The following is a 57,671-nucleotide window of genomic DNA, read 5'->3' on the forward strand; positions in this document are numbered from 1 at the left end:
TCCGTCCATCTGAACGTCGTAAAGGATATGCTAAAGAACAGCTACGCTTAGGATTATTAGAAGCGAAGAAGAAGAATATCACCAAAGCTTTGGTCACATGTCATGATGACAATGAAGGTAGTCGTAAGGTAATATTAGCCAATGGTGGCCAGCTTGAAGATGTTTTAGAAGCTGTTGAGCGTTACTGGATAACTTTGGAGACTGATTAATCAGTATAATAGAAATAAAAAGGTAGAAAGAAGGCTAGGATGGAAGAAAAAAATTGGAATACTCCCAAGCCTGGTGAATGGAAGTCAGAAGAATTAAGTCAAGGTCGCGTTATCGACTATAAAGCCTTTAACTTTGTTGATGGTGAAGGAGTTCGTAACTCCCTTTATGTATCAGGTTGTATGTTTCACTGTAAAGGGTGTTATAATGCTGCAACTTGGTCATTTAAGGCAGGGCAACCTTACACGAAAGAGTTAGAAGAGCAAATTATGGCTGACCTGGCGCAGCCTTATGTTCAAGGCTTGACGCTTCTTGGTGGTGAACCTTTCTTAAACACAGGTTTTCTCTTGCCATTAATTAAGCGCGTGCGCCGTGAACTTCCTGAAAAAGATATTTGGTCTTGGACTGGATATACTTGGGAAGAAATGATGCAAGAAACACCAGATAAACTAGAAATGCTAAGCCTAATTGATATTTTGGTAGATGGTCGCTTTGATATCACTAAGAAAAACTTGATGCTACAATTCCGTGGGTCATCTAACCAACGTATCATTGATGTTCAGAAATCTTTGAAAGCCGGAAAAGTTGTGATTTGGGATAAATTAAATGATGGCGATCAAAAATTTGAACAAGTTAGTCGTGATGACTTACTATAAATGTGGAAAAAGAAGCTGATTTTCAAGAATTGGCTCCTTTTTTTGCCCAAAATAACCTAAAAATAGAAGTTATTAACAGCAAGTTTTCCAAAAATGTGGATAGCTCTCAAAGCTTGATATAAAGGCATTTGTTCTTAGCTTATACACAAGTTATCCCCAGTATATAACCACACTTATCCACAGCTTGTGAATAACTCTGTGTAAATTGTGTAAAAATAAGCGAATTTTCAAGATATTTTACCATTTTTAATAAAATAGGCTTAAATGATATGAAAATTTCATGTAAAAAAGCCGGCAAAAAGAAGTTTTTACCGACTTTTATCTATTTAAGATCTCCAAAGAGACTTATTATAAACGGGAACACAAAATAAAGAATAGTTTATCAAGTAAGTTTTACTGAACGATTTCCTTTTAAACTATGAATAAGTTAATACTATTATTGATTGTTTAGCTAACTAAAAATTGAATTCTTGTCAACTAACAATGGCATAGTGTCAACTTATAGGAAAATGGAAACGGTAAATCTGTCAATGTTAGCGTTTTTCTTGTCAACTTTATGGTAAAAAGGTGTCAAGAAATGTAGTTATAGGCATGATTACGAAAATTTCAGAAAATAAATATCCCTATCTTTTATTTCTTATCTTTATATGTTCTTCTGAAGGGGCATTGAAGTAACTAGGGATAGAATTAAAAAGAAGGGATAAGTTTTTTGCAATGAGTTCGGGTTCTTCAGGCTCGTCTTTACTTAGCCAAAATTGTAAGATGTTAAGATAAGCACCGAATAAACCTTTGGAAATGTAATCGATGTTGCTATCTACAGTATCATCAACACACCATGGCAGATTGATGGTTTTATAGATTTGAGCAGATTTTTGATTGAATTTTTCTGTTAGTAATGAAAAGTGCCCACTTTCAACAAGTGATGAAATAAAGGCTTTGTTTTCATACATAAAATTCAAAGTAACTAAGAATACATCTTCAGGTTTTTTCGCCAAGATAAAATTATCTCGTTGAAGATAATATCCTCTGACAAAGTTTTCTAGACAGAAATCCATTAAATCAGCTTTATCATCAAAGTAGCGATAAAATGTTCGACGTGAGATAGTGGCCTTGTCTAAGATTTGATAGATAGTGATTTTGTCATAATGTCGTTCAGTAATCAGTAGATAAAGTGCTTTTGATAAACGGTGTTTAGTTTCTAAAACTTGTTGGTGTTTTTTTGATAAATTTGTCATAAACAATCCTCTACTTGAATGATGTAATATTTCTGAAAAGACCAAAAATTATACCTAATCAATTTAGCATTGTAACATAAAGCTAAAAATTAAGCTACATCAATCCTACGAAATTAACAATATTTGACTTTAGATATTTATCATTGTTAGCTTTCCTAACAATGATAGAGGACGAAATATTAAGAAAATTAGAACTAGGAAACAAAATCTTAAAAAAAGTATCACTTGTACAAAATCCCTTTTCAAAATCGCGAAAAAATATTATAATGTTCTTCAAAACGCCTAGATATATAAAACGACAAAATGAAAAAATGTTTATCTAGTCTTTATTTTTTCAAAATTAGAATAAATATACATTTAAAATTATGTGAGTTTTATGTGAAAACGAATACTAAAAAGGAGGTCCTAACGTGCTTGATGCTAAACAATTAAGAAAACTTCGTCGTTCAGATTTGTTTGAGCTGCTTGTAGAGCAAGCTAAAGAAATTGAAGAGCTTCAAGATCAAGTAAAAGAACTTGAAGGTAAACTTGAGCGTCGTGAGCTAGAAGTCACTGATGCGGGTTCCATCGCTGAAGCAGCCTTGGCAATTAGTAAAGTTTTTGAAGAAGCTCAGGCGGCGGCAGACACGTATCTTTATAACGTCAAACGTATGGCGGATGCAAAAAAGAATACTGAGGATGAGGCATAAGGGGTTAAGCTTTTTAAATGAAACCACTATTTGAGAAAAAATCAGAGAAAATTGCCTTAGCTGACTTACCGAAAGCTGAGGAGCTTTCAAAAGAGTTAGGAAAAATTAAGTATCGTGAGCGCTACATGCGCACCTTACGTAGCACTGTTTTCACCCTAGTAACCGTAGCAGCTTTGGCTGTATTGGTTGCGACAATTTGGTTACCTGTTTTGCAAATCTATGGAAATTCGATGACTCCTACTTTGAAAGCTGGAGACATGGTTGTTTCTGTTAGTAAAAAGAATTTGAAACAAGGTGATGTGGTAGCTTTTTATTATAACAATAAAGTTTTGGTTAAACGTGTTATTGCAACCTCAGGCCAATGGGTCAACATTGATAAAAAAGGAAATGTCACTGTTGATGGGAAAAAAATTAATGAGCCTTACCTACAAAGAGGTGAAAAAAATTATGGAGAAACCAATATCGAGTTACCTTATCAAGTACCAGATGGTAAGTACTTTGTGATGGGAGACCACCGAGAGGTTTCGGTAGACTCACGTAATAAAGCTGTCGGTCCAGTAGACAGTGAACAGTTAGTTGGGAAACTAAGCTTAAGAATTTGGCCACTTAACCGAATGGGGTCAATCGATTAGAAAGTTAACAAAAATTATGTTTAGAAAGGAGTTTGGATGTTAAAGCTATGGGCAAGGTTAGCAATTTTAGTAAAAAAGCGAGTCCGAGATAGTATCATTGCAAAGATTGCTTTGGTGCTATCTCTAGTCGTTGTCTTTTGTACGACTTACTTACTAATATTACCAGCCCTAACAATTAGTACGGGAAATAGTTCATCTGTTTTTCAATCCTCAGATGGTGCTTCATCTCAGGTTGAGTCCACGACGAATGATTCCCAAAAAGAAAATAGCCAGACAGAAGCTTCTTCACAAGCCAGTCCGACTGAGTCAAGTCAAGAAAAGAAGGACATGTCACAAGCAGGCACTTTGACTGCTGAAACGTCAGATGTGACGGTAACGGTCTCTTATGAGGGAGATACCTTTACAGAGCCAGTTCAATTAAAGGTAAAGCCTGTTTCTGACACGACTGCCATTGATAACAAGTTAACATCGCTTCTAAGCGAAAGTAAACAAAGCTTATCACAAGCACACTCTTACGATATTTCATTTGTCACAGATGATGGCAAGGAAGTTGAACCAAGTAAAGACGTCAAAGTTTCAATGGCTTTTAAAAATGACTTATCCACAAGCGATGACAAACAAGCTGGTTGGAAGTTGTATCACTTTGTGGATAACGATGTCAATCAGGTTCAAGATTTAACTGAATCGACAGATACAGACATTAAAGAAACTGGTGACGGAGCCGTCGAAAGTGTTGATTTCAAGTCTAATACCTTCTCAACTTACACCCTAGCAGGTGTAACCTACGCTGACTTTTCAGGGTATTTGACGGGGTATAGTTATAATGAAAAATCTGTTCAAGAAGATTTATCAACAGAAGAATTAAGCGTCTTATTGCATTTGGATTTTAAGATTAATCAAAAAGACGTTGCTAAAGAAAAACATTATTACTTAGCTTTGCCAGATGATACGGCGATTGGTAAAGATTTAAAACTTGGTACGGAATACACTGGACGTGATAATAATAATACCGATGCTTTTAAGTACCAATTCAAAAAAGATGATTCGTCTGGTAAATATTATTTGTTGATTTCTTTCTTAGACAGTTATGTTGCTAGCATGGGACAGGGTGTTCAGTCAACAGGTTATATTGATTATGAAGCAGTCTTTGGCTTAACTCATAGAACAAGTCATGATAGCTACACGGTCAAGTTTAGTGATGGTGTGACAATTGAAATTCCACCAGAAAAAGTGACTAAAAATTATGATTTATCAACATCAAAAACAGGAAAAGTTTCATATGATGGTGATACACCGTATATCGATTACACTGTTACAGTGGATTCTAAATACGGAACGCCGGGTAATATTGATTTAACGGATAGTTTGACAGCAGATGGTGTATCAATTGCTGATGTTACAAATGTATCAATTACCAAATCAACTTATATTGGAGATACAAGTCATGTGACTGGAACAGAAACTGTTTCTACTAAGCCAAACTTTGATAAGGCTAATAAAAAGTGGAACTTGACTCTTCCACAATTAGTTAGTGGTGGAACAGATTCAAATGGTAATCCGATTGGTCATTTTTACACAATCACTTACCGTTATAAGATTGCTGATTTATCAGCGGGTAAAACTGTACAGGTTAATAATACTATCAAAGCTGTTTCTAAAAATGATCAAGATAAACGTGAGGCAAGTAGCAGTACTAGCGTTACGTTAAAATTAAATGATATTAAAAAGTCTGGTAAATACGATAAAAAGACTGGAAAGATTACTTGGACAATCACAGTAAACCCAGATGGTAATGATATTGGTGGTGCTACCTTAAAAGATGATTTCTTTAAGAAAGCTGAGTCAATAGAAGTTACTTTGAAAGATGGATCTAGTGCTTCTGGAACTTATCGCTACTACGATTCTAATAATAATAAGTTAGATGATAATATAACGGATTTTAGTAAGGTCTCTTATATTCGTTTTAGTGGTCAAAAAGGCAAAAAGTCAAATACTAAAACCTATGTAATTACCTATACAACAGATGCTAAAAATTCAAGTTGGAATAAAAAAACTGTGACAAATACAGTTACCTTAGATGATGATGGTGATAAAACTTCATCTTCTGCTAAACCAAGTGTTCCAAGTGATGGTAATCTAGAAAAAACATCTCTTGGAGAAAATGACACATCTGATACAGGTGTCAAGACACTTAGTTGGCAAACTAAAATCACAATGCCAGCAAGTGGTGTGATTGAAAAAGGGACGAATTTCAGGGATTTTCTAACAGATCCTTGGAATCAAAATTCAGAAGTTCACTGGTACACCAAAGCACAGTTGCAAGACTTGTATAAAAAGCTTGTTAAAATCTTTGGTGATAGCAAGTTTACTTTGGAAGCTCGTCAAAACTCATGGGGTGGTTATACAAACTATGAAGATTTAGATAGCAATACTAAATATACTGAGTTTCAAATTATTCTAACGGATGATTTCAAATCAAGTAAAAATATTGTTCTTCAATATCAGTCAACAGCTAAGCTAAATGGCAATGCTAATATTGATTTCTGGAATACGATTAGTTCTGCAGACCATTCCAGCCAAGCTAAGTATCACCATACTGATAATTCAAATGTTATCAAAATGGACGGTGATGAAAATCATGCAACTACCAAGAAAACTAGCACGGATGGTGTTGTTACTTGGAAAGTTAAGGTTAATTTGAGTGATGATGCTAAGGCCATGACGGTAACGGATAATTTACCAAATGGTGTTCACCTAACTGGTTTGGTTTTTGGTCGTCACTACAGTCAAACGCCTGTAACGATTTCTGGTAATAACATCTCAGCTCTAACTGGTCAATATGAGTGGGGTGCTACGAACATGAAGGTTGATGGGACTATTTCAAGTGATAATGTTGTCACATTGAATTTCTCAACAACTGATGGTAGAACCCTTAAACAAAGCATTGGTGATAACAATGATTTTTGGTTAACTTACACGACAGCTTACGATAAGTTACCTGAAGCAGGTAAGAAAGTAACGGATACTTTAACCAATACGGTTTCTGTTCTTGTTGACGGTAATAAAGATTACGGCTCAGATAGTCAAACTCAAATCATAACCTTTGGTAAAGACAAGCAAGTTGTCAAACCAATTACTAAGACAGGTAGTTGGGATAACACCAACCGAGTCTTGCACTACAGTTTATCAATTAACCAAGAAGCTGAGGATTTAGTAGATGGTACTGATAAGTTAACCTTGACAGATGTCATGAGTATTTACGGGACGGACATATCTCTTGCTTTAAACCAAGCTTCCGTTAAGCTTTATTATGCTGACAGCAATCAAGAAGTTCCCTCTAGTGATTGGTCTTGGAAAGTGTCGTCGACAGATGATGGTTGGGGTAATTTGACAAGTACTTTAACAATCAGTCTAAAAGATGAGACAGCTTATAAGCTGAAGTATGATTATACTTTGATTAAGAAGAATCCAGATTTGACAGCTACTTACTGGCCTAAGAATACGGCAACTTTATCAGGAGTTAGTGAGGGTTCTACTGATACGACAACCGCCGTAGCTTGGCAAAGAATTGGTACTGATGCTGGTATTGATACTGAGCATGCCTATGTTATCAACAAAGTTGATTCAAGTAACTATGCTAAAGGGCTTGAAGGTGCGGTCTTTACGGTTTATAAGGCTGATGGTGATTGTGATGATAGCAATGATGAAGTCGTCGGAGAATATGTCAGTGATGAAAATGGACATATTTCGATTTCAAAAACACTGATGGAAGCAGGTAAATGTTATCAAGTTTATGTTCCGTTTCTTGGATGGATTACGGTAGGTTGGACCGATCCAAAAGAAAATTTTGAAGATAATCAAGCCTATTATTTCAAAGAAACCTCTGCGCCACCTGGTTATGAATTACCTAAGAATCCAGAAAAGCATTATTTCTACTACTCTCCAAATGAATGTGATGCTTATGATGATTATTATAAAAAGGTATATGGAGCTGTTAACTTAGCTAAGACGAGTGCTTCGATTTATGTTGAAAATAAAAAGATCAAGCAAACGAACTTAACCGTTAAGAAACAATGGTTAAAATCTGACGGCACTAAAACTGAGCGTACGGATGGGTCAATCACTTATGACGTGATTCAGGTAGCTACTAACCAATGTGGTCAGTCTTTCGAGTATGTTTATAAAGCTGGTGAAGTATTGACCCATGCTGATAACTGGACGCGAACATATAAGAATTTACCAGTTTCTGGTTATGACGCTTGTGGAAATAAGTATGATTTTACTTACTATGTTCGTGAACAAGCTGTTTCTGGTTATGATACTAGTTATTCTGATGGTTCTGACAGTTCGAAAAATCCAGCCGATATGGCAACGGATGCTGAGGATGGTCAGATTACCATTAAAAATAAATCTCAAAAGCAATATGAATTGCCTGAGACGGGTGGTAGTGGTGTGAAGATGCACTATGTGATTGGTGCAAGTTTGGCACTGCTTTCCCTAGGATTAATCATCCTAAAAATTTACAGAGATTATCAAAAAGGAGGTGACTCCTAATGATAGAGTTCCTGGTAAAGGTGGTGATGCCTGATTCACTACTGTAAGGATTTAGGTTGTAACTTCAATTTTGGAGTTTACACAATTTAGTTTTTGGTTTAAAAAGAAAGAAGGAAAAGGAATTTATAATGAAGAAGTTTAAATTATTCTTAGCAGCCTTGGCTGCAACGCTTTTTGCCCTTGTTGGTGGGAAAGCATACGCTTATACGTTGACAATTGATCATGTTGCAGATGGTCATACTTACGAAGCTTACCAAGTATTTTCTGGTACGCTTGCTTCAGATGGTAAGACACTTTCAGATATCCAATGGGGTAATGATGTTAATGCTTTCACATATGCTGGTGAATCAGATGCCGCTAAAATCGCCGATAAACTTACAGGTCAAAAAGAAGACTCAGATGATGCTAAAGCATTCTCAAAACTAGCTGGTGCTAACCTTAAAACTCCAGCAGCTAGTGCAGAAAGTAAAGACGGACAAGCTGTTCTTACAGTTAGTGCACCTGGTTACTACTTGGTAAAAGATGCTGATGCTTCACAAAATGATAAATATTCAGCTTACACTCGTTTTATGATGGAAGTTGCAGGTGATGTGACTGCCCGAGTTAAAAACGACAGACCAACTGTTCAAAAGAAAGTAAAAGAAACTAACGATTCAACTGGTACAACAACTGATTGGCAAGATGCTGCTGACTATGATATTAATGATACAGTTCCATTCCAATTGAAGGCAACACTTCCAATTCATATTGATGATTATGAACACTATTATGTAGAATTTACAGATACATTGTCTGCAGGTTTAACTTTTGATAAAATCACTTTGGTAAAAGCAGATAATACAATTCTTAAAGAAGATCAATACCAAGTAAGTAAAACAGAAAATCAAGATGGTACAACAACACTTTCTGTTATCATTACTGACGTAAAAGCTGTTAGTGGCATCTCAAAAGACGATAAAGAAGTTACTGTAGAATACAACGCAACTCTTAATGATAAAGCTGTTCTTGGTTCAGCAGGTAACCCAAACAGCGTTGAATTGACATACTCAAACAACCCTAATGATACTGGTGGTGGTACAACTAAACCAAAAGACACTGGTAAAACTCCAAAAGATACTGTAAAAGTCTTCACTTACCAAACAATCATTAACAAACTTAATGAAAATAATGAAGCTTTGAAAGGTGCTGGATTCACACTTTATAAAAAAGATAAAGATGGTAACTGGAACACTGTAAAAGCTATTTCAGCTGGTGAAGTTACACGCTTCGAATTCAAAGGTCTTGACGCTGGTAACTACAAACTTGAAGAAACAACTACACCAGATGGTTACAACACAATCAAACCAATCGAATTCACAATCAACGCTGAATACGATGTTAAATCAGATGACCCTCAATTGACTAAACTTTCAGGTGATGTCACATCAGGTGTAGCAGAATTTGATGCTAACAAAGCTGACGGTTCATTGACTGCTGGTATCGTCAACCGTAAAGGTTCACTTCTTCCATCAACTGGTGGTATGGGTACAACAATCCTTTACGTTGTTGGTTCAATCCTTGTTCTTGTCGCAGCTATTCTTCTTATCACTAAAAAACGTATGGATGCTGCTAAATAAGCATAAGATTAGTTTGTAAACGTTGGGTTAGCAAGCATTGATAATTGATTAACCTTGTTAATCTGACAAAGGGAGTGGCAAGTAGCATTAAGCTTTCTTTCTACTCCCTTTACTCTTGCAACGTTGGGGAGAGCTCTTTAGTATGTTGAAAAAGTTCAAAGAAAATTTTTTGACAAATTCACTTATTTTTATCTTAATAATCGGGCTGTCCCTCTTGTTGTATCCGACAGTTAGCGATTATTGGAATTCATTTCACCAATCAGAAGCGGTAGCAGGATATGTCCAGAAGGTTCAGGACATGGGTCAAGATAAGAAAGATAAGATGTTAGCAGATGCCAAGGCTTATAATCAGACCTTAGCTAAGGGTGTTATGCCTGATTTGAATTTATCAAATGCTGAGAAGTCTGTTTATAATAAAACCCTTGATGTGACTGGTACAGGAATTATGGCTTACGTCGAAATTCCAAAGATTAACACGACTTTGCCAATCTACCATGGTACGGATGATGCGATTTTGCAGGTCGCTGTTGGTCATATTCCTGGAACATCTTTACCGGTTGGTGGCAAGGGAACACACGCTGTGATTTCAGGTCACCGTGGTTTGCCATCGGCTAAGCTCTTTACAGACATCGACCGTTTGGTTGATGGTGATACCTTCATGATTCAGGTCTTAGATGAAACCTTGACTTATGAGGTTGACCAAATTCTGACGGTCTTGCCAGATGATGTTTCAGCGCTAGCCATTGACCCAAATCAAGATTATGTGACCTTGGTGACGTGTACGCCTTATGGTGTTAATAGTCACCGTCTCTTGGTGCGTGGTCACCGTATTTCAAATAAAATTAAGAATGCGCGTGTGATTTCTGAGGCTAGTCGTGTTGAACCGTTATTGGTTGCACCGATTTTAGCAATCTTTATCTTCATTTTGCTTTTGTTGGTGATTACCGTTTATCGTAAACTGCGATACTAAGTTGTGAGTTATCCAAAAGTTGGCTTAGAGATAGGCTGGCTTTTGGATTTTTTTGTTTGGGCGATAAAAGCAGAGCTTGGAAATTTATCTTTGAAAATCCTTGTAACTGTTATTCTTCTGAATTTTTGATAGAATGTTCTTAACAGATTAGAAGGAGATTCCTATGACTCGATACCAAGATGATTTTTATGAAGCCGTCAACGGCGAATGGGAAAAGACAGCTGTCATTCCTGATGATAAACCGCGTACTGGTGGTTTTTCAGATTTAGCTGATGAGATTGAAGACTTAATGCTAGCAACCACGGATGAGTGGTTGGCTGGTAAAAATCTTCCAGACGATAGCATTTTGCAAAATTTTGTTAAATTCCACCGCATGACATCAGATTATGAAAAACGTGAAGCTGTTGGTGTAGCACCAGTTCTTCCTTTGATTGAAGAATATAAGAAATTGGCTTCTTTTGCAGATTTTGCCGGACAAATTGCGGATTTTGAAATGGCTGGAAAACCAAATGAATTTCCATTTGGTGTGGCGCCAGATTTCATGAATGCGCAGCTAAATGTGCTATGGGCAGAAGCGCCTGGAACAATCTTGCCAGATACGACTTACTACGCAGAAGACAATGAAAAAGGAAAAGAATTGTTAGCGACATGGCGTCACATGCAAGAAGAATTGCTAGCAAAATTTGATTTTTCAGCAGAAGAAATCAAAGATTTGCTGGATAAAACCATCGAACTTGATGCCAAATTAGCCAAATATGTCTTGTCACGCGAAGAATCTTCTGAGTATGTTAAGCTTTATCATCCTTATGACTGGGCTGATTTTACCAAACTAGCACCAAATCTTCCTTTGGATAGCATCTTCACACAAATTCTTGGGGAAATTCCTGACAAAGTCATTGTTCCAGAAGAACGTTTTTGGAAAGAATTTGCGGCAGAATATTATTCTGAAAAGAACTGGGAATTGCTTAAAGCAGATTTGATTGTTTCAGCAGCGACAAGCTACAACAGCTATTTGACAGATGAGATTCGAGTGCTTTCAGGGACTTACAGTCGTGCTCTTTCAGGAACACCACAAGCCATGGATAAGAAGAAAGCAGCTTATTATCTAGCATCTGGTGCGTATAGCCAAGCTCTTGGCCTATGGTATGCAGGTCAAAAATTCTCACCTGAAGCAAAAGCTGATGTAGAGCATAAGGTTGCGACGATGATTGATGTTTACAAGAAACGTCTAGCATCTGCAGATTGGTTAGCCAAAGAAACACGTGATAAAGCGATTGTTAAACTCAATGTCATCACGCCTCATATTGGTTATCCGGAAAAATTACCAGAAACTTATGCGAAGAAAATCATTGATGAGTCTTTGTCGCTCGTTGAAAATGCACGTAACCTCGCTAAGATTTCTATCGCACACAGCTGGAGCAAGTGGAACAAGCCTGTTGACCGTAGTGAATGGCACATGCCAGCACACATGGTCAATGCTTATTATGACCCACAACAAAACCAAATTGTCTTTCCAGCAGCTATCTTACAAGCTCCATTTTATAGCTTGGAACAAAGTTCATCAGCTAACTATGGTGGGATTGGAGCAGTTATCGCTCATGAAATCTCACATGCCTTTGATACCAACGGTGCTTCATTTGATGAAAATGGTAGCCTAAACAACTGGTGGACAGAAGCAGATTACAAAGCCTTCACAGAACGTACCGATAAAATCGTTGAACAATTTGATGGGTTAGATTCTTATGGTGCTAAGGTCAATGGTAAATTGACAGTCTCTGAAAATGTGGCTGACCTTGGCGGTGTGGCTTGTGCGCTTGAGGCTGCAAAACAAGATGACGATTTCTCAGCACGAGATTTCTTTATCAATTTTGCAACTATTTGGCGCATGAAGGCGCGTGATGAATACATGCAAATGCTAGCAAGCATTGATGTGCATGCGCCAGCCAAACTTCGTACCAATGTCACATTGCCAAACTTCGATGACTTCCATGAAGAATTTGACATCAAAGCAGGTGACCCAATGTGGCGTGCACCAGAAAATCGTGTGATTATTTGGTAAGTTATTACCCAGAAAATCGTTAGAAACAAGAACTTGGTTTAACCAAGTTCTTGTTTTTTGCTATTCCTTTTTTAAAAATGTGATACAATAAACATTAGTATACCTAGAATATACCTAGATTTTTAAAATAGAAATATAGACTATGATTTTTCTAAGTTGTTTAGGATAACAGCTAAAGACCTTTCTTACTGGGAGAATTTGAAAATCATAGATTCAAAAAAGGAGACTGTATGAAACTCGAAAAATCAATGCAATTGGGTGAACTTTATCGCGAACTGCGAATCGCGCGTGGTTTGAAACTAAAAGACGTTGCACGAGAAAACCTTTCGGTATCTCAACTCTCACGTTTTGAAAATGGCCAATCCATGCTTGCCGCAGACAAACTCTTAATCGCCATCTCAGGAATCCACATGACCTTCTCAGAATTCGGCCACGCGATTAATAACTATCAAGAACCGAAATTGTATCATTTGGTAAATAAGACTGCAGAGCTATACAATAAGCAAGACATTGATGGGTTGCGTAGCTTGTTGGAGTCAGATAAGGAAACCGAGGTATTTGATGTCTATAATCGATTGAATAAATTAATTATAAAAACATCTATTCACACTCTCGATCCTACTTATGAAATCACAGAAGAAGAAAAGACTTTTCTGACTACTTATCTTTATGAAATTGAAGAGTGGACAGAGTATGAATTACTTGTTTTTTGTAATACTATGTCTATTCTGTCAGAGTCAGATTTGATTTTTTTGGGAAAAGCTTTTGTGGATAGAGATAAGGTCTATTTGTCATTGCCAAGTCACAAAAAAAATGCAGAAGTCGTTTTCTTGAATCTTATCCTGTTGCTGCTTGGTTATCGTAGGATTTATCAAGCCAATTATTTTATTGAGGCTTTAGAAAAAATAATCAACTATCAGGATATGTTTGCAATGACTTTTATTAAATTTTTAAGGAAAATCATTGCACATATTGAAAGTGACTCTAAAGATATATCGGAATTAGAGCACTTTATTGACTGTGTTGAAGAAATTGGAAATCCTACGATGGTTGCTTTCTTAAGAATGAATTTATCTAGAATATTGTGATAATGTAAATTATAGAAAATAGTTAGTAATAATATATGACTTATTAGAACCATACAATCATTAATGTTACTGCAACAGCAGGGGCAATAAAAGTATATTTAACCAATTGTTTAGCAGTTTTTTTCAATGTAAACATAATAAGTATCCTCCAAATTTTATATATTACGTATTATTCATAAGTTTTGTGAGTAACAACATTTATTAGGGCAGGGGAAGGGATAAATGTTATTACTTGGGGCTGATTGATTATTTTGAATGGGTTTTACGGGTAATATACAAAGAATGGAAGTACCAGAACGACTGTTTTAAGTAATGGTTTAAGGGTTAGTTTAAGCATTAGTAGTATCCTCCTTAATGTTATGTCTTCATTGTATCAGCGAAAATATTAAAATCGGTTTATTTGCAAATACGCAAATAAACTTTTTTTGTTAAGCAAATATACAATTTTCAGAAATCTTAACTTTCGGATGATATGATGCTAGTGTAATCTGTTTAGATAGTTTACATTATCGGTAATTATTTTTCGAAAAAGAACACCTGATAGATAAGAGTGATTTGCCATTTTTATGGGCATTTTTTGTCCTCTTATTTTTAAAAAGTTGAAAGGAAAACATAAGATTATGTTAGGATTTATGGATAACTACTTGGTTGCTTTGCAAGCTAAATATGCTTCAAAAGTGACTGTTAAGTGGGTTTGGGCAGTTTGCGCTCTTGTTTCTGTCATTGCAGTTATTGGTTATGCGGCTTATTGTACGTCACAATCAGGGAATTTTGCTGGCGGAATCAAGTTAGGTGTTCCTGACGTTATTCACGTAACATTTAACTGTACTAAATAATATCGCTCTTCTCTTTATTTTTAAGAGAAGGTGTTAGAATAAGGAATTTATGATTAAGATTGAACACTTATCTAAAACATATAAGCGCTTGGTTTTAAATGATATTTCAGTGACTTTTCCTGAAAGACAAGTGAGTGTTATTGTTGGTATTAATGGCAGTGGAAAGACGACATTTCTAGATTGTGTCGTTGGTTTGAAACGCCCGAGTGAAGGAGAGATTTGGATTGATAGTCACCATAATCAATCTGATGCCTTCAAGGAGCAAGTCTTTTACATTCCATCTGATTTTTATCTTCCGGATTACATGACAGGAAATGAATACATTCAATTCGTTTTGGCGCGTTATCCAAATGCAGACCTTGATAAGGTCGATTCTTTCTTTGAATTATATGATTTGAAGGAAGCTAAGAATCAGCTTTTAGAATCTTATTCTTTTGGGATGAAAAAGAAAGTTCAAATTATCGCTGCTGTCTTATCAAATGCTCCTTATGTTTTGGGAGATGAAGTTTTTAATGGCTTGGATTTTGAAACCACTTTGATTACAGTAAAACTATTTCAGGCTTTACTTGATTATCGCAGTTTTGTCTTAATTTCACATAATATGACCATAATCAATCACTTTTGTGACCATATCTTTTTGATGTCTAATGGGAAATTAGTTCCTTTTACTGGCGATGCTAGTCAATTGGAAGCAGAGGTGTTACGCACGGAGTCTGTTCATGATAAAATCACGTTCATTCAAAGATACGCAACTTTTGATGACAATGTTTCTGAATAATGCTTTGAAAGGTTTCTTAAATCGCCCAATTTTCAAATCAAAATGGGTAAGACGTTCCTTTGTCACTTTCCTATGTCTGCTTTATATTTTGTATTATCTCTACAACATGAAAGAGCTGGCAAAAATATCATTCATCAGAACAAATGTTCCTCTTGCTATTTTGGAAACTGGGCAAAAACAAATCTTTTTTAGCTATTTCAGCAATACTCTTGTCTTGGGGTGCTTGTCCTTTCTTTTCGTTGAGACAACCTTGGCTTTGGATAAGACATCTTTGTATTTCGTTAAAGCTTTACCATTTCGAAAGCGTGATATTCAAAGGGCTTACTCTTTGTTTCGTTTGTTGCTAATGGTTGGGATTTATGAATTAGTCATGATCATTGCAACGCCTGCTATCAAGTTGGTTACAACTTCTGTGGGAGATTTTGGCTTGTTTTTCCTTAGTCAACATTTTTCGTTCTTTCTTGTTATCATCAGCTTAGAATGCTTATCTTTAGGGCTAGACAGGCTTTTGCAAAATCAGATAAAACACTTGCTTGTGATTAAACTACTCCTAGCAAATCTAATTTTAATAACTAGTTTGGCTTATTTCTTTCAATGGCGTTATGCACTAGAATCACGATTAGCTTCTTCTCCATTTTCCATTCATGAGTTGATTCTAGGAGCATTCCTTGGTAGTTTTTGCTGTCTAGTTGTCGCTGTTTATTTGCTTTTGCATTTGCCTTTGGCTGATACTTTAGTTACTAGTCGCAGTCGCTTTATTAAGGTACCTGTTCTTGATAAAGTCACCTTTCGTTATAAAACAAATTGGTATTATTTGATTTTTCCTGTGATTGTTATTGGCATTATGGCTTATCAGAGTGGTGTAAAAGCAGTTCTGGCAGTCTTACCAACATTGCTTGCGTTTAATGGTTTATTATTACTTTCACATGGCGATAGCACAGAGGATTTCCGACATCAGTATAATCTCCTGCGGATTACAGTATGGGAAGAATACTTTGGTCAGTATTTGCTTCTTGTATTGTTGGAAATACCTTTATTGATTTGCTTTGCCTTTCATTTAGCTACTATTAACCAAGTGATGGTGTCAGTTGCTTTTGCTCAATCTGCTTTGATGCTGGGCTATCTTTTTCCAAAATCACGCGGAAATCTCAATGAGACCACGTCAATGTTTTTATTAGGGATTATTTTTATCTTAGTCACGCTTGTTGTGAAAAACGCAAGCTTGGGTTTGATAGTTATTATCCTATTAGCAGGTATTCACTATAGTCTTCTTAGGAGGTTGAGATATGAAAGATTTTAGTCGTTGTCTAGGGATTAGTGTAGTGACCTACGCTGCCTTAGTTGTGTTTACAAGCCTTTGGAAATTATTTCAGCTTGGCGGATCGTCAGCTTCAGTAAAAACTTTGTTAGGCATCACCATTGATAACAAAATTACTGAGCACAAGATTTCCACAACATTTGGCTTGTCTTGGCAAACATTAATTGCATTTATCATTTATTTTTGCCTTGTCTGTGCTCTAACTTATCTCACTGATAAATTCAGCGAAACGAAACATGATTGACTTGTTTAGTTTAGTTGTTATTGCGATTCTGTCAGTTTATGCTGCGGTCGGATTACATGAGATATTGCATTACTTGGTGGCACGAGCACTGCATTACCAAGCGTGTTTTAAACACGTTGGTGTTCTGGCTTTTCAAGTGGAGTATAGAAATCAAAACTGTCCCTTAGACAATTTCTTAATTGCTTTTATATCCCCATTTCTGTTAACTCTAATTGGCATTTTAATCCCTCTAAATTACTACACCCTCGTATTGAAGGTAACTTGTCTAATGAATCTGTTTAACCTCTTACCATTCACAGCAGATGGCGAGGTGATTTTACTGTCAATTGTTCAGCTAATTCAAAAGGAGAAAAATAGTGAAAAATAAAAAAATGAAACTTGGTCTCTTTATCATTTTGTTTGCGATTATTTTTGTTGGTGGTTATATCGTTACCAATAAATTAAACGGAACAAGTGCTTATGTTGATGAAACGGCTCAGCTGGTTAAAGATAATCCAGATGATGTGGTTAGTCGCTTAGAAGCTAAAGAACAAGGCATGTATTATTTTGGCTTTCCAACCTGTCCGTGGTGTGTTGAGTTATTGCCTGTCTTAGACAAGGAATTACAAGCAGACCATGTTAAAGCCTATACAGTCGATGTTCGAGGTAAACATTATAGCGACGCTGACAATGCTATCGTGAAAAAATTCTCTCAAACTTATACCAAAGAAGACAAATTATACGTTCCTTTTGTCGTTGCAATTAATAGTTCAGGAGATGTTAAAGTTCACGTTGGTACGGTCGATGACCATGATGCCACTAAAGATAAAATGACTAAAAATCAAGAAAAACGTCTGGTTAAAATCCTAGACAAAATGATTGCCTTTAGTCAAAGCTGAAAGATAAATAAATACGCCACTTCGTTTTAAAACGAAAGGGCGTATTTTTGAATTGAGGTTTTTAACATCAACTATTCTATTTTTTATTGTAACTTCTTTAGTTTTCTGAATTGTGATTCATTACAGGGGAGTTTTATTCCTTGATATGGATAGATAATTCATCAGTGTCAATGCTTGCTTGGGCGCCGATAGTGATTGTAAAGAGTGGCTGAGTGTGGGCAAAATCAAGGTCATACATGACAGGAATGGTTTTAAGAAGTGGGTGCTTGTCTAGGATATAGGTAGTATTTCGGGTGTCATTTGGCATTCCTTTGGGAAGCGTCCGATAAGCACCGCTTTTGGATTGGGGTAAGCTTGTAAAATGGCTGCTAAATTGCGGTCAAAATCATGATAGTCATCTTCTTCTGCCTCTTCTAAGAAAAGGACATAATCGTTGACTTGAGGGGCGTAAGGTGTTCCGCGAAGAAGTCCAAAAGTAGATAAATTTCCACCAATAATGGTGCCAGAAGCTTTCCCTGCGTTGTAAATTTTCCATTCTGTTGGCATAAAATGACGTGGTTGTGTTGGGTCATACCAAGGGTCGCTTGACCACTCTTGACTTGGAACAAGGTCATAAGCTGATTTTGTCATGGCGTTTAACCAAGCCTTGCTCTGGTAATCTTGACCTTCTTTCATTTTAAAACTAGAATATGATGGTCCCATGTAAGTGAGGTTTCCAGTTTTAGCAAAAATAGCATTCAAAAAAGCTGTCGAATCCGAATACCCACAGATGATTTTAGGGCGTTTGGTAATTAAGTCGTAGTCAAGATAGGGCAACAGTTCGTTAGAATTAAAACCACCAATCGTAGTCAGAATAGCATCAACAGAGTCATCAGCAAAAGCAGCGTGCAAATCAGCAACACGGCTCTTGATTGAAGAAGAATAGAGCATATCAGATTCTAAATAATGTTCTGAAAATGACACACGAAATCCTAGATTTTCTAACGTTTCTTTGGCAGAAAGATTGGCTTCAAATCCACCCAAGCGAGCAATTGAATCTGACGGACTGAGTACGCGAATGTGACTGTTAGGACTTAGTTTTTTCATAAACCACCTCCAAATATTTTTAGTATTCTATCATAGATTGTTGAAATTTCAAGGGTAAAGCTGTGAATTCTTTTATTTTCATAAACCTCTTTCAGAATTTCACGAATTAGGCTTGACGTGTTTTTGATTTTAGGGTAAAATATTATCTGTTATGGCGGTATAGCCAAGTGGTAAGGCACGGCTCTGCAAAAGCTTGATCGTCGGTTCAAATCCGTCTACCGCCTTCATAATGCCAAGTAAGCTCGATTAATCGAGCTTTTTTTGTTTTTATCTTGGAAAAAATCGTGAAAATTTAGTGGTTATTTTCAGTTATCAAAAGGCTCCAAAAAGCCTAAAATAAAAACTCTTTCAAGCCGCATATGGCTTGCCAATAGCTTGCTTTTATGGTAAACTATGATAGTTGTATTATGCAACAAATACTCATTCTGGATGTATTGTGAGTCTGTTGCTCATCGTGAGTGGATTTGCAAGATGAAGTCTGGAAGAGGAAAAAAACATTTTATAAAGGAGAAACTACTCATGGCAGTAATTTCAATGAAACAACTTCTTGAAGCTGGTGTTCACTTCGGTCACCAAACTCGTCGCTGGAACCCTAAGATGGCTAAATACATCTTCACAGAACGTAACGGTATCCACGTTATCGACCTTCAACAAACTGTAAAAATGGCTGACGCAGCTTACGAATTCGTTCGTGATGCAGCTGCTAACGACGCTGTAATCTTGTTTGTTGGTACTAAAAAACAAGCTGCTGATGCTGTTAAAGAAGAAGCAGAACGCGCAGGTCAATACTACATCAACCACCGTTGGTTGGGTGGAACTCTTACAAACTGGGATACTATCCAAAAACGTATCGCTCGTTTGAAAGAAATCAAACGTATGGAAGAAGATGGAACTTTTGAAGTTCTTCCTAAGAAAGAAGTTGCTCTTCTTAACAAACAACGTGCTCGTCTTGAAAAATTCTTGGGCGGTATCGAAGATATGCCACGTATTCCAGACGTAATGTACATTGTTGACCCACACAAAGAACAAATCGCTGTTAAAGAAGCTAAAAAACTTGGTATCCCTGTAGTAGCTATGGTTGATACTAACGCTGATCCAGATGATATCGATGTTATCATCCCAGCTAACGATGACGCTATCCGCGCCGTTAAATTGATCACTTCTAAATTGGCTGACGCTGTTATCGAAGGACGCCAAGGTGAAGATGCTGACGCTGATTTTGCAGCAGAAGCAAAAGCTGATTCAATCGAAGAAATCGTTGAAGTTGTAGAAGGCGACAACGAATAAGATTAGAGGCTTAACAGTCTTTGATATGCTTTAAAACGGGGCAGAAAGCAAACCGCTCTGTCTCGTTTTTATTATTTGGTAAACAAAAAAATCCTGGAGGACATAAAAATGGCAATTACTGCAGCTCAAGTAAAAGAATTGCGTGAAAAATCAGGTGCTGGTGTCATGGACGCTAAAAAAGCACTTGTTGAAACTGACGGTGACATGGAAAAAGCAATTGAATTGCTTCGTGAAAAAGGTATGGCTAAAGCAGCTAAAAAAGCTGACCGCGTTGCTGCTGAAGGTTTGACTGGTACTTACGTTGACGGTAACGTTGCAGCAGTTGTTGAAGTTAACGCTGAAACTGACTTCGTTGCTCAAAACGCACAATTCGTTGAATTGGTTAAAGAAACAGCTAAAGCTATCGCTGAACAAAAACCTGCTAACAACGAAGAAGCACTTAAAGTAACTTTGGCTTCAGGTGATACTTTGGAAGCAGCTTACGTTAACGCAACTGCAACTATCGGTGAAAAAATCTCATTCCGTCGTTTTGCACTTATCGAAAAAACTGACGAACAACACTTCGGTGCTTACCAACACAACGGTGGACGTATCGGTGTTATCACTGTTCTTGAAGGTGGCGACGAAGCTCTTGCAAAACAAGTTTCAATGCACGTTGCAGCTATGAAACCAACAGTTCTTTCATACAAAGAACTTGATGAACAATTCATCCACGATGAATTGGCTCAAATGAACCACGCTATCGATCTTGATAACGAATCACGTGCAATGGTTAACAAACCAGCTCTTCCACACTTGAAATTTGGTTCTAAATCACAATTGACTGATGAAATCATCGCTCAAGCTGAAGAAGATATCAAAGCAGAACTTAAAGCTGAAGGTAAACCAGAAAAAATCTGGGATAAAATCATCCCTGGTAAAATGGCTCGCTTCATGCTTGACAACACTAAAGTTGACCAACAATACACACTTCTTGCACAAGTTTACATCATGGACGACAGCAAAACTGTTGAACAATACCTTGATTCAGTAAACGCAAAAGTTGTTACTTTCGCTCGTTTCGAAGTTGGTGAAGGTATCGAAAAAGCAGCTAACGACTTTGAATCAGAAGTTGCAGCTACAATGGCAGCAGCTCTTAACAAATAAGAATAGCTTGCTAATATAAAAAGAAGATCACTTAGTGGTCTTCTTTTTTTGTGTGCAACATTAAAGAGCTTGGAATTTCCAAGCTCTTAGTTTTTCAAATTAAGATAAAGCACCCAAACCAAGAACGGTTAGTGTTCCCATGATTAAGCCTGCAAGGATAACCCCTAGCATAACAGCTGTAATACTGCGTTTGAAGTCCCAGTCAAGAATTGAAGCGGCAAGTGTTCCTGTCCAAGCTCCTGTTCCAGGAATTGGAATTCCTACAAAGAGAAGAAGAGCAATGAAAATTCCTTTGTCACCAGCAGTATCTGCAAGTTTTTTACCACCTTTGTGACCTTTTTTCAAACACCAAGTAAAGAAACCGCCGATAACAGGTTTATCAGCTCCCCACTCTAAAACACGGCGAGCAAAGAAGAAGATAATTGGAACTGGAAGCATGTTGGCAACAACCCCGATAATCAGTGCTTGCCACATTGGAATACCAGTTGCGATAGCATAAGGAACAGCACCACGAAGCTCAATAAGTGGGACCATGCCGATTAAAAATGTAATAATATAGTTCATTACTTGAAACCTTTCATTTGTTACAAGGTTAATTGTATCTTATCTAGGAAACAAACTCAACTAAAATCTGTTCTAATAGTAAAATACTATTGCTTAATAAGCGCTATTTATTTTAAATGGTGAGAAAAGCTTACGAGGGTAGGTCATTTGGTGTATTTTCGTTTATAAAAAGTGATATTTTTGTTATAATATTAGTCAGTTATAGTCAAAGAGAGTCCATCTTGAAATGGTCTTTAATCTTGAAAAGGAGGAAGCTAATGGCAAAAAATACATCTGATAGTATTGAAGAATACATCAAGCAATTACTTGCCCAATCAGGTATTGCTGAGATTAAGCGGTCAAACTTGGCAGATGCCTTTCAAGTTGTTCCTAGCCAAATTAACTACGTGATCAAAACACGTTTTACAGAAAGTCGTGGCTATACAGTCGAAAGTAAGCGTGGTGGTGGTGGCTATATTCGCATTGCTAGAGTGCGATTTTCAGACCAACACCAAATGTTTGACAACCTTATGGCAAATATCGGTGAACGTATCAGCGAGCAAGTCTTTACAGATTTGATTCAATTACTTTTTGACGAAAAAATTATTAGTGAACGTGAAGGAAATCTGATTTTAGCAACAGCGACTGATGAGGTTTTGGGAAAAGATGCTCCTGAAATTCGTGCGCGTATGTTGCGAAAAATCTTACAAAGATTAGATAGAAAAGGATTCCATTTATGAGTGAATATTCAATGAAAATGCAGGAGGTTTTCAGTATCGCCCAGTATCAGGCGGCGCGATTTGAAAGCCCATATTTAGAAAGTTGGCATGTGCTTTTAGCCATGGTAGCTGTTCATGATTCAGTGGCAGGGTTAACATTTGCTGAATACCAAAATAAGATTGCTTACGAAGAGTACGAAGCGGCAGCAGTTTTGGCGCTCGGAAAATCACCATTGTCAGATGTGAAAAATGTGCAGTTCTTAGAACAATCTAAAGCCTTAAAAGACGTCTTAGCTTTTGCTGAGTCAATTTGCAAAGTGACTGGCAGCACTGAAGTCGGAACAGAGCATGTCCTTTATGCTATGTTGTTGAATCTCGATTTGTTTGCGACACGTCTTTTGGAAGTTGCTGGATTTAAAAATAAAGAAGATGGTGATTCAGCACGCTTGCTTGATTTGCGTAAATCATTGTCACGTAATGCTGGATTTACTAAAGAAAAAATCAAAGCTATTCACGATCTTCGCAAACCCAAAAAAGCTACAATGGGCGGAGCTTTCTCAGAAATGATGAAACCTCAGTCAACTGCGGGAGAATTATCAGACTTCACTCGTGATTTAACTGAATTAGCTCGTCAAGGAAAACTTGAGCCAGTTATCGGACGTGAAAAAGAAGTCTCTCGCATGGTTCAAGTACTTAGCCGTAAAACTAAAAATAATCCTGTCTTGGTCGGTGAAGCAGGGGTCGGTAAAACTGCCCTTGCTTATGGTCTAGCGCAGCGTATTGTTAATGGTGAAATTCCTTATGAGCTTCAAGACATGCGTGTCTTAGAGCTTGATATGATGAGTGTTGTTGCGGGGACTCGTTTCCGTGGTGATTTCGAAGAACGCATGAACCAAATCATCTCAGATATCGAAGAAGATGGTCACATCATTTTATTCATCGATGAAGTGCACACTATTATGGGTTCTGGTTCAGGTATTGATAGTACTTTGGATGCTGCTAATATCTTGAAACCTGCTCTTGCACGTGGTACGCTTCACATGGTTGGTGCGACAACTCAAGAAGAATACCAAAAACACATCGAAAAAGATGCGGCTCTTTCACGTCGTTTTGCGAAAATTATGATTGAAGAACCAAGTGTTGAAGATGCTTATCAAATTTTACTTGGGCTTAAGAAATCTTACGAAACTTTCCATAATGTGACGATTTCTGATCAAGCTGTGTTGACGGCTGTTAAAGCTGCACACCGTTATTTGACAAGTAAAAATCTACCAGATTCAGCTATTGATTTGCTTGATGAAGCTAGTGCAACTGTTCAAGGTTTGGTGAAAAAAGAAACACCTTCTGACTTAACTCCAGCTGACCAAGCTATCTTAGAAGGTGATTTCAAAAAAGCTACAAAATTGCTAAAAGCATCACGTAAAGCTGTGACACGTAAGCCAACAGCTGTGACAGAAGATGACATTATGGCAACTCTTAGTCGTTTGTCAGGTATTCCTGTTGAGAAAATGACACAGGCTGACAGCAAGAAATATTTGACGCTTGAAAAAGAGCTTCACAAACGTGTGATTGGTCAAGATGCTGCTATTTCAGCGATTAGCCGTGCTATTCGTCGTAATCAAGCAGGTATCCGCACAGGAAAACGTCCAATTGGGTCATTCATGTTCTTGGGACCTACTGGTGTTGGTAAGACTGAATTAGCTAAAGCTTTGGCTGAACTTCTCTTTGATGATGAATCAGCACTTATTCGTTTTGACATGTCTGAGTACATGGAAAAATTTGCGGCTAGTCGTCTTAACGGAGCTCCTCCAGGATACGTTGGTTATGAAGAAGGTGGCGAATTGACTGAAAAAGTTCGCAACAAACCTTATTCAGTGCTTCTTTTTGATGAGGTTGAAAAAGCTCACCCAGATATTTTCAATGTCTTACTTCAAGTTTTGGATGATGGCGTGTTGACAGACAGTCGTGGTCGTAAAGTTGACTTCTCAAACACTATTATTATCATGACGTCAAACCTTGGTGCGACTGCCCTTCGTGATGATAAGACAGTTGGATTTGGGGCGCGTGACATGGCTCATGATTATGATGCTATGCAAAAACGTATCATGGAAGAACTTAAGAAAGCTTACCGTCCAGAATTCATCAACCGTATTGATGAAAAAGTTGTCTTCCATCACTTAACACAAGAAAATATGCGTGATGTTGTTAAAATTATGGTTAAACCATTGATTGCAACATTGGCTGAAAAAGATATCACTCTTAAATTCCAACCATCAGCGCTTAAATACCTTGCTGAAGCTGGATACGACCCAGAAATGGGTGCTCGTCCTCTTCGCCGTACCCTGCAAGATAAAGTCGAAGATAAACTATCAGAACTTATCCTAGCAGGCGACCTAGCAAGTGGAGATACCCTTAAAATTGGTGTTTCTAAAGGACAACTCAAATTTGATATTGCTTAATAAAATAACCCCTGCTGGTAAACCAGTAGGGGTTATTTTTAATCCCTGAGAAAGTTTCAGGGACTTTTTTTCTCATCGCAAACTGTTAAAGATTTCTTTGACTTCGTCGATTGTTTCTGCGCGTGAGACGGCTCCACGGATTTTGGCAGCGCCAGCAGTACCACGTAGGTAATGTGGAGCTAGACCACGGAATTCACGGACAGCGATTTTTTCACCTTTGAGATCAATGAGACGTTTGAGGTGATCTTCTGCGATGTCTAATTTTTTGGCAAATGGAAGATCTGGTAACTCTTCACTAGTTTCAAAATAATGATTAATTTGAGTGAAGATGTATGGGTTGTTCATGGCTGCGCGTCCAACCATAACAGCATCAACACCGATTTCTTCAATCATGTACTTAGCATCGTGAACGCTGCGCACGTCACCATTTCCGATAAATGGAATTTTAGTGATGGCTTTTGAGACGCGAGCAAGTGTTTCATGGTCACATTTACCAGTATACATTTGTTCACGTGTGCGTCCATGCATAGCAAGAGCAGACACACCAGCTGATTCAGCAGCCAGTGCGTTTTCAACAGCCAGTTCGCTGTCTGACCAGCCTGTACGCATTTTAACAGTTAATGGAATATCAAGAACAGAAGTGACTTCATCGATGATATGATAAATCTTATCAGGGTCTTTGAGCCATTTTGCTCCTGCTTCATTTTTGACAACTTTATTGACAGGACAGCCCATATTGATGTCAACGATGTCAGCTTTTGTATTTTCTTGAATATACTCAGCTGCACGTTTCAAACCATCCGCGTCTCCACCAAATAATTGGATAGACATTGGATGTTCAGTTTCATCAATGTGAAGCATGTGAAGGGTTTTTTCGTTATTGTAAAGGAGACCTTTTTCGGAAATCATCTCCATTACGACTAAGCCAGCTCCAAATTCTTTGGCAATAGTACGAAAAGCAGAGTTTGTCACCCCTGCCATGGGTGCTAGAACCGTACGGTGAGGAATTTCAACATCACCAATCATAAATGATGAGCTGAGTTTAGTCATTGATTAATTCCTCCAAGTCATCTTCAGTGAAGTTGTAAGTTTTACCACAGAATTGGCAAGTGATTTCAGCACCGTGGTCTTCGTCTTTCATAGCTTTAAGCTCGTCTTTGCCAAGAGTGACAAGAGCAGCTTCGAAACGTTCACGTGAACAGTCACAGTTAAAGCCAATTTCATCTTCAGCAAGAACTTTATATTCGTCTTCGCCGTAGATAGCTTTTAAAAGAGCTTCGATGTGGTCATCAGATTCTAAGAGTTTTGAAATGGCAGGCATTTCTTGGATACGTTTTTCGTAGCGGTTGATTTCTTCTTCAGATGCACCTGGAAGAACTTGCAACATAAAGCCACCGGCAACCTCAACTTTATCATCGTCATCAAGAAGGACATTAAGTCCAACAGCAGAAGGTGTTTGTTCAGATTCAGTCAAATAAAAAGCCAAATCTTCACCGATTTCACCTGAGACAAGTGGTGTTGAAGATGTGTATGGGTTACCAGTACCGTAATCGGTAATAACAACGAATTGACCGTTCCCCATGAATGGGCCGACCATGACTTCACCAGTAGCAGTTTTCTTAACATCAACGCCAGTGTTTTGGATGTAGCCTTTAACGTGTCCTTTAGTATCAGCCACAGAGATGATGTGACCTAGTGAGCTATCACCAATGACTTTGACGGTTACTTTGCTGTCTCCTTTCTGATTGGCAGCTAGGATTTGATTGGCGATAAGCGTTCTACCTAGAGCAACTGTAGAGCTAGAAAGTGTTTGATGTTTTTCTTGAGCAGTTCTGACAGTCTCAGTGCTATCAAGCACATAAGCACGGAAAGAACCAGATTTTGAAATTGATTTTATAAGTTTATCCATAAGAATATTATAACACAAAGCAAAATTGATGGGCTAGTATTGTGAGCTGTAAAGCGTAATCATCCAGTGAAAAATGAGAAGATAAAAAAGGCGAGGTTTTCCTTGCCTTTTTACTGTTATTATTCTTCTGCAATGTCTGTTCTTTCGACTTCTTCTTGGCTTTCTTTGCCTTCGTTAAGAAGGGCTTCGACGATTTTTTGGTTACGGATTTTGACAGAGTCGTTGATAGTTTCTGCTGATTTGACGACAGCTGCTTCGAGTTGGGCACGTTGTTTACGACCGTTGTCGATAGCGGCGATAATGCCGTTATTTTGTTCAACGAGGCTTTCAGCAAGAGCTGTGACAGACTGGATAGAAACCGTTGGGCTTTGAGCAGTGCGTTCCAGCATAGGAATAGCTTCCTTGCTAGTCTCAGCAAGCATTTGAAGAGCAGCGTTATTAGCATTGGCAATGGCATCAGCAGTCACACCAGATTTAACTGATTGTTGCAAAATGCCGAGCTGGGCAATTGACAATTTCATTGTCGGAATGGTGTTGCGACGAAGCATACCAAGTTTTTGGCGCATGTCTGATGACACTTTGACCATGTTACGCATTTGAGGCGTTGTTGTCCAAGCCACGTAAAGGCGACTGAGATATTCAGTGTGCTGTTGTTCCAGTGTATTGATAACCTCAGTCATCCGAGCTAGTTCGTCAGATTTTGTTTGATATTCTGGTGTTGCACTATCTAGTGTTGCCAGTTCATTTTGAAGGGCTTGTGCGCGGTTAGCACTTTCTGTTTGAGAAGCTTCGATAAAAGCAATCACACCGACAAGGTTTTCAATCGATTTGTTATTATCTTCAATCAGCATCTCAGCAGAGACGATGTTGCGTGCTAAGGTTTCTTCTTGTTTAACAACAGCGGCAGCCATGCCATCCATTTTTTGTTCAATATTTTGTGAATCAAAGTAGAATTCTTGCAAGCTATTTTTACTTTGTTTGAAAAGTTTTTGGAAGAAATTCGGTTTCTTTTCAAGCTCAGCAGGTGTAGCATCTTTATATTTAGCAATGAAGCCATTCAATTCACGGTTAGCATTTTTGAGCAGGTCGTCAACTTGCGGAATTTCCAGTTTCTTTTGTTCTGCCAAAATGCGATTGACAGTCGTGTTAACTTCTTCAACAGCAGATGTTCCAAAATCAAGCAGTGCATTCTGGTCAGCAACAAAATTATCAACCAAAGCTGGCGCTTTAGCGGTAATAGCAGTTTGTTGTTCAGGAGTCAACTTATCGTAAAAAGAGACTTGTCCAGTTGAGGCGGTGTCAGTTGCTACGATAAGTTCTGTTGTTTTGTCAGTTTTTGTAATAGCATTATCAGCGATTTTATCAATGTCAAAATTAAATGTATCAGCCATAAATAATTTCCTTTGTCAGAGCTAAATTACAAATTAGTATCGTCATCAGCCATCATGCGTAGGCTAATGTCAAAGTCTTTCAAGTCGCTTTCGTTAAGTTTTCTAAGGGTCTCATCAAGTGCTAAATCAAATTTTTCCATAGCAGCTTTTGCTTTTGCTAGGCGCTCCTCAGCATTGTAGTAATTCTTAGGAGCTCTTTTAATTTTGAGGTAGCCATCTAAAATATCATGGAATCGTTCCATATCAGCTTCATGCAGAGCAGTAAGCTCTTCACGGTTATCAGCTTTTTCAATTTTTTTCAAAATGGTAAGGTGATCTTGCTGAATGTTGTTATAAAGATGAGCCAACTCTGGAGCAAGTTTTAGTAAATCTGTTTCTTCCTTAGAAGCATTTGCTGTCGTTGGAGAGATATCCAATTTATCCAGTTGCAAGAGAATATCATTTTCGACTGATTCGGCTTTTTTAAGGACACGTTTATAGATTTTGAGGTCCATTTTAGCCTTAAGGTTAGTAACTTCACTTTTAATATGACGAATTTGTGGCAATAGCTGGCGCGCCACAACGACATATTGTGTGTAGTTTTTTTCATCGAGGTAATTGTCTAGAAGTTTTGACTGACGATCAGCGACGCGAATATTATCTTTTAAGTCTTGAAGACGTTGTTTGGTATTTACTTTTTCTAAGCGTGATTGCTTGGTCGCCAAATAATAAACGCCAAATCCAATACCACCGATAAGGGCAATTGGTATAATAATTTCAAGTAAGCTTTCGAGTAAAGCGATAAGAAGGATAACGCCAATAATAATAGTGATTAATCCTCCGGCACTATTTCTAGGTCTTGACATAAACTCATTCAATCCATTTCTATCTAAGATTGTATTTATTTTATCGCAAAAAGGGGAATAATGACAAGCAATGACTGTACTTTGACGAAGATTATTTTTGAGCTTAAAGTTCTGGGAAAAGTTTGGCTAGAATTTTAGGTGTGAGGGCTTGTCCTGGTCCTTCGTGGCAGTAGGTATGTAGGTAAATGGCTGGGTTAAAGTTTAATTCGATACAAGCGCAGTTGGGATTTTCTTTGCTGGCTGGTAAGGTCTTGTCTGGGATAATCAAGTCAACACCACAGACCCAAGCACCGACAGCGCTAGCCATTTGCGCAGCTAATTCTTTATAGCCGTCTGGCATGATATCTGTCACGTCAATGGAGTCGCCACCTGTTGAGATATTAGAGTTACGGCGTAAATCAACTTTGACACCATTTGCTGGGATATCATCAGGAGTGTAACCTTGTTGTTCTAACATGAGACGCTCGACAGCTCCCAAGTCAATGATTTCAAGTGGTGAGCGGTGACCGCGGCCCCGAAGAGGACTCTGGTTTTTGAGTTCTACCAATTGGGCGATGGTGTGTTTGCCATCGCCAACGACATTTGCTGCCACGCGCAAGACAATAGCTTCGCATTTACCATCAAGAACGAAGAAACGGTATTCGGTACCTGCGATAAAGTTTTCAACTAAGACGGTATCATCTTCAGAAAATGCAATATCTAAGGCTTTTTGATACGCTGTCAGTTCAGCTGGTTCTTTAAAAATAGAAATTCCCAGACCGAAGTTAGTTGATTTAGGTTTAACGACGATAGCTTTATTTTTGATTTGTGAGAAATAGCGGAGCGCACTGTCTTTATCGCTGAATTCTTGGCCAGCTGGAACAGGAAATCCTGCTTGAGCGAGGAGTTTTTTAGTAACCACTTTATTTTCCATAATAAGTGGTGTAATGTAGCTGTCCTTAGCAGTCATATTGGCATTTTTAACGTATTCAATATGATCGTCATGCCATAATTTAATAAATTGATCATTCTCATCAAGGATTTCCAGGTGAAGGCCTTTTTGGATAGCGTCAAACATTAACATTTGAGTAGAGAGTTCCATTGATTCATACCCTTTAAGAGCATAGGGAGCTTTAAGGGCATACTCGTGGAAAGCTTGTCCTTGTTTTTGACCAAATGTTTCTAATGAAAGATTATCAATTTTTTCTAGTAAACGTCCTCCAATAGTTAATTCAGGATTCTTGATTTGTTCTTTGACATGATTTAACAATTCTTGGTAATAAGATGGCAAGTCAAAATGTTCAATCACGCCTTGCATAGCTGATAAGATTTCTGAAATAGGTGCTTCTTGTGGTAATTTTTCAAGCGGGTGGCTAAGAGCAATGACATTATTAAGCTCAGTAGCCTTAGCGATATCTTGGTCAATAGCAGAGCTACTATCAAGCCAGAGAAGAGCAAGAACGAAAAGATGAACAGTATCAAGTGTTTCTTGGGTGATTCCACGATGATCAAAAGGATTAAGGTCAAAGCAGCGTACTTCAAGGTAAGTGATGCCTTGTGTTAAATAATCACGGATGTGTTTGCTACCACGTAGGCGAATAGCAGAATAAAATTCCTTTTCAGCAATAAGCTGACCAGAAGTTACGTAATGCTCGATATCAGTAATATATTTTTCAAGACTTTGATAAGAAACTTGAATATTTTTGTGGTTCACATAACCAAACTGACTATTTCGAATAGAACGAACAGGTTGAGCTAATTTGTGACTTAAAAATCTTTGTTCAGCGATTGGCGAAGCTCCGTAAAGATAGGTTAGAAGCCAACGATAACGCAAGAAATTTTGAGCTAATTTTAGATAAAGGTCGTTTTTAAAGGTGATGAGCGAATCATAGCCGCTTTGTTGGAAAAGCGCAGCGACCAAATCTTTTCCCAGCTCCATATTGTAATGAATGCCAGACATAGATTGTAATTTTTTGCCATAAACCTTAGCTAGATGTTTACGATAATGACGCTCCCAATCATCTTCTAATTGAGCAATGTGAATCTCATCTTCACTGACTTGAGGTGGCATTGATAAAGGCCAGAGGTATTCATCCTTATCAATTGAGCGCCCTGCAACGTCTGTAATGGCTCCTAAAAAACGTAGGGCATCTTTGGTTGACTGCCCGATAGGAGTAATGAGTTCCAGCTGAGCTTCACTATAATCTGTCTGAATATAAGGGTGAAAAGAACGACTTCCAAGACAGGTTGGGTGGCTTGTTTGAGCAATTTTGCCTTGTTGATTAATCCGCAAGCTTTCTCTTTCCAAACCAAAAGTTGCTTGCAAGATTGGTAAATGTTTAGACGAATCTTGTAATAAACTATTGATGTTCATATCTATGTATCTCCGTTGATTTTCAATTATTATTATGGCAAATTCTACCATTGTATGTAATGTATACCTATTCTATGGAAAAGTTTATGAAAATGCAAAGAATTGCTATACTTTTGTACAATAAGTTTAAGAATATTTAGAAAATTGAGACTATGTTAGAAAAACTGTCATATTTAGCCCCTTTTTCAAAAAAAGTTCGGAAAAAATAATATTTTACCGTGGAATATTGAAAAAAAAGCAGAAAAGTCATATAATGAATTGTAAGACAAACTCGCAGGTGAGATTCCTGCCAAGTTGTAGAGAAAGGACGAAGATACGAATTTTAGCTTGGAGATGGAGACGACAGGCTGGATAAGTTAGTATCGTTTTTATTTGCTCGCTAGGTGATTTCGTATCAATATCGAACAGAATATGACATCAGTAGTAGTTGTTGGTACCCAATGGGGTGATGAAGGTAAAGGTAAAATCACTGACTTCTTGTCACAAGATGCAGAAGTGATTGCACGTTATCAAGGTGGTGACAATGCAGGTCACACTATCGTTATCGACGGTAAAAAATTCAAATTGCATTTGATTCCATCAGGTATTTTCTTCCCAGAGAAAATCTCAGTTATCGGAAATGGTGTAGTTGTTAATCCAAAATCATTGGTAACTGAATTGAAATACTTGCACGATGAAGGTATTAAGACAGACAGTCTTCGTATTTCAGACCGTGCACACGTTATTTTGCCATATCACATCAAACTTGACCGTTTGCAAGAATCTTCTAAAGGTGATAACAAAATTGGGACAACAAACAAAGGTATCGGCCCTGCTTACATGGATAAAGCAGCGCGTGTTGGTATCCGAATTGCTGACCTTTTGGACAAAGACATCTTTGCAGAACGTTTGCGCGTGAACTTGGAAGAAAAGAATCGTCTTTTCGAAAAAATGTACGAATGCGAACCAATCAAATTTGAAGATATCTTTGAAGAATATTATGAATATGGTCAACAAATCAAAGATTACGTTACAGATACATCAGTTATCTTGAACGACGCTCTTGACGCTGGTAAACGTGTTCTTTTCGAAGGTGCACAAGGTGTCATGCTTGATATCGACCAAGGAACTTACCCATTTGTTACTTCTTCAAACCCAGTTGCTGGTGGGGTAACAATCGGTTCAGGTGTTGGTCCAAGCAAGATCAATAAAGTTGTCGGTGTATGTAAAGCTTACACAAGCCGTGTTGGTGACGGTCCGTTCCCAACAGAACTTCTAGATGAAGTTGGAGATCGTATCCGTGAAGTTGGTCACGAATATGGTACAACAACTGGACGTCCACGTCGTGTTGGTTGGTTTGACTCAGTTGTTATGCGTCACAGCCGCCGCGTATCAGGTATCACAAACTTGTCACTTAACTCAATCGACGTTCTTTCAGGACTTGATACTGTTAAAATCTGTGTGGCATACGACCTTGACGGTCAACGTATCGACCACTATCCAGCAAGCCTTGAACAATTGAAACGTTGTAAACCAATCTACGAAGAATTGCCAGGTTGGTCAGAAGACATCACAGGTTGCCGTAGCCTTGATGAACTTCCAGAAAATGCTCGTAACTACGTTCGCCGTGTTGGTGAACTCGTTGGTGTTCGCATTTCAACATTCTCAGTTGGACCAGATCGCGATCAAACTAACATTCTCGAATCAGTTTGGGCAAATATCTAAGAAGAATTTTTAGGTTATAAATATAGAAAACCGCTGAATCTATGTATTCAGTGGTTTTTTTAGTGATTTTCTAAATTAACGATTTGATAAATCTGAAATGGGTTTGCTGACTTTACTTAGTAAAATTGGTCTTTTGTATAATTTGTTCTATATGTTCAGTGATTAACGATTTCAAAAAATCACAATAGATTGGAATGGGAGGAGTGATTCAGTATAATTTACAGTTAAAAGGAGGGAGATTATGAAACCATTGATTTTTAATCCTAAAATTGCAAAAGAAAAGCCTGATGATAGTAGTGATTGTCCATTTTGTCAGGTTCATCAGTTGACAAATATTCTTGATCAAAATGGAGCAATGATTTGGTTGGAAAATAAATATCGAACGTTAGAGGAAACTTATCAAACGATTATTATCGAGTCTGATGATCATTGGGGAGATATTTCAAATTATACTTATGACTATAATCGGCAGTTGATTCGATATGCAATGGATAAATTTTCTAGTATGCAATCGCAGAAAACATTTCAAAGCGTGGCAATGTTTAAAAATTATGGGCCTTTATCAGGCGGTAGTTTGCGTCATCCTCACCTGCAAATAGTAGGATTTGAATCCCAAAACGTCTATGAAGCTTTAAAAACTGAAAATTTTGAAGGGCTTACTGTATGTGAAGAGGATAGTTATCATGCTGAAATCAATTTATCAACTGAGCCAATAATGGGTTTCTGCGAATTTAATATCATCACAAGTCAGAATAAATTGGATTATTTTGCGGATGCTATTAAAAATGTTGTCATGTATTTGCTTAAAGACTACTTTTTAGGAAATTGTCGCTCTTATAATCTTTTCTTTTTCAGAAGTAAAGATAAGGTCATGTGTAAAGTTGTTCCTCGCTTTGTAGTGTCACCTTATTATGTAGGGTATAAGGTATCGCAAATGAATGATATGACTAGATTGGTAGAGATTAAGCAGGAGTTTTTGAAGAAGTTTAGGAGTTATTATGTCAAAAAATAAATTTTTAACAGGTTTTTGTAGTTGTTTGATTGCAGGGGTAATGTTTGGTGCTCAATGGCCAATTGCGGGAAGTGCCTTACATGTAATAGACCCATATTGGTTTACTTTAATAAGGTATTTGATTGTAGCAATTGTTTTGTCAGTGATTCTTTTTTTGAGAGAGGGAAAAGGTGGCTTTACGGTTAACAAAAGTCAATTGATTGGCATTTATTTTTTAGGAACAATGGCTTTTTGTGCTTACAATTTTCTAGTTTTTGCTGGTCAAAAGATGGCAGGAACTCAAGGAACAATATTAGCCTCTTTGTTAATGGCTTTAATTCCAATGGTTTCTATTTTGGTTTTATGGGTTTATAAAAGAGAATTTCCAGGTTGGTTAACTTTGAGTTTGATTTTGGTTTCTCTTTTAGGAGTATTTTTAGTTGTTACAAAAGGAAATATTTCTATTTTTCAACAAGAAAAGAATCTTTTGAAACCAATTATCTTAATTTTTTTAAGCGTATTTGCTTGGGTATTTTATACAATCGGTGTTAGTCATTATCCAAGTTGGTCACCATTAAAATATACGACATTAAGCTGTTTATTTGGGAATATCAGTTCGATTTTTGTTATAATTATTCTAACAAAAATGAATATTTCTAATGCTCCATCTTTATCTGATTTACAATCTGTTCAAGGACAATTATTATACATGAGTATTTTTTCAGGTGTTATTGGTGTCTTGATGTGGAATGTTGGGAATAAGTTTTTAGGACCTCAGAATGGTTCGTTATTCATGAATTTGGTGCCAATTGTGACTTTTTTGGTAGAAGTTTTTTTAGGTTACCGGATTTCAGCCATTGAAATTTTTGGAGCTTGTTTAACAATTGGGGCAATTGTTGTCAATAATTTAGCTAGGAGAAAAATTTAGGATTTCATAGGGGGCAGTTAATGACGATTACAATCAATTTTTCAGAACAATTAGTGGAAAATATTCGTTCGATGGATAATAATTGTCGTAGCATTTTTTCACCTCTTAGTGAGCTTTTTTGTAGTTTACATGTTTTGCTAAATCCTGAGGGGCATGGTCTAATGACCGCATGGGCTATTGAAACTCGAAAACAGATGGATTGTAAAACATTAGCTGAGTTAAAGTATTTTTCGCCACTTTATAGGAAGGCTGTTCCTAGCTTTTTTATGGAAGAGATGATTCTTGAAGATAAGTGCCTAGAACTGCAGCTATCTCATTTAGGAACTAGTTTTTTTAACAAAAATGTTGATGATTTGATTCAGGAACTCAAGGAATTCGATAACACAGAGTTAGTACATGATTTGAAGTGCAATCAGAATTTGGTTTTTTTGAAGCTTTTTTCTTTTTTGAGGGAATATCATGATACCTATTTTAAAGAATTGGTTTCGAATTCAAATTTGATTAATATTTTGAACCATAATGTCAAAAAACAAAGGGATTATATTGCAGAAAAAGGGTTTATAAATTTCATTAGCACCATTGATTCCAACCAAATTTATTGGAATAATGATTCAATTAAGATTCAAACTAAGGAAGATGACGTTTATAAGCTAGATAATGGAGAAAAGTTATATTTCATTCCAAGTTCTGTGACTTGGCCCCATGTTAGAGTAAATCGGCTTAAAAATGGTATTACCATCATTTATGATATTAATTCGCAACATATAGGAAATTTTTCGCGACAAGTCATGGCCAACACTTTTAAAATTTTATCGGATCCGGTGAGAATTGATATACTAGTTAACTTAAATAAAGGAAAAAAGACAACCAAAAATTTATCGCAAATTTTAAGTGTCAGTGAGCCAACAATCTCTCATCATTTGACTTTGTTAAAAGAGGCTGGTTTGGTAAATAAAATCCGAGATGGTAAGCGTGTTTTTTATTATAATACCAACAAAGTTCTTAGTTTGATTCCTAATTTTTATAATAATGCTAGTCGCTAATTTTATGGTGGACCCCCTGCTAGAATCACCGTTCTAGTAGGGTTTTGTGTTAAAATAAGGGTGAAAGAATCTGCTTGCTTTTCTTGTGTTAGAAAAGTTAAAAATGAAAGGAAAAATTAACAACTGTCAATTTAGCGTTACAAAAGTTATTTAGTGTTAATCTGTTTTTGTTAACCTATTAATGTTGCCTGATTTAAAAAGGAGGAAAAATGGTTAAACGAATTTTATCAATTGCACTAGCTTATGTTGGTATTATTGTTGGTGCTGGACTTTCTTCGGGACAGGATTTGATGCAATATTTTGTCGGATTTGGTATCTGGGGAATGATTGGCGTTATTGTTTTAGGGATTTTGAATGCTATCTTTGGACGTATTATCGTGACATTAGGAAGTTACTATCGTTCGAATGACCATTCAGAGGTACTTTCAAAGATTGCCCATCCTTTTACCAATCGTGTATTAGACATTGCTTTGATTGTTTCTTGTTATGTCATCGGCTTTGTTATGATTGCTGGAGCTGGTTCCAACCTTAATCAACAATTTGGATTGCCCACTTGGTTAGGAGCTTTAATCTGTGTTCTCCTTGTGATTTTTGTAAGTTTCCTTGATTTTGAGAAAATTACTCAGATTATTGGGATTTTTACGCCGATTGTTATTATCATGGTATTGATTATTGCTGGTCATAGTCTGATTGGACATTCTTTTGACTTTGAACAGTTAAATACAGTGGCTAAAACCTTGCCGACAAATATGCCAAATATTTGGGTGTCTGTTCTTAATTACTTCGCCATTTGTGTGATGACTGGGGTATCAATGGCTTTTGTCCTTGGTGGTTCAATTATTCGTATTGGCGTTGCTGAAAAAGGGGGAACACTTGGTGGTGCAATTGTCGGCCTGATTATTGCGATTACCTCACTTGTCTTGTTTGTCAATGTTGGAAAGATTGCTTCAGCAGATATTCCAATGTTGGTACTTGCCAATGAAATCCACCCTTGGTTTGCTTTTGCTTATTCTCTTGTCGTATTTGGGCTTATTTTCAACACAGCCTTTAGTCTTTATTACGCTCTAGCTAAACGCTTTTCTGAAAATAAAGGTGAGGGTCAATTTAAACGTTACATGATTATCTTTGTCGTGACTGGGTATGTTTTGTCTTTCCTTGGCTTTAAACAACTGGTTTCTGTCATGTATCCTGTGCTTGGTTACATTGGTTTGGTTATGTTGGTTGTTTTGCTTCAAGCTTGGATTCGTGAAAAAGGCAATGTGCAGGACGAAAAACACCTTCGTCGCCGCATGATTTCTTTGATTTCTAAAAAATATGACGATAATAAGCAATTTACTAAGAAAGACAAGGTAGAATACCAACAGTTGGGTGAAGAATCTGTGGTTGAAACAGATGAGATTAAAGAAGATATTCATGAACATGTCGAACAAGTTTTTGATTCCGAAAACGAGGATAATCATTAAAACTATTGCTGGGAAGAAGTTTTTCCCAGCTTTTTTTGAATATTTGTTCTAGAGGTTAAGAAAGCGGTAAAAATATGCTATACTGAAACTAAAAGATGAAAAGGAAGTAAGCAATGGCAAGGTTTGTGAGTAGTTTTTCGGGTGTTCTGATTATTCTTATCATGGTATTAGTCGGTTATGTGCTAACCAAAAAAGGTTGGTTCGACGAAAAAGCGCCGAATCTCATTGCCAAGTTGGTGACACAGGTAGCATTACCATGCTATATGATTTCAACCATTGTCGGTCGTTTTACGGCAAAAGAGTTGCTTGAAATGCTGCCACAATTGCGTTTTCCAGCACTTTCGATGGTGATTTTATTAGCTATTGCTGTAGCGGTAGCTCATTTATTCTTGATTGATAAAAAGCATCAGGGCTTATTTGTTTCTATGTTTTTTAATTCTAATACGATTTTTGTGGGACTTCCCATCAATCAAGCGCTTTTTGGGGATAAAAGTATTCCTTATGTCTTGGTTTATTACATGTGTAACACGACATTTTTCTGGACTATTGGGACTTATTTGATTCAAAAAGATGGTCGCAAAGAAGTCACGCTTGATTTGCGAGGAACCTTGAAGAAAATCTTCTCACCACCACTTATGGGCTTCATCATCGGGGTGATTTTGGTTCTTTTAAATATCAAACTCCCAGCTTTCTTGCTGAGTGATTTCCAATATTTGGGCAATTTGACCATCCCTTTGTCGATGATTTTCATTGGGATTTCGGTGGCTAATGCAGGGCTGTCACGGTTGCGATTTACTAAGGATAATGTCTTGGTCTTAGTCGGGCGTTTCGTGATTGCTCCGCTTTTGATGTTAATCATTGTCAAACACACCCAAATGCCACAATTGATGAAAGAAGTCTTTATTATTCAATCAGCTATGCCCGTCATGACCAATGCACCCGTTGTGGCTAAACTTTACGGAGCAGATAGTGACTATGCAGCCATTATGGTAACCGAATCGACCATTTTAACTATGGTTGTCATTCCAATTCTAATGCTCTTATTGAATGTTTTATAAATATCATCTGCATTCCAAAAGTTAGACAGACCATCTAACGATTGGGATGCTTTTTTAATACAAAAAGCCTAGCTGGAGTAGCTAGACTTTAAGGAGATTATGAAAAAGATACATTCATCTAAATTGGGAGTTCTAGATGAACGTCAAACTAGCAAAGCTAGTTGTGAAAGTTTTAGGAATGATTATAGTATAAGTGGGGTGGCTTAAAGTAAGCTTAAGGAGAAATTTTTTCTTCTTTTTGAAACATCTTTAAGAGCTAAATGCAGGCTCAAGATGTGGTATAATAAAGCCATGGAAAACAAGAAGAAATTATTATTAATTGACGGGTCATCCGTTGCTTATCGTGCCTTTTTTGCGCTTTACAATCAGATTGATCGCTTTAAAAACCGTGCTGGTCTGCACACTAATGCCATCTACGGTTTTCACCTCATGCTCAATCACTTATTAGAAAGAATCCAGCCAACGCATGTCTTGGTGGCTTTTGATGCTGGGAAAACAACTTTCCGTACAGAAATGTACAAGGACTACAAAGCTGGCCGTGCCAAAACACCAGATGAATTCCGTGAGCAATTGCCATACATCCGCGAAATGTTAACAGCGCTTGGTATCAATTGGTATGAATTGGAAAACTATGAAGCTGATGACATCATCGGAACCTTGGATAAATTAGCTGAAAACGAAGATGAGTATGATGTTACAATCGTCAGTGGAGATAAAGACCTTATCCAATTGGCGGATAACAATACAACCGTTGAAATTTCTAAAAAAGGTGTGGCTGAGTTTGAAGAATTCACTCCAGCTTATCTCATGGAAAAAATGGGAATCACACCAAAACAATTCATCGACCTTAAAGCCCTTATGGGTGATAAATCCGATAATATCCCTGGTGTTACCAAAGTCGGTGAAAAAACAGGTCTAAAACTTCTCTTAGAATACGGAAGCCTTGAAGGTGTTTACGAAAACATCGACGGCATGAAGAAATCTAAGATGAAAGAAAACTTGATTAATGATAAAGAGCAAGCTTTCTTATCTAAGACCTTGGCGACAATTAACATCACAGCGCCGATTGCGATTGGCTTAGATGATATTAATTACAGCGGACCAGACTTAGAAAAACTTGTGCCATTTTATGATGAAATGGGCTTCAAACAGTTTAAAGACAATCTTGGTGCTACTAAGAAACAAGAAAAATTTGACGTTGCCTACACTGAAGTGGACAGCTTGAGTGATGACATGTTCACAGATGACCAATTTTTCTATTTTGAAATCTTAGGTGACAATTACCACGTTGAAAACATCATTGGTTTTGCTTGGGGAAATGACAAGGCAATCTATGCCTCAACAAACCTTGAGTTGCTTAAGGACGATTTGTTCAAAGCAGCGCTAGCTAAACCAATCAAGACTTATGATTTCAAACGCAGCAAAGTGCTTCTCAGTCATTTAGGAATTGATTTGCCTGCGCCAGCTTTTGACAGCCGCTTAGCGAAATACCTCTTGTCAACCGTGGATGACAATGAATTATCAACGATTGCTCGTCTTTATACAGAGTATGTTCTTGATAGCGATGAAGCAGTTTATGGTAAAGGGGCTAAACGCGCGGTGCCAGATAAAGCTGTGCTTCTTAGCCACCTGGCTCGTAAGATTGTCGTTTTGAACCACTCTGAAAAAGCCATGCTAGACAAGTTGACAGAGCATCAACAAGCAAGTCTTCTTTTTGACATGGAACAACCTCTTGCAAACGTTCTTGCTAAGATGGAAATCGCTGGTATTTCGGTTAAGAAAGAAACGCTGCAAGACATGGAAAAAGCCAACCAAGCTGTTATTGATGAGTTGACACAAGAAATCTATGACCTTGCTGGCATGGAATTTAACATTAATTCACCAAAACAATTGGGAGAATTGCTTTTTGACAAGATGCAATTGCCAACAAGCTACACTAAGAAAACTAAGACAGGTTATTCAACAGCAGTGGATGTTTTGGAACGTTTGGCACCAATTTCACCAATCGTGTCTAAGATTTTGGAATACCGTCAAATCGCTAAACTTCAATCAACTTACATCGTTGGTTTGCAAGATTTTATCTTGAAAGATGGCAAAATTCATACGCGTTATTTGCAAGATTTGACACAAACAGGTCGCTTGTCTAGTGTTGATCCTAACTTGCAAAACATTCCAGTTCGTTTGGAACAAGGTCGCTTAATTCGTAAGGCATTTGTCCCAGAAACAGAAGACGAAGTGCTTTTGAGCTCTGACTACTCACAAATTGAGTTGCGCGTGCTAGCCCACATTTCAAATGATGAACATTTGATTGCGGCTTTCCGTGAGGGAGCAGATATTCATACCTCAACAGCTATGCGTGTCTTTGGTATTGAAAAGCCAGAAGACGTCACACCAAATGACCGTCGTAACGCCAAAGCTGTTAACTTCGGTATTGTTTACGGAATTTCTGATTACGGTCTTGCTAACAACCTTGGTATCCCGCGTAAAGTGGCAAAACAATACATTGAGACTTACTTCGAACGCTACCCAGGTATTAAAGACTACATGGAGCGCGTGGTGCGTGATGCCAAAGACAAAGGCTATGTTGAAACGCTCTTCCACCGCCGCCGTGAATTGCCAGATATCAATGCTCGCAATTTCAACGTGCGTCAGTTTGCAGAGCGTACAGCCATCAACTCACCAATTCAAGGTAGCGCAGCTGATATTCTCAAAATCGCTATGATTAACCTTGATAAAGCTCTTGTTGAGGGTGGGTTCAAGACTAAAATGCTTCTACAAGTGCACGATGAAATCATCCTTGAAGTGCCAAAAGACGAGCTAGAAGCTATCGAAAAATTAGTTAAAGAAACCATGGAATCAGCCATCGAACTTTCAGTCCCACTAGTAGCAGACGAAAGCGCAGGCCAAACATGGTACGAAGCAAAATAGAAAAAATAAAAAGGAAGTGGCTGATACAGTCATTTCCTTTTTGCTAGGCAGAAAATCAATGATTTGCTATACTTAAGAAAAACGCAATAAAAGGAGGCAGCTAAATGACATCATTTCAAAATCCTAGCCAAGATGTGATTGCATCTTATCTTAAAAATGCTAAAACCATTGCAGTTGTCGGCTTGTCTTACCGTGAAAATAGCCCAGCATATGGCGTTTCAAAGATTATGCAAGAAGCAGGATACACCATTATTCCGGTCAATCCTCGCCTTGCGGGTCAAAAGGTTCTTGGTGAAACTGTCTATGCTTCGCTTCAAGATGTTCCTGTCCATATTGATATTGTCGATGTCTTTAGGCGCAGTGAGTTTCTCCCTGAAGTTGCCAAAGATTTCATTGAAACGGATGCTGATGTCTTCTGGGCACAACTTGGACTCGAAAGCCAAGAAGCTGCAGAGATTCTACAAGCTGCTGGACGTGATAAAATCGTTATGAACAAGTGCATTAAGATTGAATACCAAGGCTTGTAAAAGTTTTTTGAAAACAACAGTGAAAATGAGGAGATTCTTTCAAAATGAATTTTCTCATTTTTTATTGGCTAAAAATGCTAGATTAGTAGCCTTTTTGAGAAAAATAGTTAACTTTTACTCTGAAAACTTGAAATCGTCAGATTTTTATAATAAAATGAATGAGCATGTCAGGATGGCTGACAGATAAACTATGTTATAATGACCTTAATAAATAGAACAGGAGAGCCATAATGGACATTCATACCCATCACCGTCCTTTGGATGCCTATGAAAATGTCATTGAGCATCTCAAAAGAAAGCACATTCGTATCACGGAGACTCGTAAAGCCATTATCGCTTATATCATAAATAGCCATGAGCACCCAAGTGCTGAGAAGATTTATAAGGACTTGTTGCCAGAACATCCCAATATGAGTTTGGCGACGGTTTACAATAACATGAAAGTCTTGGTTAAAGAAGGGTTTGTTGCTGAATTAAAAGTGACTAACGACCCAACAACCTACTATGACTTCATGGGTCACCAGCACATTAATATCGTTTGTAAATATTGTGGGGATATTGCAGACTTTATGGATGTTGATGCTATCGATATTGGAAAAGAAGCCTATGAACAAACCGGCTACATGATTACTAAGGTTCAATTGACAGCCTACGGTATTTGTCCAAAATGCCAAGAAAAGCTCAAAGCAGCCGGCGAACCTTTCATGGCTTACCGAGAAGATAATAAATAAAGAGTTTGGGAAAATTTCCAAGCTCTCTTTTTAATCATAAAAAATCCCCAGTATTACTGGAGATTTTTTACTTGTTAATGATTTATTATTCTGCTTTATCTAGCAAATCTTCATAGAAGTAAAGTGTAGCAGTTGTAGTGTATGGAAGTGTATAGAAATGAAGCAAGCCACATGTTAGGCCAGTCAAGATATACCAACCGATGAAGCTAAATTGTAAGCAGAAGTAGCGCCATTTGTTGCCATTCATCAATTCTTTACTCTTAGAGATAACGCTGTTAGGACCATCGTAAGTACCATCAGCAACAGCATCGTAAAGAACAAATGTAGTCATGGCATATGAGTATTGTTTGATGATTGAAAGAACAAAACCAGCAATCATAAGAACAAAGCCAAGTAAAGCAACAAAGAGTCCGACATTACTGTCTTTGCTTGAAGCGGCTGTAGCTCCTGCAACAAGAAGAATCATACCTACAAATGCAAGCAATGACCATAAGAAAATGTAGAACCATTTTACAATAGCGGTAATGACGTATTTACCGAATAGTTCATTGGAGAAGACACGCATATTGTCGCCTACTTCAACATGGTCGGCTTTATGACGCATGACATCAAGAACAGCGTAACTTGCTGATGCAAGGAACAATGCTAACAAGATGCTGATGATTCCTGGAACGGATTCAGTAATGCTAAATTCAGTACCATTGTAAGTATAAGTTTCCTTGTAACTGATTGAGACAGCAAGGATAGCTAAAATGATAGGAACGATAAACAATTGATACTTGCCAGAGAGAGTTTTCAAAAATTCCCTAGCTTTGCGACGAGTTTCTGAAGCTTTCATAATATGGACCTCCTTAAAAAGTTTCCTAAAATGTAATTACTTCCACGCTTTCATTATAGCACCTTGTATTAGAGAAGTCACACGAAAAGAGGTAAACATGACAAAAAAGGTGATTTCTGGTAAAATCGTAAAGGTTGCGCTTTTTAAGCAATATATTGTAAGAATCTAGGAAGCTTTTCCGAGGTTTTCTCAGTCTGATTATTTCTAATCATGACACTATTAAAAATGCCCACAACTGTTTTTTGTGGTAGCTAGGAGAAAAAAGATGACAGATTATCCGATTAAATATCGTTTAATTAAGAAAGAAAAACACACTGGAGCTCGTTTGGGTGAAATTATCACACCACACGGGACTTTCCCAACACCAATGTTCATGCCTGTTGGAACACAAGCAACGGTTAAAACACAATCACCAGAAGAACTCAAAGAAATGGGCTCAGGAATTATCCTATCAAACACTTATCACCTATGGTTGCGTCCAGGTGATGAGTTAATCGCTCGTGCTGGTGGTCTTCACAAATTCATGAATTGGGACCAAGCTATTTTGACAGATAGTGGTGGTTTCCAAGTGTATTCATTAGCTGAGACACGTAATATTACCGAAGAAGGGGTTACCTTTAAAAACCACCTCAATGGTCAAAAAATGTTCTTATCACCAGAAAAAGCTATCTCAATCCAAAATAACTTGGGTTCAGATATCATGATGAGTTTTGACGAATGCCCACAATTCTATCAACCATACGATTACGTTAAAAAATCAATCGAACGTACAAGCCGCTGGGCTGAACGTGGTTTGAAAGCTCACCGTCGTCCGCACGACCAAGGACTTTTTGGTATCGTTCAAGGAGCTGGTTTCAAAGACCTTCGTCGTCAATCAGCTAATGATTTGGTAAGTATGGATTTCCCAGGTTACTCAATCGGTGGACTTGCTGTTGGTGAATCACACAAAGAAATGAATGCTGTGCTTGACTTCACAGTGCCAATGTTGCCAGAAAACAAACCACGTTACCTTATGGGGGTTGGTGCACCAGATAGCTTGATTGATGGTGTTATCCGCGGTGTCGACATGTTTGACTGCGTGCTTCCAACACGTATCGCTCGTAATGGAACATGTATGACAAGTGAAGGTCGTTTGGTTGTTAAAAATGCAGCTTACGCAGAAGACTTTACACCACTTGATCATGATTGTGATTGCTACACATGTCGCAACTACACACGTGCTTATATTCGTCATCTTCTTAAAGCTGATGAAACATTTGGTCTTCGTTTGACAAGTTACCATAACCTTTACTTCCTTGTGAACTTGATGAAAAAAGTTCGTCAAGCTATTATGGATGACAATCTTTTGGAATTCCGTGAAGATTTCTTTGAACGTTATGGCTACAATAAGAGTGACCGTAATTTCTAATATATTATAAAGCTTGAAACGATTGTTTCAGGCTTTTTTACTTGAACCTCAAAAAGTGTTAACCTATATACAAAAAGTAGTTGACTAAAATAAAATGAAGTAGTAAACTTTATTAAAAGGTTGGTGATTATGGTGATTTATGGAGTTGATCTTGATAGTGAGGGAAGATGTCGACACTATCATACAGCATGTGATGTTGTTGCTTTGAAATGTAGCAAGTGTCAGGAATATTTTGCTTGTTATCAGTGTCATGATCAGTTGCGAGATCATCCCTTTGAGCCTGTTTCGGTAGATGATAATGCACCAGTGCTTTGCGGCAGTTGTCGTCATACGTTAACTTTTACGGAGTATAAAAAGGGATTTTGTCCTTATTGTCACCATGCCTTTAATCCAAAGTGTCAGTTACATGAGACTATTTATTTTTCAAAGGAGTAGGTTATGAAAAACGTCAGGGATTTACTTTACATTGCTATGATGGCAACTATTTTGGTTATTTTAGGATTCATTCCAGCCATTCCACTGGGATTTATTCCTGTTCCAATTGTTTTGCAGAATTTGGGAGTCATGTTAGCTGGTGTTTTATTAGGCTGGAAGAAGGGAAGTTTATCAATTCTCTTATTTTACTTATTAGGGATGTTTTTGCCAGCTTTTTCTGGGAGTACATTTTTTGCGGTTTTAGCTGGTCCGACGGCTGGTTATGTGGTGGCTTGGTTTTTTGTACCAATGCTAGTCAGTTTGATTTTGAAAGCTTTTAAAACGTCATCGTTTATTGGAAATGTGATCGCGATTTTAGTAGGCGGAGTTTTGTTTGTTGATTTATTAGGGGCCATTTATTTGTCAGTTTATATGCACATGCCTTTGATGACCTCATTATTATCAAATCTTGCTTTTATTCCTGGGGATACTATCAAAGCAATTCTTGCCAGTCTTATCACTTATAAATACAAAGAACAATTGGCTCTCGCGTAAAAGGACATATTTTTTGTTATAATATGGGTAAAGTAAACAAAGAAGGAGCCTATTATGAAACTCACAACACTTGGTTGCTGGGGAGCATACCCTTATAAAGATGGCGGAACAACCTCTTATCTTGTTACGAGTGAAGATGGTTTTCAATTGCTTATGGATTGTGGAAGCCGTGCCGTCACAGAATTAGAAAAAGAAATCAGCCCACTTGATTTGGATGCGGTGATTATTTCACATTATCACCCTGATCATATTGCTGATCTTGGTGTACTTCGCCATTATTTCCAACTTTATCCAAAACACCTTTGGACACCAAAAGTTTTGCCGATTTACGGTCACAATGAAGACGAAGTTGAGTTTGCTAAATTGACTTTGCCAGGCGTTTCTGAAGGAAAAGTTTATGATGTCACTGGCGTTGAAAAAATTGGTCCATTTGATATTACCTTTATCAAAACGGTCCACCCAGTTCCTTGCTATGCCTTTCGTATTGTCGAACGTGCAACTGGTCAATCGCTAGTATTTACTGGTGACACAGGTTATTTTGCTGAATTGGAAAAATTCGCCGCAGGCGCAGATCTCTTTTTGGCAGATGTTTACCTTTATGCAGGAAATGAAAATCACCCAGCACATTTGACAACAAAAGAAGCAGGAGAGATTGCCAAAGCTGCAGGTGTGAAATCACTTGTCTTGACGCACACGCCACCAGTGCCACCACAAGGTATTGATGCTAAAAATCACCTTCAAGTGCTTAAAGACGAGGCGAAAAGTTTTGCTGACGGTGTGCCAGTTGACTTGGCTGAACCACACAAATATTGGCAAATCGGGGAGCTCTAATGGCTGAATTTACGCAGGAAGAAAAAGAGTATTTCATGCGCGAAGCGCTGAATGAGGCTAAGAAGTCACTAGAAAAAGACGAGATTCCTATTGGTTGTGTCATTGTTAAGGATGGCAAAATCATTGGACGCGGGCACAATGCGCGTGAAGAAGAGCAAAAAGCGATTTTGCACGCTGAAATTATGGCCATCAATGAAGCTAATGAGAACGAAGGCAATTGGCGTTTGCTTGAGAGTACTTTATTTGTCACCATTGAACCTTGTGTGATGTGCAGCGGAGCTATTGGGCTTGCCCGCATTCCACAAGTGATTTACGGGGCGGCTAATCAAAAATTTGGCGGTGCAGGTAGTTTGTATGACATCTTGACTGATATTCGCCTCAATCATCGTGTTGAGGTGGAGACTGGCATTCTTGAAGCAGAGTGCGCTGGAATCATGCAGGACTTTTTCCGAAAAAATCGTGAGAAGAAAAAAGCAGCCAAGAAGCAAGCTAAAGAGCAGTGCTAATTTGCATAATCAAAAAAATATGATATAATAGCTATCGGAGCAACATCTGCGCGTGAAGCGGGTCAGGGGAGGAATCCAGCAGCCCTAAGCGATTGTAGGTGTGTGCTCTTTTTTATTCTTTAAAATGCTTGAAATCATGCAAAAAAAGCGGAGTTTTTCACGCTTGAATGATTGTTTCATGAAAGTTTTCAGTAAGTTAGAAAAAGTCCGTGAAACGCTTTATTTTATAGGATTATTTAGTAAAAATGATTGAAAAAAAGTGCATAAAAGAGTAATATAGAAGAGAAATTTAATTTTTTGAGGAGTATTGTAATGACACATATTAAATTTGACTATTCAAAATTGTTGGGTCAATTCGTCGAACAAGAAGAAATCGACTTCATGCAAACACAAGTCAACGTTGCTGACGAATATTTGCGTAAAGGTACTGGACCTGGTTCTGATTTCCTTGGTTGGGTAGACCTTCCAGAAAACTACGACAAAGAAGAATTTGCTCGTATCCAAAAAGCTGCTGCTAAAATCCAATCAGACAGCGAAGTTCTTGTCGTTATCGGTATCGGTGGTTCTTACCTTGGAGCACGTGCTGCTATCGATTTCTTGAGCAATCACTTCTACAACCTTCAAGCATCTGCAGATCGTAAAGGCCCACAAATCCTTTACGCTGGTAACTCAATTTCTTCAACTTACCTTGCAGACCTTGTTGAATACGTTAAAGATAAAGATTTCTCAGTTAACATTATCTCTAAATCAGGTACTACAACTGAACCAGCTATCGCTTTCCGTGTCTTCAAAGAACTTCTAGTTGAAAAATACGGTCAAGAAGAAGCTAACAAACGTATCTACGCTACAACTGATAAAGCTAAAGGTGCTGTTAAAGTTGAAGCAGTTGCTAACGATTGGGAAACATTTGTTGTTCCAGATAACGTTGGTGGACGTTTCTCAGTATTGACTGCTGTAGGTCTTCTTCCAATCGCTGCTGCTGGTATCGATATCGAAGCTCTTATGAACGGTGCTAACGCTGCTCGTAAAGAATTGACTTCTGCTGAAATCTCAGAAAACATCGCTTACCAATACGCTGCAGTTCGTAACGTACTTTACCGTAAAGGTTACATCACTGAAATCTTGGCTAACTACGAACCATCACTTCAATACTTCGGTGAATGGTGGAAACAATTGGCTGGTGAATCAGAAGGTAAACACCAAAAAGGTATCTACCCAACATCTGCTAACTTCTCAACTGACCTTCACTCACTTGGACAATTCATCCAAGAAGGTTACCGTAACATCTTTGAAACAGTTGTTCGTGTTGATAAACCACGTAAAAACGTTGTTATCCCTGAATTGTCAGAAGATCTTGATGGTCTTGGATACCTTCAAGGTAAAGACGTTGACTTTGTAAACAAAAAAGCAACTGATGGTGTACTTCTTGCTCACACTGACGGTGGAGTACCTAACATGTTCTTGACACTTCCTCAACAAGATGAATTCACTCTTGGTTACACAATCTACTTCTTCGAGTTGGCTATCGGTCTTTCAGGTTACCTTAACGCTGTTAACCCATTCAACCAACCAGGTGTAGAAGCATACAAGAAAAACATGTTTGCTCTTCTTGGTAAACCAGGATTTGAAGACTTGTCAGCTGAGTTGAACGCACGTCTTTAATTCATCAATACACAGATAAAAAAGCTTCCGAAAGGAGGCTTTTTTGTGTGGTTGGCAGTGCACAAATCAAATTAGTGAAAATCTAAGAAAATTCTTTTCCAATTTTCTGAATATTTGGTATAATAGTATACAATTAACTAAATTTGAATTAGAAGGGATAGGGTGTTTGACGAGAAAAGAGAGGTATCTGTTCTCGATTTTCTAACACTTTTGGTATCTTAAATATGACTGCACAAAAAATGACGGCTCAAGAGATTATTGCGTTTATTGGGAATGCGGAGAAAAAGACAAATGTTAAGGTGACATTTGAAGGTGAATTGGCTGCAGCAGTTCCAGAAAACGTCCTAAAACTTGGCAATGTGCTTTTTGGTGACTGGAAAGATGTTGAACCACTTTTGGTTAATTTGACTGAAAACAAAGACTATGTTGTTGAGCAAGATGGTCGTAATTCAGCAGTGCCACTTCTTGATAAACGTCACATTAATGCTCGTATCGAACCAGGTGCGATTATCCGTGACCAAGTAACTATTGATGACAATGCCGTTGTTATGATGGGAGCAGTTATCAATATCGGTGCTGAAATTGGTGCTGGGACAATGATTGATATGGGTGCTGTTCTTGGTGGACGCGCTATTGTCGGTAAAAACAGTCACATTGGTGCTGGTGCTGTTCTTGCAGGTGTTATCGAGCCAGCTTCAGCTGAACCAGTTCGCATCGGTGACAATGTTCTTGTTGGTGCAAATGCTGTTGTTATCGAAGGTGTTCAAGTTGGTAATGGTTCTGTTGTTGCAGCAGGAGCTATTGTTACTAAAGATGTTCCAGAAAATGTTGTTGTTGCAGGTGTTCCTGCACGCGTCATTAAAGAAATTGATGCCAAAACACAACAAAAAACAGCGCTCGAAGACGCTTTGCGCAATTTGTAATAAGAGATTCTTGAGCTAAAAGATATTCAGCTTCATTACTCATGTAGTTGTAGTGAGCAAGACGCAGTAGTTGAGTGGGCTCTAATGCGCTGATAAATCAGCTTTTACAACTCTACTCAACCTTGCGGGGGTGGGACGATGAAATCGAATTTCTTCGGAATTACCGATTTCTGTCCCACTCCCTTTTCACAAATTAAGGAAAATATATGACTTTAGATTTAATTAAAATTCGTCGTGATTTGCATCAGATTCCAGAGATTGGTTTGGAAGAGTTTAAGACGCAGGCTTATCTTTTGGAGCGTATTGCAGAAATCACAGTGGGAAAAGATTTTGTGGAACAACGAACTTGGCGAACTGGAATTTTGGTCTTTTTAAAAGGCTCAGCTCCTGAAAAAACAATTGGTTGGCGTACAGATATTGATGCTCTTCCTGTGGTTGAGGAAACAGGTCTTCCTTTTGCCAGCCAGCATGAGGGGCGCATGCATGCGTGTGGGCATGATATGCACATGACAGTAGCACTTGGTTTGTTAAATGAGCTAGTGCAAACACAACCAAAGAATAACCTACTCTTTCTTTTTCAACCCGCTGAAGAAAATGAAGCAGGTGGTATGCTCATGTATCAGGATAATGCCTTTGGGGATTGGAAGCCAGATGAATTTTATGGTTTGCATGTGCGACCTGATTTTAAGGTTGGGGCTATCGCGACAAATACCTCAACTCTATTTGCGGGGACTTGTGAGGTCTTAATCACTTTTAAAGGAAAAGGAGGTCACGCTGCTTTTCCACATGAAGCTAACGATGCCTTGGTTGCGGCGTCCTATTTTGTCACACAGGTGCAGACAATCGTCAGCCGAAATGTAGACCCGATTCAAGGCGGTGTCGTCACATTTGGTTCTTTCCACTCGGGGACAACTAATAATGTCATTGCCGAAACAGCGCAGCTGCATGGAACCATTCGTACCTTGACACAAGACATGAGCCTCTTGATTCAAAAACGAGTGACTGAGATTGCAAAAGGGGTGGCAGCAAGCTTTGGAATGGAAGTAGAGGTTAATTTGAAACAAGGTGGTTATCTCCCTGTGGAAAATAATCCCGAATTGGCGCGTGAGGCTATGGATTTCTTCAGAAATCGCGAAGCTGTACATCTGATTGACTGCTTACCAGCTATGACTGGAGAAGATTTTGGGTATTTGTTAAATAAAATTCCAGGAGTGATGTTCTGGTTAGGCGTTGAGACACCTTACGCTCTTCACCATCCTAAGATGAGTCCAAATGAAGCAGCTCTTCCGTTTGCGGTTAGTGAAATTTCAGCTTTCTTGAAAGAAAAAGCAAGTCATTAAAAAGGTAGCAAGTTTTTAGTCTTGCTACTTTTTTTGTATTTGAAAAATAAAAAAAGCCGCTATTGGGAGCTAGCGGCTTAAAAAGGGAAGGACATGATTTTTCAATCATGTCCAGGAGATTTATGAAAAGGGAATAACTCCAAAAGAGCCAATTCCCAGCGGTTTGGGAGAACCGCTATTTAGGATAGATATAGTATAGCGGAGAAACCTTAAAGAAACCTTAAAGTAAATTTTAAGGTTTTTGATGAGTAAAATCTTGGTTTTGTGTTATCATAAAAGCATGGAAAAAGTAGCCTTACGAAAGAGTATCATTGCTCATTTAAAACATCAAGATAGAAAAGAAAAAGCCTTGAAAGATAAGGCTTTATTAGATGATTTGCTAGCCTCTTCTGCTTATCAAAAAGCGGATACTATTGCCACTTATTTAGCTTTTGATTTTGAGTACAATACCGAATTGTTGATTAAACAAGCTCAAAAAGATGGCAAAACCATTTTAGTTCCAAAGACTTACCCACACGGCAAAATGATTTTTTGTCTCTATGATGTGGATAACTTGGTGAAAACATCATTTGGCTTGTGGGAACCTGCTTGTGACAAAGCTGTGGATAAGTCAGAAATCGATTTGATTCATGTGCCAGGCGTTGGTTTTAACCAAGATGGTTTTCGAATTGGATATGGAGCTGGCTATTATGACAGGTATTTAGTGGATTATAAAGGCAAAACAATCAGTACGATTTATGAGTGTCAGAAAGTAGAGTTTCAGCCAGACAGTCATGATGTCGCTGTTATGGAGGTATTTAGTCGATGAAAAACGTTATTAAAGAAAGTCCAGTGACGATCTTTTTGCTGGCTTTAACGACTTTGGTTTTTATAGCCATGCAGGTGATTTATTTTGGAAATGCCACATCCAACCAAGCCATTTTTAATACTGGTGGGATGTTCGGTGCCTACGTACGTTTATTTCCAAGTCAATTGTGGCGCTTAGTGACACCGATATTTGTCCACATTGGTTGGGAGCATTTCTTTTTCAATGCTTTAACGCTATATTTTGTTGGTCAAATAGCAGAGCAGATTTGGGGACATCACAAGTTTTTAGCTTTGTATGTTCTATCAGGAATTGTTGGGAATATCTTTACGCTTTTCTTTACGCCAAACGTGATTGCTGCGGGGGCTTCAACATCGCTTTTCGGTGTTTTTGCGGCGATTATGGTTGCTGGGTATTTTGGAAGAAATCCTTATTTGAAAGAACTTGGTAGAAATTATCAAGCTTTGATTGTTATTAACTTGATTTTCAACTTATTTACTCCAAGTATTGGGATTGCTGGTCATATTGGTGGTCTTGTCGGTGGTGTCTTATGTGCCATCTTTTTACCGACACTTGTGGAAAAAGACATGTTTAAACCATGGCAACGTTGGTTGGCAGCAGCGGCTTACGTTGGTTTAAGTCTAGTCTTGATTGCCATGGCTTTGCATTAAAGTCATAACAAAAAGTTCCTCTAGACATTGTCTAGAGGAACTTTTTTATGTTATAGCATATTATTTAGATTCTTTTTTAGTTGAGTCAGCTTCCAATTTTTTACCTAAATCGATAAGATATTGTTTCATGTTATCTTTGATTTGTGGGTGTTGAAGTGCATAGTCAATAGAAGTTTTCATGAAGCCGAATTTATCACCGACATCATAGCGATCACCGTTAAATTGACGTGCAAAAACACGTTGTGTTTTGTTCAAAGTGTCGATAGCATCTGTCAATTGGATTTCATTACCAGCTCCAGGTTTTTGTGTTTCAAGAATATTGAAGATTTCTGGAGTAAGAAGGTAGCGACCGATGATAGCAAGATCACTAGGTGCATCTTCAGGTGCTGGTTTTTCAACAAATGTTTCAACACTGTAAAGACCGTCTTTTCCTTCGCCTTGAGGTGCGATAACGCCGTAAGATGAAACTTCTTCGTGTGGCACAGGCATAACAGCAATTGTTGATGCATGTGTGTTTTCGTAGTCGTTAATTAATTGTTTTGTAAGTGGTACAGCTTTATCGTTGTTGATATCCATAAGGTCATCACCCAGCATAACGACGAATGGTTCGTTGCCTACAAAAGCTTTAGCTTGAAGGACAGCATCACCAAGTCCACGAGGGTGACTTTGACGGATGAAGTGAAGATTAATGGCTGTAGTGTCATTAACGAGTTTAAGAAGATCAGTTTTCCCTTTGTGTTCCAAATTGTATTCTAATTCGAAGTTTGAGTCAAAGTGGTCTTCGATAGAACGTTTTGATTTACCAGTAACAACCAAGATATCTTCAATACCTGATTTCAAGGCTTCTTCGACGATAAATTGGATGGTTGGTTTATCAACAATTGGAAGCATCTCTTTAGCGAGTGCTTTTGTAGCTGGCAAGAAACGAGTTCCAAGACCAGCTGCGGGAATAACGGCTTTTCTAACTTTTCTCATATTCATACGAGAACTCCTTTTCATAAATAAACTATGCTGAATTAAATTATACTATAATTCTAATTTTAGTGCCATTCGTTTTCTGAACGGAAGTCATTTGACATCATGCCAAGAATGCTATCACGAACATCAGCACCTTCGTAGATGACTTTGTAGATAGCAGTTGTGATTGGCATGTAGACATCCAATTCTTTAGCTAACTCATAGGCAACTTTAGTTGTTGAAATCCCTTCGATAACCATTCCCATATTTTTCTCGATGTCTTCGAGTTTTTCACCGCGACCAAGAGCATCACCAGCTCGCCAGTTACGAGAGTGAACAGATGTTCCTGTTACGATAAGGTCACCAACACCAGAAAGACCACTGTAAGTAAGTGGGTTAGCTCCCAATTTAACCCCGAGACGTGTGATTTCAGCAAGTCCACGTGTGATAACGGCTGCTTTAGCATTGTCACCGAAACCAAGACCGTGAAGTGCACCGGCACCAACAGCTATGATGTTTTTAAGTGCACCAGCTGTTTCCACACCAATAACATCAGTATTAGTGTAAAGGCGGAAGTAATTGTTGCTAAAGAGTTTTTGAACGTATTTAGCAGCTTCGTGATCTTTAGAAGCGGCAGTGATCAAGGTAATGTCTCGAACAATTGTTTCTTCAGCATGGCTTGGTCCAGAGACAACGACGATTTCAGAGCGCAATTCAGCAGGAATTTCTTCCTCAAGAATTGTTGAAAGACGTTCGTGTGTTCCAGGTTCAAGACCTTTAGAAGCGTGCATGATAACAGCTTTGTGATCAAGTGTTTCAGCGACTTGTTTGGCAACCAAACGTGTTACTTTTGTTGGGACAACAAATAAGATAGCATCAACGTCTGTAAGTGCTTCTTTCAAGTCAAGTGTCGCTTTGATATCTTCAGAGATTGTGATGTCTTTGAAGTAGCGAGTGTTAGTATGTTTCGTATTTAATTCTTCGATTTGTTCTGGGATATTTCCCCATAGACAAACTTCATGTCCATTGTCGTTTAATACTTGTGCAAGAGCGGTTCCCCAAGAACCAGGCCCTAAGACAGCAACTTTTTGTCTTGTCATTTTTACTCCTCTCTTAAACGAGCAAGATTACAATCTCCATTATATCATAAGACGGCTATGTTTGTCTTTGTTTATAAAAAACAGGTGATAATTGTCACTTTTTTGCCCTATCTTAATTAAGGGTGTTTGTCATGTTTTTGAAAAATAACTTATGGTATAATGGGGTGACCTCATCAGTACTGGAAAGGAAGACTATTTTTGTGATTGATTTAGAAGAGATTTTATCACGAATGAATCCCAATCAAAAAATCAACTATGACCGTGTCATGCAACAAATGGCTAAACGTTGGGCGCAAGAAGAAGTAAGACCTAAAATTCTTGTTCACGTTTGTTGTGCACCGTGTTCAACTTATACATTAGAATATTTGACGCAATACGCTGATGTGACGGTTTATTTTGCGAATTCTAATATTCATCCAAAGGATGAGTATCTTCGCCGTGCTTATGTGGTGCAAAAATTTATCTCAGAATTTAATGAAAAAACAGGAAATAAGGTTGATTTCATCGAGGCACCTTATGACCCATCTGAATATTTTCAAAAGGTTCATGGCTTAGAAGACGAGCCTGAAGGTGGCGAACGTTGTACGGCTTGTTTTGATTATCGTTTGGACAAGGCTGCGCAAAAAGCAGTTGAGCTTGGCTATGACTATTTTGCCAGTGCCTTGACAATCAGCCCACACAAAAATTCACAGGTCATTAACAGTGTCGGTATTGAGGTTCAAAAAGTTTATGCAACCAAGTACTTGCCAAGTGATTTCAAAAAAAATAATGGCTACCGCCGTTCTGTTGAAATGTGTGAAGAGTACGACATTTACCGCCAATGCTATTGTGGCTGTGTTTTTGCGGCAAAAATGCAGGGTGTTGATCTAAATCAAATCAAAAAAGAAGCTAAGGAATTCATGGTCGGAAAAGACGGCGAAAAAGAATTCCCACACATTCGCTTTACCTTCGAAGGAAAAGAAATTTAATACGAATAGATAATTAAGGAGACAAAATGAGCAAAATTAGAGGGTTTGAATTAGTTTCTCAATTCACAGACGAAACATTATTACCAAAACGTGAAACAGCGCATGCGGCTGGTTATGATTTGAAAGCAGCTGTCACAACAGAAATCGCACCAGGTGAAATCAAATTGGTGCCAACTGGTGTCAAAGCTTATATGCAAGCTGGCGAGGTGCTTTATCTCTTTGACCGTTCATCAAATCCACGTAAAAAAGGTTTGGTTTTGATTAATTCAGTTGGTGTTATCGATGGTGACTACTATGGCAATCCAGCCAATGAAGGTCACATCTTTGCGCAAATGAAAAATATTACAGATGAAACAGTTGTGGTTGAAGCTGGTGAACGCATTGTCCAAGGTGTTTTCATGCCTTTCTTGGTTGCTGATGGTGACGAAGCAGCTGGTGTGCGTACTGGTGGCTTTGGGTCAACAGGAAAATAAGGTTTAGAGTAAAAATATAAAGGAGGTAATGAGCTATCGCTAAGAAAAAAATGGCAGATTATTTGTTGGTCATTGATATGCAGTTAGATTATATTACTGATGGTGAACCGTATAATGGGCGAAATTTGGTCCAAACCGTTAACCAAAAGATAGCTAGTTATCCGAAAAAACAAGTCATTTATGTGATTAATCGTTTTTGGTGGGAGCTTGGCAAAAAGCCAAAAGTATTTGCTGATGGCTTGTCTATCGTTTCTAACAAAATTTTTGAGAAACGCCGAGCATCTTGTTTTTCCAATCAACAGTTGAGAAGCTTTTTAGAAAATAATGAAGCGAATTGTTTAGAAATTATTGGTGTTGATGGTAATGCTTGTGTTAATAAATCTGTTCTTGAAGCGCTAAACTACGGTTATCAGGTTAGTGTTGATCTTTTGTGCTTAGGAGTATCTAATCGAAAGAAATTTCAAAAAACATTGAAAAACTGGAGAAGGCACAGAGTATTGGTGAGGGGTGAAAATTATCGCTAAGAAGAAAACAACGTTTATTTGTCAGGAGTGTGGCTATCATTCTCCTAAGTATTTAGGGCGTTGCCCAAACTGTTCATCATGGACATCATTTGTCGAAGAAGTTGAGGTGCAAGAGGTTAAAAATGCGCGTGTCAGCTTGACAGGTGAAAAGAGCAAACCAACTAAGTTAAAAGATGTGAGCTCGATTAACTACTCACGCACGAAGACAGACATGGATGAATTTAACCGTGTGCTTGGTGGCGGTGTGGTGCCAGGCAGTTTGGTGCTTATTGGTGGTGACCCAGGTATCGGAAAATCAACCTTACTTTTGCAGGTATCAATTCAGCTTGCTGACAAAGGAACGGTTCTTTACGTTTCTGGGGAAGAATCAGCTGAGCAGATTAAACTACGTAGTGAAAGACTTGGCGATATTGACAATGAATTTTACCTTTATGCTGAGACAAATATGCAAGCTATCCGTGCGCAGATTGAGCAAATTCAGCCTGATTTCTTAATTATTGACTCTATTCAAACCATTATGAGTCCTGATATTTCAGGGGTTCAAGGATCAGTATCACAAGTGCGTGAAGTGACGGCAGAGCTCATGCAGTTGGCTAAGACTAATAACATCGCAACCTTTATCGTTGGTCACGTGACTAAGGAAGGACAACTTGCTGGTCCACGTATGCTTGAGCATATGGTGGATACGGTGCTTTATTTTGAGGGTGAACGCCATCATACTTTCCGTATCTTGCGTGCCGTGAAAAATCGTTTTGGTTCGACCAATGAAATTGGCATTTTTGAAATGCAATCTGGTGGGCTGGTTGAAGTGCTTAATCCGAGCCA

General features: G+C 38.0%; 51 protein-coding genes, 1 tRNA gene, 1 other RNA gene and 1 pseudogene (2 of these 54 running past the window's edge). 43 read left to right on the forward strand and 11 right to left on the reverse strand.

Features of this window, described 5'->3' with window-relative positions:
* Together BMX18_RS06500 and nrdG are read left to right on the forward strand one after the other, a co-directional pair.
* On the forward strand, positions 1 to 209 hold the end of the coding sequence (locus BMX18_RS06500; protein ID WP_093815703.1) for a GNAT family N-acetyltransferase. Its footprint begins 298 nt before the window's first position; the window shows 209 of its 507 coding nt (coding positions 299-507); the start codon falls outside the window, past its left edge; the stop codon is at positions 207 to 209.
* 39 nt (positions 210 to 248) lie between these two features.
* The gene (gene nrdG, locus BMX18_RS06505) at positions 249 to 863 is read left to right on the forward strand and encodes an anaerobic ribonucleoside-triphosphate reductase activating protein (RefSeq protein WP_039696145.1); all 615 of its coding nucleotides are present in this window, start codon (positions 249 to 251) and stop codon (positions 861 to 863) included.
* A 623-nt stretch (positions 864 to 1,486) separates the two neighbouring features.
* On the opposite strand, the gene BMX18_RS06510 is transcribed toward nrdG, so the two are convergent.
* Complete coding sequence (locus tag BMX18_RS06510) at positions 1,487 to 2,098, reverse strand: TetR/AcrR family transcriptional regulator (RefSeq protein ID WP_074564623.1); 612 nt, start codon at positions 2,096 to 2,098, stop codon at positions 1,487 to 1,489.
* Between the two features lie 410 nt (positions 2,099 to 2,508).
* On the opposite strand from BMX18_RS06510, the gene BMX18_RS06515 reads away from it, so the two are divergent.
* The 12 genes from BMX18_RS06515 (at position 2,509) to BMX18_RS06575 (ending at position 17,760) form a co-directional block, all read left to right on the forward strand.
* Positions 2,509 to 2,787, forward strand: a complete 279-nt coding sequence (locus BMX18_RS06515) for a hypothetical protein (RefSeq protein ID WP_039696147.1) — start codon at positions 2,509 to 2,511, stop codon at positions 2,785 to 2,787.
* A gap of 17 nt (positions 2,788 to 2,804) precedes the next feature.
* The gene (gene lepB, locus BMX18_RS06520) at positions 2,805 to 3,419 is read left to right on the forward strand and encodes a signal peptidase I (protein ID WP_093815705.1); all 615 of its coding nucleotides are present in this window, start codon (positions 2,805 to 2,807) and stop codon (positions 3,417 to 3,419) included.
* Positions 3,420 to 3,455: 36 nt separating this feature from the next.
* Positions 3,456 to 7,973 (forward strand): SpaA isopeptide-forming pilin-related protein, encoded by a 4,518-nt coding sequence (locus BMX18_RS09365; protein ID WP_180366639.1) that lies wholly within the window; start codon positions 3,456 to 3,458, stop codon positions 7,971 to 7,973.
* 128 nt (positions 7,974 to 8,101) lie between these two features.
* Positions 8,102 to 9,589: an isopeptide-forming domain-containing fimbrial protein gene (locus BMX18_RS06530; RefSeq protein ID WP_093815707.1), complete on the forward strand. Its 1,488-nt coding sequence runs from the start codon at positions 8,102 to 8,104 to the stop codon at positions 9,587 to 9,589.
* A gap of 142 nt (positions 9,590 to 9,731) precedes the next feature.
* A complete protein-coding gene (locus tag BMX18_RS06535; RefSeq protein WP_093815709.1) occupies positions 9,732 to 10,559 on the forward strand; it encodes a class C sortase in 828 nt (275 codons plus the stop codon).
* A gap of 163 nt (positions 10,560 to 10,722) precedes the next feature.
* Entirely contained in the window at positions 10,723 to 12,618 is a 1,896-nt protein-coding gene (locus BMX18_RS06540; protein ID WP_093815711.1) for a M13 family metallopeptidase, read from the forward strand.
* Between the two features lie 230 nt (positions 12,619 to 12,848).
* Positions 12,849 to 13,706, forward strand: a complete 858-nt coding sequence (locus tag BMX18_RS06545; protein WP_093815713.1) for a helix-turn-helix domain-containing protein — start codon at positions 12,849 to 12,851, stop codon at positions 13,704 to 13,706.
* 620 nt (positions 13,707 to 14,326) lie between these two features.
* Positions 14,327 to 14,542: a hypothetical protein gene (locus BMX18_RS06550; RefSeq protein WP_015695792.1), complete on the forward strand. Its 216-nt coding sequence runs from the start codon at positions 14,327 to 14,329 to the stop codon at positions 14,540 to 14,542.
* A gap of 49 nt (positions 14,543 to 14,591) precedes the next feature.
* Positions 14,592 to 15,320: an ATP-binding cassette domain-containing protein gene (locus BMX18_RS06555; RefSeq protein ID WP_093815715.1), complete on the forward strand. Its 729-nt coding sequence runs from the start codon at positions 14,592 to 14,594 to the stop codon at positions 15,318 to 15,320.
* On the forward strand, positions 15,262 to 16,620 hold the full coding sequence (locus tag BMX18_RS06560) for a hypothetical protein (RefSeq protein ID WP_257609275.1): 1,359 nt from the start codon (positions 15,262 to 15,264) through the stop codon (positions 16,618 to 16,620). The genes BMX18_RS06555 and BMX18_RS06560 overlap by 59 nt, the downstream gene beginning before the upstream one ends.
* Complete coding sequence (locus tag BMX18_RS06565) at positions 16,607 to 16,882, forward strand: hypothetical protein (protein WP_074626771.1); 276 nt, start codon at positions 16,607 to 16,609, stop codon at positions 16,880 to 16,882. Before BMX18_RS06560 ends, BMX18_RS06565 begins: the two co-directional genes overlap by 14 nt.
* Before the next feature lie 356 nt (positions 16,883 to 17,238).
* The gene (locus BMX18_RS06575; RefSeq protein ID WP_234787219.1) at positions 17,239 to 17,760 is read left to right on the forward strand and encodes a transporter; all 522 of its coding nucleotides are present in this window, start codon (positions 17,239 to 17,241) and stop codon (positions 17,758 to 17,760) included.
* Positions 17,761 to 17,893: 133 nt separating this feature from the next.
* On the opposite strand, the pseudogene BMX18_RS06580 reads toward BMX18_RS06575, so the two are convergent.
* A pseudogene (locus tag BMX18_RS06580) lies at positions 17,894 to 18,846 on the reverse strand (S66 peptidase family protein).
* Between the two features lie 153 nt (positions 18,847 to 18,999).
* On the opposite strand from BMX18_RS06580, the gene BMX18_RS06585 reads away from it, so the two are divergent.
* From BMX18_RS06585 to tsf, 3 genes are all read left to right on the forward strand, one after another.
* A tRNA-Cys gene (locus tag BMX18_RS06585) sits at positions 19,000 to 19,070 on the forward strand.
* A 295-nt stretch (positions 19,071 to 19,365) separates the two neighbouring features.
* Entirely contained in the window at positions 19,366 to 20,133 is a 768-nt protein-coding gene (gene rpsB, locus BMX18_RS06590; protein WP_021143273.1) for a 30S ribosomal protein S2, read from the forward strand.
* Between the two features lie 108 nt (positions 20,134 to 20,241).
* Positions 20,242 to 21,279, forward strand: a complete 1,038-nt coding sequence (gene tsf / locus BMX18_RS06595; protein ID WP_074869514.1) for a translation elongation factor Ts — start codon at positions 20,242 to 20,244, stop codon at positions 21,277 to 21,279.
* Between the two features lie 99 nt (positions 21,280 to 21,378).
* Here tsf and BMX18_RS06600 read toward each other — a convergent pair whose 3' ends face one another.
* Positions 21,379 to 21,843 carry a COG2426 family protein gene (locus BMX18_RS06600; protein ID WP_074560991.1) on the reverse strand — a complete coding sequence of 155 codons (465 nt, stop codon included), beginning with the start codon at positions 21,841 to 21,843 and terminating at the stop codon, positions 21,379 to 21,381.
* Positions 21,844 to 22,100: 257 nt separating this feature from the next.
* On the opposite strand from BMX18_RS06600, the gene BMX18_RS06605 reads away from it, so the two are divergent.
* Entirely contained in the window at positions 22,101 to 22,562 is a 462-nt protein-coding gene (locus BMX18_RS06605; RefSeq protein WP_039696152.1) for a CtsR family transcriptional regulator, read from the forward strand.
* Positions 22,559 to 25,000 carry an ATP-dependent Clp protease ATP-binding subunit gene (locus tag BMX18_RS06610; RefSeq protein ID WP_093815717.1) on the forward strand — a complete coding sequence of 814 codons (2,442 nt, stop codon included), beginning with the start codon at positions 22,559 to 22,561 and terminating at the stop codon, positions 24,998 to 25,000. The genes BMX18_RS06605 and BMX18_RS06610 overlap by 4 nt, the downstream gene beginning before the upstream one ends.
* Before the next feature lie 72 nt (positions 25,001 to 25,072).
* On the opposite strand, the gene dusB is transcribed toward BMX18_RS06610, so the two are convergent.
* From dusB to gshAB, 5 genes are all read right to left on the reverse strand, one after another.
* The gene (dusB, locus tag BMX18_RS06615) at positions 25,073 to 26,050 is read right to left on the reverse strand and encodes a tRNA dihydrouridine synthase DusB (protein ID WP_074564582.1); all 978 of its coding nucleotides are present in this window, start codon (positions 26,048 to 26,050) and stop codon (positions 25,073 to 25,075) included.
* Positions 26,043 to 26,909, reverse strand: coding sequence for an Hsp33 family molecular chaperone HslO (gene hslO, locus BMX18_RS06620; protein ID WP_074564580.1), 867 nt, complete (start codon positions 26,907 to 26,909; stop codon positions 26,043 to 26,045). The genes dusB and hslO overlap by 8 nt, the downstream gene beginning before the upstream one ends.
* Positions 26,910 to 27,028: 119 nt before the next feature.
* On the reverse strand, positions 27,029 to 28,300 hold the full coding sequence (locus tag BMX18_RS06625; protein ID WP_074564578.1) for a toxic anion resistance protein: 1,272 nt from the start codon (positions 28,298 to 28,300) through the stop codon (positions 27,029 to 27,031).
* A 26-nt stretch (positions 28,301 to 28,326) separates the two neighbouring features.
* Positions 28,327 to 29,145, reverse strand: a complete 819-nt coding sequence (locus BMX18_RS06630; RefSeq protein ID WP_074564576.1) for a hypothetical protein — start codon at positions 29,143 to 29,145, stop codon at positions 28,327 to 28,329.
* 103 nt (positions 29,146 to 29,248) lie between these two features.
* The gene (gene gshAB, locus BMX18_RS06635; RefSeq protein ID WP_093815719.1) at positions 29,249 to 31,498 is read right to left on the reverse strand and encodes a bifunctional glutamate--cysteine ligase GshA/glutathione synthetase GshB; all 2,250 of its coding nucleotides are present in this window, start codon (positions 31,496 to 31,498) and stop codon (positions 29,249 to 29,251) included.
* 411 nt (positions 31,499 to 31,909) lie between these two features.
* On the opposite strand from gshAB, the gene BMX18_RS06640 reads away from it, so the two are divergent.
* From BMX18_RS06640 to perR, 9 genes are all read left to right on the forward strand, one after another.
* Positions 31,910 to 33,202 carry an adenylosuccinate synthase gene (locus tag BMX18_RS06640; RefSeq protein ID WP_074482359.1) on the forward strand — a complete coding sequence of 431 codons (1,293 nt, stop codon included), beginning with the start codon at positions 31,910 to 31,912 and terminating at the stop codon, positions 33,200 to 33,202.
* 241 nt (positions 33,203 to 33,443) lie between these two features.
* Positions 33,444 to 34,214 (forward strand): DUF4931 domain-containing protein, encoded by a 771-nt coding sequence (locus BMX18_RS06645; protein ID WP_074564572.1) that lies wholly within the window; start codon positions 33,444 to 33,446, stop codon positions 34,212 to 34,214.
* On the forward strand, positions 34,201 to 35,121 hold the full coding sequence (locus tag BMX18_RS06650; protein WP_074869489.1) for a DMT family transporter: 921 nt from the start codon (positions 34,201 to 34,203) through the stop codon (positions 35,119 to 35,121). Before BMX18_RS06645 ends, BMX18_RS06650 begins: the two co-directional genes overlap by 14 nt.
* Positions 35,122 to 35,141: 20 nt before the next feature.
* Positions 35,142 to 36,164, forward strand: a complete 1,023-nt coding sequence (locus tag BMX18_RS06655) for an ArsR/SmtB family transcription factor (protein ID WP_074564569.1) — start codon at positions 35,142 to 35,144, stop codon at positions 36,162 to 36,164.
* Positions 36,165 to 36,373: 209 nt separating this feature from the next.
* The gene (locus BMX18_RS06660; RefSeq protein WP_093815721.1) at positions 36,374 to 37,627 is read left to right on the forward strand and encodes a YkvI family membrane protein; all 1,254 of its coding nucleotides are present in this window, start codon (positions 36,374 to 36,376) and stop codon (positions 37,625 to 37,627) included.
* Positions 37,628 to 37,740: 113 nt separating this feature from the next.
* On the forward strand, positions 37,741 to 38,685 hold the full coding sequence (locus BMX18_RS06665) for an AEC family transporter (RefSeq protein WP_074564565.1): 945 nt from the start codon (positions 37,741 to 37,743) through the stop codon (positions 38,683 to 38,685).
* Positions 38,686 to 38,976: 291 nt separating this feature from the next.
* Positions 38,977 to 41,613, forward strand: coding sequence for a DNA polymerase I (polA, locus tag BMX18_RS06670; RefSeq protein ID WP_093815797.1), 2,637 nt, complete (start codon positions 38,977 to 38,979; stop codon positions 41,611 to 41,613).
* A 104-nt stretch (positions 41,614 to 41,717) separates the two neighbouring features.
* Positions 41,718 to 42,140, forward strand: coding sequence for a CoA-binding protein (locus BMX18_RS06675; protein ID WP_074869484.1), 423 nt, complete (start codon positions 41,718 to 41,720; stop codon positions 42,138 to 42,140).
* Between the two features lie 230 nt (positions 42,141 to 42,370).
* Positions 42,371 to 42,871, forward strand: coding sequence for a peroxide-responsive transcriptional repressor PerR (gene perR / locus BMX18_RS06680; RefSeq protein ID WP_039696162.1), 501 nt, complete (start codon positions 42,371 to 42,373; stop codon positions 42,869 to 42,871).
* Positions 42,872 to 42,956: 85 nt separating this feature from the next.
* Here perR and BMX18_RS06685 read toward each other — a convergent pair whose 3' ends face one another.
* A complete protein-coding gene (locus tag BMX18_RS06685) occupies positions 42,957 to 43,709 on the reverse strand; it encodes a DUF975 family protein (protein WP_093815723.1) in 753 nt (250 codons plus the stop codon).
* A 265-nt stretch (positions 43,710 to 43,974) separates the two neighbouring features.
* Between BMX18_RS06685 and tgt the strand changes: the two genes are divergently transcribed.
* From tgt to BMX18_RS06740, 11 genes are all read left to right on the forward strand, one after another.
* A complete protein-coding gene (gene tgt / locus BMX18_RS06690) occupies positions 43,975 to 45,117 on the forward strand; it encodes a tRNA guanosine(34) transglycosylase Tgt (RefSeq protein ID WP_074482369.1) in 1,143 nt (380 codons plus the stop codon).
* 129 nt (positions 45,118 to 45,246) lie between these two features.
* A complete protein-coding gene (locus tag BMX18_RS06695) occupies positions 45,247 to 45,552 on the forward strand; it encodes a CHY zinc finger protein (RefSeq protein WP_093815725.1) in 306 nt (101 codons plus the stop codon).
* A 3-nt stretch (positions 45,553 to 45,555) separates the two neighbouring features.
* The gene (locus BMX18_RS06700) at positions 45,556 to 46,086 is read left to right on the forward strand and encodes a biotin transporter BioY (protein ID WP_093815727.1); all 531 of its coding nucleotides are present in this window, start codon (positions 45,556 to 45,558) and stop codon (positions 46,084 to 46,086) included.
* 54 nt (positions 46,087 to 46,140) lie between these two features.
* On the forward strand, positions 46,141 to 46,917 hold the full coding sequence (locus tag BMX18_RS06705; RefSeq protein WP_093815729.1) for an MBL fold metallo-hydrolase: 777 nt from the start codon (positions 46,141 to 46,143) through the stop codon (positions 46,915 to 46,917).
* On the forward strand, positions 46,917 to 47,423 hold the full coding sequence (gene tadA, locus BMX18_RS06710; protein WP_093815731.1) for a tRNA adenosine(34) deaminase TadA: 507 nt from the start codon (positions 46,917 to 46,919) through the stop codon (positions 47,421 to 47,423). The genes BMX18_RS06705 and tadA overlap by 1 nt, the downstream gene beginning before the upstream one ends.
* Positions 47,424 to 47,449: 26 nt before the next feature.
* Positions 47,450 to 47,547, forward strand: an RNA gene (gene ffs, locus BMX18_RS06715) — signal recognition particle sRNA small type.
* A gap of 188 nt (positions 47,548 to 47,735) precedes the next feature.
* Positions 47,736 to 49,085: a glucose-6-phosphate isomerase gene (locus BMX18_RS06720; protein ID WP_074480136.1), complete on the forward strand. Its 1,350-nt coding sequence runs from the start codon at positions 47,736 to 47,738 to the stop codon at positions 49,083 to 49,085.
* A gap of 224 nt (positions 49,086 to 49,309) precedes the next feature.
* Positions 49,310 to 50,008, forward strand: a complete 699-nt coding sequence (gene dapD / locus BMX18_RS06725) for a 2,3,4,5-tetrahydropyridine-2,6-dicarboxylate N-acetyltransferase (RefSeq protein ID WP_074560978.1) — start codon at positions 49,310 to 49,312, stop codon at positions 50,006 to 50,008.
* A 206-nt stretch (positions 50,009 to 50,214) separates the two neighbouring features.
* Positions 50,215 to 51,348, forward strand: coding sequence for an N-acetyldiaminopimelate deacetylase (locus BMX18_RS06730; RefSeq protein WP_074964945.1), 1,134 nt, complete (start codon positions 50,215 to 50,217; stop codon positions 51,346 to 51,348).
* Between the two features lie 280 nt (positions 51,349 to 51,628).
* Positions 51,629 to 52,156, forward strand: a complete 528-nt coding sequence (locus BMX18_RS06735) for a 5-formyltetrahydrofolate cyclo-ligase (RefSeq protein ID WP_074869468.1) — start codon at positions 51,629 to 51,631, stop codon at positions 52,154 to 52,156.
* The gene (locus BMX18_RS06740; protein ID WP_093815733.1) at positions 52,153 to 52,824 is read left to right on the forward strand and encodes a rhomboid family intramembrane serine protease; all 672 of its coding nucleotides are present in this window, start codon (positions 52,153 to 52,155) and stop codon (positions 52,822 to 52,824) included. Before BMX18_RS06735 ends, BMX18_RS06740 begins: the two co-directional genes overlap by 4 nt.
* 60 nt (positions 52,825 to 52,884) lie before the next feature.
* Here BMX18_RS06740 and galU read toward each other — a convergent pair whose 3' ends face one another.
* Both galU and BMX18_RS06750 read right to left on the reverse strand, forming a co-directional pair.
* A complete protein-coding gene (gene galU, locus BMX18_RS06745) occupies positions 52,885 to 53,799 on the reverse strand; it encodes a UTP--glucose-1-phosphate uridylyltransferase GalU (protein ID WP_074561114.1) in 915 nt (304 codons plus the stop codon).
* A 65-nt stretch (positions 53,800 to 53,864) separates the two neighbouring features.
* A complete protein-coding gene (locus BMX18_RS06750) occupies positions 53,865 to 54,881 on the reverse strand; it encodes an NAD(P)H-dependent glycerol-3-phosphate dehydrogenase (protein ID WP_015695767.1) in 1,017 nt (338 codons plus the stop codon).
* A 200-nt stretch (positions 54,882 to 55,081) separates the two neighbouring features.
* Here BMX18_RS06750 and BMX18_RS06755 point away from each other — a divergent pair, with 200 nt between their 5' ends.
* The 4 genes in view from BMX18_RS06755 to radA are tightly spaced (at most 50 nt apart) and all read left to right on the forward strand, a layout consistent with a single transcriptional unit that may run on beyond the window.
* Positions 55,082 to 55,849 (forward strand): epoxyqueuosine reductase QueH, encoded by a 768-nt coding sequence (locus BMX18_RS06755; protein ID WP_074564550.1) that lies wholly within the window; start codon positions 55,082 to 55,084, stop codon positions 55,847 to 55,849.
* 26 nt (positions 55,850 to 55,875) lie between these two features.
* Entirely contained in the window at positions 55,876 to 56,322 is a 447-nt protein-coding gene (locus BMX18_RS06760; protein ID WP_074639612.1) for a dUTP diphosphatase, read from the forward strand.
* A gap of 50 nt (positions 56,323 to 56,372) precedes the next feature.
* Entirely contained in the window at positions 56,373 to 56,846 is a 474-nt protein-coding gene (locus BMX18_RS06765; protein ID WP_093815735.1) for an isochorismatase family protein, read from the forward strand.
* Positions 56,839 to 57,671, forward strand: partial view of a DNA repair protein RadA gene (radA, locus tag BMX18_RS06770; RefSeq protein ID WP_074560973.1) — the 5' portion only. It continues 529 nt past the right edge of the window; only the first 833 of its 1,362 coding nucleotides appear in the window; it begins with the start codon at positions 56,839 to 56,841; its stop codon lies beyond the right edge, outside the window. The genes BMX18_RS06765 and radA overlap by 8 nt, the downstream gene beginning before the upstream one ends.

Origin of the sequence: Streptococcus sp. 45, assembly GCF_900108865.1 — a bacterium.
Lineage (GTDB): Bacteria > Bacillota > Bacilli > Lactobacillales > Streptococcaceae > Streptococcus > Streptococcus ruminicola.

Bases quoted from the DNA above. Each gene is read 5' to 3' on its own strand.
- nrdG (WP_039696145.1), top strand. From the start codon at position 249: ATGGAAGAAAAAAATTGGAATACTCCCAAGCCTGGTGAATGGAAGTCA.
- BMX18_RS06510 (WP_074564623.1), bottom strand. From the start codon at position 2,098: ATGACAAATTTATCAAAAAAACACCAACAAGTTTTAGAAACTAAACAC.
- lepB (WP_093815705.1), top strand. From the start codon at position 2,805: ATGAAACCACTATTTGAGAAAAAATCAGAGAAAATTGCCTTAGCTGAC.
- BMX18_RS09365 (WP_180366639.1), top strand. From the start codon at position 3,456: ATGTTAAAGCTATGGGCAAGGTTAGCAATTTTAGTAAAAAAGCGAGTC.
- BMX18_RS06530 (WP_093815707.1), top strand. From the start codon at position 8,102: ATGAAGAAGTTTAAATTATTCTTAGCAGCCTTGGCTGCAACGCTTTTT.
- BMX18_RS06535 (WP_093815709.1), top strand. From the start codon at position 9,732: ATGTTGAAAAAGTTCAAAGAAAATTTTTTGACAAATTCACTTATTTTT.
- BMX18_RS06540 (WP_093815711.1), top strand. From the start codon at position 10,723: ATGACTCGATACCAAGATGATTTTTATGAAGCCGTCAACGGCGAATGG.
- BMX18_RS06545 (WP_093815713.1), top strand. From the start codon at position 12,849: ATGAAACTCGAAAAATCAATGCAATTGGGTGAACTTTATCGCGAACTG.
- BMX18_RS06550 (WP_015695792.1), top strand. From the start codon at position 14,327: ATGTTAGGATTTATGGATAACTACTTGGTTGCTTTGCAAGCTAAATAT.
- BMX18_RS06555 (WP_093815715.1), top strand. From the start codon at position 14,592: ATGATTAAGATTGAACACTTATCTAAAACATATAAGCGCTTGGTTTTA.
- BMX18_RS06560 (WP_257609275.1), top strand. From the start codon at position 15,262: ATGATAAAATCACGTTCATTCAAAGATACGCAACTTTTGATGACAATG.
- BMX18_RS06565 (WP_074626771.1), top strand. From the start codon at position 16,607: ATGAAAGATTTTAGTCGTTGTCTAGGGATTAGTGTAGTGACCTACGCT.
- rpsB (WP_021143273.1), top strand. From the start codon at position 19,366: ATGGCAGTAATTTCAATGAAACAACTTCTTGAAGCTGGTGTTCACTTC.
- tsf (WP_074869514.1), top strand. From the start codon at position 20,242: ATGGCAATTACTGCAGCTCAAGTAAAAGAATTGCGTGAAAAATCAGGT.
- BMX18_RS06600 (WP_074560991.1), bottom strand. From the start codon at position 21,843: ATGAACTATATTATTACATTTTTAATCGGCATGGTCCCACTTATTGAG.
- BMX18_RS06605 (WP_039696152.1), top strand. From the start codon at position 22,101: ATGGCAAAAAATACATCTGATAGTATTGAAGAATACATCAAGCAATTA.
- BMX18_RS06610 (WP_093815717.1), top strand. From the start codon at position 22,559: ATGAGTGAATATTCAATGAAAATGCAGGAGGTTTTCAGTATCGCCCAG.
- dusB (WP_074564582.1), bottom strand. From the start codon at position 26,050: ATGACTAAACTCAGCTCATCATTTATGATTGGTGATGTTGAAATTCCT.
- hslO (WP_074564580.1), bottom strand. From the start codon at position 26,909: ATGGATAAACTTATAAAATCAATTTCAAAATCTGGTTCTTTCCGTGCT.
- BMX18_RS06625 (WP_074564578.1), bottom strand. From the start codon at position 28,300: ATGGCTGATACATTTAATTTTGACATTGATAAAATCGCTGATAATGCT.
- BMX18_RS06630 (WP_074564576.1), bottom strand. From the start codon at position 29,145: ATGTCAAGACCTAGAAATAGTGCCGGAGGATTAATCACTATTATTATT.
- gshAB (WP_093815719.1), bottom strand. From the start codon at position 31,498: ATGAACATCAATAGTTTATTACAAGATTCGTCTAAACATTTACCAATC.
- BMX18_RS06640 (WP_074482359.1), top strand. From the start codon at position 31,910: ATGACATCAGTAGTAGTTGTTGGTACCCAATGGGGTGATGAAGGTAAA.
- BMX18_RS06645 (WP_074564572.1), top strand. From the start codon at position 33,444: ATGAAACCATTGATTTTTAATCCTAAAATTGCAAAAGAAAAGCCTGAT.
- BMX18_RS06650 (WP_074869489.1), top strand. From the start codon at position 34,201: ATGTCAAAAAATAAATTTTTAACAGGTTTTTGTAGTTGTTTGATTGCA.
- BMX18_RS06655 (WP_074564569.1), top strand. From the start codon at position 35,142: ATGACGATTACAATCAATTTTTCAGAACAATTAGTGGAAAATATTCGT.
- BMX18_RS06660 (WP_093815721.1), top strand. From the start codon at position 36,374: ATGGTTAAACGAATTTTATCAATTGCACTAGCTTATGTTGGTATTATT.
- BMX18_RS06665 (WP_074564565.1), top strand. From the start codon at position 37,741: ATGGCAAGGTTTGTGAGTAGTTTTTCGGGTGTTCTGATTATTCTTATC.
- polA (WP_093815797.1), top strand. From the start codon at position 38,977: ATGGAAAACAAGAAGAAATTATTATTAATTGACGGGTCATCCGTTGCT.
- BMX18_RS06675 (WP_074869484.1), top strand. From the start codon at position 41,718: ATGACATCATTTCAAAATCCTAGCCAAGATGTGATTGCATCTTATCTT.
- perR (WP_039696162.1), top strand. From the start codon at position 42,371: ATGGACATTCATACCCATCACCGTCCTTTGGATGCCTATGAAAATGTC.
- BMX18_RS06685 (WP_093815723.1), bottom strand. From the start codon at position 43,709: ATGAAAGCTTCAGAAACTCGTCGCAAAGCTAGGGAATTTTTGAAAACT.
- tgt (WP_074482369.1), top strand. From the start codon at position 43,975: ATGACAGATTATCCGATTAAATATCGTTTAATTAAGAAAGAAAAACAC.
- BMX18_RS06695 (WP_093815725.1), top strand. From the start codon at position 45,247: ATGGTGATTTATGGAGTTGATCTTGATAGTGAGGGAAGATGTCGACAC.
- BMX18_RS06700 (WP_093815727.1), top strand. From the start codon at position 45,556: ATGAAAAACGTCAGGGATTTACTTTACATTGCTATGATGGCAACTATT.
- BMX18_RS06705 (WP_093815729.1), top strand. From the start codon at position 46,141: ATGAAACTCACAACACTTGGTTGCTGGGGAGCATACCCTTATAAAGAT.
- tadA (WP_093815731.1), top strand. From the start codon at position 46,917: ATGGCTGAATTTACGCAGGAAGAAAAAGAGTATTTCATGCGCGAAGCG.
- BMX18_RS06720 (WP_074480136.1), top strand. From the start codon at position 47,736: ATGACACATATTAAATTTGACTATTCAAAATTGTTGGGTCAATTCGTC.
- dapD (WP_074560978.1), top strand. From the start codon at position 49,310: ATGACTGCACAAAAAATGACGGCTCAAGAGATTATTGCGTTTATTGGG.
- BMX18_RS06730 (WP_074964945.1), top strand. From the start codon at position 50,215: ATGACTTTAGATTTAATTAAAATTCGTCGTGATTTGCATCAGATTCCA.
- BMX18_RS06735 (WP_074869468.1), top strand. From the start codon at position 51,629: ATGGAAAAAGTAGCCTTACGAAAGAGTATCATTGCTCATTTAAAACAT.
- BMX18_RS06740 (WP_093815733.1), top strand. From the start codon at position 52,153: ATGAAAAACGTTATTAAAGAAAGTCCAGTGACGATCTTTTTGCTGGCT.
- galU (WP_074561114.1), bottom strand. From the start codon at position 53,799: ATGAGAAAAGTTAGAAAAGCCGTTATTCCCGCAGCTGGTCTTGGAACT.
- BMX18_RS06750 (WP_015695767.1), bottom strand. From the start codon at position 54,881: ATGACAAGACAAAAAGTTGCTGTCTTAGGGCCTGGTTCTTGGGGAACC.
- BMX18_RS06760 (WP_074639612.1), top strand. From the start codon at position 55,876: ATGAGCAAAATTAGAGGGTTTGAATTAGTTTCTCAATTCACAGACGAA.
- BMX18_RS06765 (WP_093815735.1), top strand. From the start codon at position 56,373: ATGGCAGATTATTTGTTGGTCATTGATATGCAGTTAGATTATATTACT.